Here is a 55,691-nt window from a genome sequence, read left to right on the forward strand (position 1 = left end):
GAAGGACCTGGTGTCCGTCGAGACCGAGTCGAGCCTGTCGAAGGTCGCGGCCAAGGAGGTGTCCAAGCTCGTCACGCTGACGAGCCCGTGGGTGGCGTACGTGCTGGTGTTCGGCATCGGGTCGGCGTTCCACTTCATCCTCGACTCCGACGACCCGGACGTGGTCGCGTGGACGATGTTCCTGATGTCCGCCGCGGTGCTGGTGCTGACCGCAGTGACGTTCGGCCAGTCCCACGCCCGCGGCGTGTGGGGCAAGACCCACACCACGCTGACGACGCTGCTGGCCGGCCTGTGGGTGTGCGCGGCGACCGTCAACGGGCCCACCACGGTCGTCACCGGACGGCTGATCCTCATCGGCGGCGTCACCGTCGCCCTGACCTGGAACATCCGAACCGTCATCAGGATGAAAGGGCTCGACCAGCCTGGTGCCATCGCCGACCCGCTCGCGCTCCTGTTCGGTCAGGGCGCCGAGCGGGCGGGGATGCCCGCCGTCGAGGCGCGCACCGTCAAGGCGACCGCGCACAAGGTCGAGGGTGACGTGCAGTTGGAGCAGGGCCGCCAGGTGGCCGAGGACCTGACGCGGAAGGTCGGCTACGTCGAGTCGGGTATCGGCCTGCCGCCCGGCAGCATCACCACCGCGATAGACCCGGACGACGCCAGCAAGGCGAAGGTCGTCATCTCCGATCCGCGGGTGATGAAGAAGCCGATCCCGCGGAACTCCCCCTCGCGGCCGGGCCTGTCGATCGCCGACCCGCTCAACATCGCCCTCTGGCAGGACCTCGATGAGGTCGAATACTGCGTGGTCGGCCACCACCTGCAGATCATGGGGCAGACCGGTAGCGGCAAGAGCATCGGCGGAGCGTGGAACATCCTCGCCGAGGTCGTCACCCGCTATGACGTGGCGGTGTTCGCCGGCGACATCACCAAGGGAGAGCAGACGCTCGGCCCGATGCGTGAGGCGCTGCACCGGTTCGAGACGACCAAGGCCGGCGTCAAGGCGATGCTGCGCGAGCTGCAAGAGCAGGTGAAGGAGCGCACCAACTACCTGGCGTCCAAGCAGCTGCAGAAGTGGAAGCGCGGATGCGGCCTGACGTACTGGATCGTCTGGTTGGAGGAGTTCCCGGACATCTTCGACTGCCTCAGCGACAAGGAGCAGGACGCGTTCCTGTCGATGCTGAAGGCGATCCGGTCCGCCGGCGGCACGATCGTCATGAGCTTGCAGCGGGCCGACTACTCGCAGATGCCGACCCTGGCGCGCGGCCAGCTCGCCAAGATGTGCTTCGGCGTCGAGTCGGCCCATGACGCGTCGTTCGGCCTCTCAGAGGCGCAGCAGGACGCCAACGCCCGCCCCGAGCTGTGGAGCAACAAGCAGCCCGGTATGGCCTACCTCGACGCCCCCAGCATCGAGGACACGCGGATCGCGATGCCGCTACGCACCTACGCGTGGGGCCTCACAGAGGAGGGGCGCGTGGACGACGAGTTGGCCAACACGCAGATGCGCGCCCACGCCGCCCAGTGGCCGGCCGCGGCCAAGCCGGTCGACGTCACCACGGCGGCGCTGTCGAGGCTGCACGACGGCGGCCAGGCCGCCACGGCGCCGGCCGGGCTCCTGGAGGCCGACGCCGAGGACGACGACGAGGAGGTGCGCAACGTGGCCAGCGAGTACCTGGAGACCGACGACCCGGACCCGGAGGTGCGGGGCGGCCTGGACGACGAGATCCCCGACCTGCCCGAGGGCGACCCGCCGATGACGTTCGCGCCGCCGGCGCAGCGGATGACCGCCGAGGAACGCGGAGCGGCGCTCATCAAGCACCTGCAAGACATGTGGGACGGCGGCGCCCGCGACTTCTCCAGCGGCGACCTGAAGCCGCTGTGGGAGACGACGGACATGTCCCGCGCGTGGGTGCAGAAGACGCTCAAGAAGCTCGTCGAGGCGACCGTGCTTGGCGATTACGACGAGGACGCTCAGCGGTACCTCATGCCCACCCGTCCCGAAGTCTGAGCCCAAGGAGACAGACCGTGAAGCTACTCCTCATGCTGCCTGCCCTGGCGCTGACGACTGGGCTCGCCTCGAGCTCCTGCGGAGACCTCCCCCACGCCTCGACGGACGACCCATCCGGCATCGTCATGGGCCGGCGAGGCGACGACGAGTTGATGGTGGGACCGCGAGACGGCTCGCCGGCGTTCATCCGCAAGGCGACCCGCGTACAGATCAAGGCGTGCACGCGGGAACCGGATCTGATGTATCCGGCCTGCCTGCCGTAGGGCTCGCACGGCTGCGCGTGGGATGCGCGCGAACCGCTTTTTGATCATGCTGCCACGGTGCCACAGGAGGGGTGCCACGCCCCTGCCACGGGGGGGCCACGAGGGGGCCACGAGGGGGTGCCACGGACCGTGGCACCCCCTCCGACCTGTAACCCTCCCTCGCGTGGCACCCCCCAGCCCCCACGTGGGTGCCACGCCCCCCGGACAGAGGTCCCGCGAGGACCTGAGTGGCCGGGATACGTGCCCGACTTCTCCGCGACGCCGCGAAGAACTCAGTCGGTGGGCCAGTCCTCGACCGGCCGGACGTACACGCCCTTCTGTGGCAGGACCGACACCCAGCCCTCATCGCGGAGCACGCCAACTGCCCGCCGCGCCGAACCGACCGACACGCCCAGCTCGTCGGCAAGACGTCGCTCGGCCGGGATCGGCATGCCCGGCTGATACTGGCCTGCCTTGATTCGGCTTATGAGTTCATCCGCAACCTGTCGCCACACGTAGGCGTCTGGGCGAAGTTCCATGCACTGCACGCTACTGACCTGCAGTGATGCCCATTCCAGCAGGTTGCAGCACGCTGCACTAGGAAGTAGGTAGTAGCAGTGTGTAGCAGAGGGGTGCAGACTGAGTGCGGACATAGTTCGGGCCCGCCCACGCGCTGCGAACGCGAGGAACGGGCCCTCGATCGGACGGTGGAGGTCCGACCCATGAGCGAGCGTAACCCGCCCCTCGAGATCCCCGAGTGCTCTACGAACGTTGACGCCGCAGGCATCATCCACCTGCAACACAAGGGGACCGGCCGAACCGCCGAGGCCCACAGCGAACAGGAAGCAGTCCAGCAGGGGATGCTGCTGCGCATCCTCGCCGCGTACCGACGGCCCGAGAGTGAGATCCCATTCACCACGGGCGACATGCCATGAGCCCGAGCATCATCCAGGTGTGGGCCGACAGGCACAGCCGCGTATGGGTCGACACAGGCAAGATCCACCGCGAATCCAAGCAGCCCATCATCGAGCTGCTGAACGGAGAAGCGTCCGGCGCTCTCGGCTGGGTCAACGCCCAGTTCGGCCCGCTACAGAACCTCTCCCTGCACAGCACCAACGAATCCAGGCGCGCGGCCGGCGGCCCCCCGTAGGCAGCCCATGAGCTGGCCGGCCCCGCACACCGTGGAGGGAAGTGCGGGGCCGGCCTTTTTCACGCGCGTGCGCGTAGGAGCCTCGCGAAACTGGCGAAACCGCGGGATGCGCCGCCTCACGACAGCCTCGCCAAGATGCGGCCGGCCGCCGCGGCGTCGATCGTGCGATGCCCCTCAACGTCCACGGCGATCCTCTCCAGCCGAGCCACCTCCGCCCCATCGAGCATGCCCCGCGCCGCCAACGTCGCAGCGGCCAGTTTCGGCAGCGCATTCATCATCGCCGCACAGCGATGCGGCACGACCGTCTGCCACTCCCGATCCGTGCGGGTCAGAAACCGACCCTCAGCGCTGCCCCTGCGCTTCACGACACCACCCCCCTGATTCCGTACACGCCGCGCGCCCCAACACGCCTCTGCGGACGCCTGGCACCCTTCTGCGTGTCGTCCTCCTCACCCGCCGGCAGTCGCAGCGCCGCCGCAAGCCGGGCAAGGGCAATCTTCTGCTGACGCGCCTCGATAGCGGCCGGATGCACGCGCTGCTGCAGGCCCGGACCCGACACCATGAGCCCATCCGCGTAAACCGCGTCATTCAGGCTGTCGAGCAGGTCAACCGTGCGAACCATCTCCCGCAGCAGAGCGAGCTCATGTTCTTCAAGCTCGTACTCGGCCACAACGGACGCCCACAGGCGACGGCCAGACACGCCGGTGTCATCGGGCGGCTTCATCTCGTCAGAATCGGACATAAATGGACACCTCGTTCGTTTCAGATCGCACGCAAAGAGAGCCAGCTAGGCGAAGGGTCACGAGGGGGGTACCCTTCGACTTTTGCATGCCCCCTCCCCCTTTGGAGGTGGAGCGAGAACCGGCGCAGGTACAGCTCAGCATGTTGGTTGCCCTACCGCGTCGTGGCTGTCCTTGCGGAAGGAGGCGAGCCCCTCACTGCGCTCTCCGAGGGGCTCACGGCCCGTTTGACGCCGATTCCCGCTGGTCTGGTGGTCTAGCTCTTGGTCTTGTCCTTGGCCGCTGCTCGCCGCGGTGTGGGACTCTTCACGGTGGTCTGCTGTGGTGCCTGGTCGGGTGTGCGCGGGCTGGTGGTGAGCTCGTGAGGTTCGGTCGCGAACAGATCGGGCCGTGCCTGCACGAGCGGGTCGTCAGCGGGCCACACCTGGCCGTAGGTGAGGCGTACGACGGCGCCTTGCCACCGGACGGCGCCTGCGATCTTCGGGAACTTGTAGCCGCTCATGCTGGTCACTGGTTCTGCAGGATGCGGAAGCCGAGATCGTTCACCGAGCCGGATCCGATGCGCGCCCACGCGAACAGGCCGCGCTGACCGGTCGGGCGGCCGGCGGCGCCGAGCATGTGCGGCACCAGCTCGACTGACATGCCGGCGCGCTGCGCGACGAGGAAGTTCTTCCAGTCGCCGACGATGAGCAGGTTCGCCGCACCAACGGAGCTGGTGAAGTCGGCCATCCAGTCGTTGAGGAAGTAGCGGCGGCCGAACAGGCGCGGGATCGCCTCGTCGGTGAGGTCGACGGTGAAGTTTGATCCCATGGTGGTGCCGAAGTTGCGGACCTCGTTCTGTACGTCGGTGCTCGACATCCAGGCGACGCGGTCGCCGCGGTTGCGGTACTTAATGGGCAGGGCGTCCCACAGCTTGTATAGGTCGGCGGCGACGAATGCGCCGTCTGTGGTGGGCAGCACCTCGACGGCCGCGTTGGCGTCGAGGGCGGTCACGATGCCGGTCGGCTCGTTGACGCCGGTGCCGAGGGTGGTCTTCTGGGAGACGAGCTCCATGTATCCCTCGCGGAGCATCGTCGCGAGCTCGTCGGCGAATCCGGGGTAGTCCATGCCGATTTCGATGGAGAACGGCACGAATCCGCGGGCGGTGTGGACGGGCACCTCTGGCTGGGCGAGCGTTGGCGAGTCGTCGCTGACTTCCGCCCCTTCGGTGTCGAACGACCAGGAGACGCCGGCGGAGGAGACGCCCTTCCAGCTATCGGTGGTGATGGTGACCAGTTGGGCGATGTCGAGGATGTCGTTCGGCGATCCTTGCGCGGTCATGATGATGCTCGGGTCGATGAACACCGGGACGCCGAACCCGCCGGCGGAGTCGGTGCCGCCCGACATGGCGCGAAATTCCTCGAACGCGCGCAGCGCGCGGGACTCGTTCTCGGTGAGGATCGCCTTGGGGTCGGTGGTGACGCGCATGAACGCGGACCGGTAGTCGTCGTTTTCGGTGAGCAGGATGCGGCGGGCGATGAGCGATCCGTCGCACTGCGTGTGGTTGGTCAGGTTCGACCGAACCAGCTTGTCGACCTTGTCCATCGCCGGGGTGGGCAAGTTGAGGTCCTTGTGGCGGTACTCCAGCGCGGCCAGCGCCTTGTCCCGTACCACCTGCGGGCGTAGCGCCAGCGCGTCGGATCCGTCGAACGGGGCCACGCGTTGCATGAACTGCGGTGCGTCCTTGGGGTTGTCGCCAGTCATGATGATCTGCGAGCGGTCGATCTTCACCTCGTCGTGGAGCACTTCGAGCTTCGAGATCTCCTGCATGTGCTCCTTGTACTGGCGCTGCTCGGAGGCGAGCAGGTCACGGCCCGCAAAGGTGGCCGTCTTCATGATGTCGTCCTTGCTGCGGTGGTGCTGGACCAGCGCATCGGTGACGGTCTCAGCGGTGATTTCGTCGATGCGGCTGCGCAGGTCGGCAGCCGTGGGCAGCTTGAGCTTGGGCACCGTGGTTCATCCTTCGGTGTAGAGAACAGCATGGAAGGGTCGCGTCTGTCCCGGTGCGGAGCAACGACGGGAGCGCGTCAGGCGGTGGTGCGTGTCCATGCCCGGTGCCGGGGGGCGGTGCCCCCTTGCTCGGCGGGGGATGGACTGGCGGTGCCCGCATCCTGTGCCTGTGATCAGACTACTCGCCATTGCCGACATTCCCGGCATGCGACGCGAGGTTGAGCGACATCTCGGCGAGGAACTTGTCGGCGTCGGGGGTGCGGTCGAGGAAGTAGTCGAGGACTTTGAGCATGCTGGCGAGCGTCATGCCGGCCTGCTCGGGTGTGGTCAGTTCGGCCAGCAGGGCGGAGACTGCCGGCCAGTCCTGGCGGCGGTGGTGCTGGACGAGCGCGAGGGTACGGCCGTGGATGGCGGCGTACTCAGCGGACATGATGCCTCCTAGGGAGTCGGTAAACCAGTGGAAGAGAGCGGGCCGAAAAACGGGCTGGAACCTCTACGCGGAGAAGTTCGACTGTCTGGGGGTCACGGAAGGGGCACCGCTCGACTTTTGGCCCCGCCCTTCCCGTGTCAACGGCTTGTGGTCGGGCTTGCCAGCTCGTCACGGCCGGGCGGGAAGACGCCGTGCTCGCGGTGCAGGCCACGCATCACCTGAAACATCTGCATCGTGTTGTAGCGAGCCATGAGCTCCTTGGCTCGGCGGCGGGCTCCGGGCTGCCATTCCTTGGGGACGTTGAACGTCTTCTGCACGCCGAGCCGCATGGCGGGCAGTTGCCGTTCCCATTCGGCGTTGAACTCGTCCAGGTCGCGGGCGAGCAGCAGGCCGAGGGTCCGTGGGGGGACGATGACCTCCCCGTCGAGCGGGTCGCCGGGCCGGTCGAGTACGGCGATGTGGGGGAACAGGTCCTCGTATCCGGGGACGGGCAGGGTGGGCCGGGCGGACGTGGTCATGGATGTTGTCTCCGTTCCGCGAGAAAAGGTAAGTAAGCGAGATATGCCTTGTGACCTGCGGTGAGAGCACTTCTCAGCTCGCGAGGTAAGTGCGAGAAAAGGCGTCGGGTTGGACTTAGCTCGCACTTTGCTCGCGAGCTTTGGTGATACGTCCATGCAGGTCAGACGCCTTTTCTCGCCTTCTTTGCTTTACTCGCCAGGTTCGGCGAACGTGAGGACCTTGGCGGGACGGCCCGCTGTCTTGATCTCGTCCTCAGTGAAGCCAGGGAACTCCAACAGGTCCTTGATCAGGTCTGCCCGCTGTTGCCGGTTGTGGTGGCTGAACAGCTTGGTCACGTCCGTCTTCTTCAGGCCGTCCGTGCCCGCGTTCCGGACGGCAGTCATGAGCTTGTCCAGGTCCGGGTTTCCGGTTGAGGTGCCCAGGATGTAGGCAGCGCTTGCGTGGGAGTAGTTGACCAGCGCGTAGCCGGCGCGGAGGTGCTGCTCCTCGACCACCGTGAAGCCGTCGAGGAGGGCGTACACCATGGCCAGACGCCGGCAGTAGGCCGCGGCCCTGGCGGTGAACTCCGCAAGGGGACCGTCTTCCCCGTCGCTGCTCAGTTCGGGGTAGTAGTCCTCTTCCCATAGCTTCTCGGCGCGCCCCGACATGCCCACCGCTCCGCACGCTCGCGCGTGAGCGATGCGGTCACGGAAGGTCTGCGCGTGGGCTTGGACTACGTCCGTCCGTGCGCCGGTCGGCAGGGCAAGTAAGGCGTTGCGGTGGGAGTAGATCGGAAGGAAACGGTTGTAGGTGCCGCCGGCCAACTCGCGGTCACTCAGCCTGAGACGGAACTCCCTCGGTGGGATGTGCGCCACGATGCCGATGTGCGCCCCGGTCGCCACGAGCTTCTTCTTGGTCATGACGCCGAGGTGCTCGCCATCCCAGGCAAGGCGGAGGACGGCGGGCAGGCTGTTGCCCTCGCGGGCACACCGGGCCATCGTTGAGGCGAACTCCAGCTCCATGACGAGTCGCCGCTTGTCTCTGTCTGGGTCGTCGGGGTCATCCTTGACGTCCTCGATAAGCCCTTCCCCGCTGGACAGGCCCGAGGTGAGGAACGGCGCGTGAGAGAACTCCGCATCGGCACCGGCGATGATCCGCATGGCTGTGCCTTTGGAGGCGCCCTTGCGGCCGGAGTTCGTCTTGCCGACGATCATCGTCCAGACGAGAGCGGGGTGCCGGTCGTCGCCGATCTGCACGTACGGCTTGCGCCCCATCATCACGCTTGCGGCAACCAGCAGTGTCGCGAGGACTGACACGGGGTCGGCCTCGGTGGTGGGGTCGAGGTCCCGAACAACCTCGCCGATGAAGCCGCAGAACACGTCCGGATCGGGTGTCGGTCCCGGACGCTCGGGGCGGTTCTGCCCGCTGTACATCGGATCGATACGGTCGCTCACGCGCTCCTCCTGGTGGTCCTGAGCGCGGAGCGCACGGTACGGAGGGCCTCGCGCTGGTCGAGGCCGATGGATTGGGCAACGGTCACCAGCTCGTCAAGGTCGCTCTCGGCGGCGCCGTTCTCCAGTGCACGGCAGCACGCCCAAAACAGGGAGCTGTTGCGGTTTCCCTCGGCCTGCGCGGCCAGCCATGCCGCGAGGCCGGGGATGCCGGCTCCTTCTGGTCGGGGCCGACCGAAAGTCCGCACGGGGGATGTCCGGGGCGGCGCGAGCAGGTCCTTGACGGCTGACCAGTTGAGCATTCCCGCGGCGCTGCCCTCGTGGACGAAGCTGTACGGCCTGCCGTTGACCTCGCTCGGCGGGGCGAGCACATACCCGCCCGACGCCTTGAAGTCGATGTGGTGTGCCTTCAGCCGGCCGCACGCCTGGTCGCTGCCGGCGAAGTAGCCATGCATGCCGCCGCGGGGCGTGGCGACGATCGCGAGAGGCTCGGGGATGAGTCCGGCCCGCTTGAGCTGGTTGAACGCCGGGTAGCCGGTGCCGCTCGGCTCCACGTCAACGTCGAGGACGTCGAATGTTGCAGCGCCAGTGGGGATCGCGACGTTCGCGGCCGGATACCGCGTCCACCAGCGCCGGACATGCTCAACATCGAGGGTCGCGTCCTTGAAGCCGCGCGGGACACAGACGCCAAGCGGCGCCTTCTCCCCGGGCTCGCAGGGGAACACCGGCCAGCCTCGGCCGACGTAGGCGAGGGCGGCAGCCAGCATCTTGGATTCGCTCACGCTGCCCTCCGAGTACGGCGGGCGCGCGGCGCGTGCAGGTACAGCTCGTACTTGGTGCCGCACCGGGCGGTACGGCGGAGCAGCGCGGGGGCCGGCGCCTTGACGCGGTGGGCGTGGTAGTAACCGCACTCGCATTCACTGTCGAGCACGATTAACGCCGTGACCATGCCCCACGCGGGCGGGTATGCGGTTGCGCTGCGAACGAGCGGGAGTTGCCGACCCGGAGTGTTCCGCTTGTCGCCCCCGTTGTGTACCTTGGTCTTGTCGTTGGTGGCCTTGATGGTCATCGAGTTCGAGAGCCGCTCCCTGGCCGGAGCGGCTTTCGTGTTCTCAGGCGGCGACATCGGCGCCCTCCTCGTTGCTCCTGGAGCCACAGAGGATCAGTCGCAGACGCGCGAGCTGCTCTCGGCTCGGCGGCGGCGCCTGGTCGACGACCGCCTTCACGAATGCCTGCATGTCGAGCATCAGGCCGCCTCGCCCCTGGCCTGAGCCTCCAGGCGTTCGACCTCTGTGAGCGGGAACCGCCAGTCGCGGCCGTAGCGGTGGCCCTTGAGCCGGCCTGAGTACACCCAGCGCCGGATGGTGGACGGGTCAACGCGGAACCGCGCTGCCACTTCCTTGGAGAGCAGGTCCTCAGACATGCGTCCCTCCTGTCGCATCGCGTGGATTACGTGCACGACGAGCGTAGCGCATGTTGCAGAGTTTGGTGCAGACCTGGATATGCAGTTATGCCGACCGCCAAAACTGCTAGGTTGGTGGCGTGCCGCAAGCCGTGAAGACGCGCATCAACTTCGAGACCGGGTACGCCGAGACCGAGGGCGGGACCCCGCTTGTCCGGGTAGGCGATCGGCTGCTTCCGCAGCGCATCACCGTGGTGGTGCCTTGTAGAGCAGGTCAGCCACGCATAACAGCTCGCCTGGAGGTGCTGGACGGGATACCGCAGTGCCGGGAACTATCCTTCGCCAGCCTCGAGAACGGCCGGGAGATTAAGCAGCTCGACCTGCGGGACATCAGCATCGCCGACCTGGTCGAACGCACGTTCGCCCTGTTCTCGCAGCGCGTCATCCTTGAAGAGAGTGACCATATGGTCGCGGTGCAAGACTTCGGTAGTGGAGCGCGCGCCGAGGCTGCGCGCATAATCGGCCAAGCACGCAAGGGTAAAGGCGCCCGGAAGATCACGCCGGCCTTCCTCGCTGAAGTGGCGAAGGTATACCGGGAGCACGGGGAAAAGAACCCTACGCAGGCTGTACAGCGTGCCTTTGATGTGAGCCCGCGCATGGCGGGGAACTACATCCGGAAGGCCCGCGACCTGGAGCTACTGCCCGAGGTCACGGACGGTCGACGGAAACGCTAGGCGCGAACCCTCCACTCGACTCGGATGTACTTCGGGTCGAAGTATCCCCACTCTTTGCCGTACTCGGGCGTCCACCCCTCGGGACGCCCCAGCTTCCCCGGCAGGATGATGACGCGCATGATCTGCGATATGACGGCTCGCCGACGGTCGAGGTCGAGGCCATCCCAGACGGCTTGAGGGTCACCCTTGCGGAACGGCGCCAACGCAGTCACGCGGGCTGCGGCAGCGTCGGCCTGGTCGAGCTCTGAGCGACGCTGAGCGGTCTTCTCGTTGGCGGCGATGAGCTGAGCTTTGGTCATCTGGCCGGCCGCGAACATCTCGGCGGCCTCCTCGTCACGGATGCGCAGCGCTTCACGCTCAAGGACACGGGCCCGCGCTGCGGAGTCGTCCCCCTTCCGCTCGAACGCCTCGACGGCGCCGGGACGGGAGAGCCACTCGACGGCCAGCATGGACACGTACCGGTCGAGGTGTATTGGACTGCGAGCTACGTGGTTACGGCCGGCGGCACACCGGTAGGACGGAACCGTCTTCCGCTGACCACCCTTGCTTAGGCCCGCGGTCGCGACAACAACTGTTGTCTTCTCCTCCTCCGCCTCGACGCAGATGCCACACTCATAGAGCCCTGAGCCCATCCACCGACGCTGCGGGCCGGGTGTCGTCCGTCGAGACGGGTCGTTGAGCAGCGCGACGATGGCCCGCCACTTGGTCTCCTCGATGATCGCTGGCCACTTCGCCGGCCCGACGATCTCGCCGCGGTGCTCCATCAGGCCAGCGTTGCGAGGCCGCAGGAAGACTCTCCGGACGCTGTTGGGGGTCCACTTGCCTCCGGTGGCCGTCGTCACGCCTCGGGCGTTCCAGTCGCGCACAACAGCATGGACACTCAGTCCGGACAGGAGGTCGTCTCCCCTGGCGTCGAGCTCGGCGGCCTCCGTAGTCCGCACGGTCACCCCGTCAGGCTCGAACCCGAACGGCCTACGTCCCCCGAACCACTCGCCGGCGGCGGCCTTCTGCAGCTTCTTCGCCTGCTGGCGCTCGCTCATGTGCTCGACCTCATATCGTGCGAAGTTGCCAAGGTTGCGGGCGTTCATTCGGCCGGCCGGCGTGGACAGGTCGAGCTGACCAGTCCGCACGGTCTGCGTGTCGACGCCGTGACGCTCCACGATCTGGATGTACTCCTCTAACTCCGTGGGCGATCGGTGGAGTCTGTCGGTGTGCCAGGCCAATACACCGGTTGCTGAGCCTGCTCTGAGATCCTCAAGCATGCGTTTGTAGCCGGGCCTCGGCTTGCCCGAGTAGGCGGACATGTCGTTGTCGTCGTAGACCGCCACGACGTTCCAGCCGAGGCGAGCGGCGAGATTCTCGCAGTCGATTCGCTGCCGTTCAACGCCTAGACCTGCGCCGATACGGTCCCGAGAGATGCGGACGTAGATGATCGCGTCACGTTGCATAGCGTTAACTATGCCATAGCTTGACATTCGTTAGATCGAACTGGCTGCCTCGCTTGGGCAGACTCGCCGGAAACAGGCTCACGGTGATGCGGGCGTCGGGCCAGGGATAGTGGCTGTTGACCATCGCCGACCTGACCCGTTCGCGCGCCTCGCTCAGGGCCGTGTCGGGGAGGCCGATGAGGTGGATGCCGGCCAGTCCGTTGCCGACGTCGGCCTCCACCTCGACCGTACGGCCGGTCACTCCGACCAGGGCGACGCTGCGGGTGCGTGCGACCGCCATCTAGACCACACCCCGGACGTGACGCAAGGAGTAGTCGCCCGCGAAGCGCTCCAGGGCGATGACGTCGACCCTGACCGTGGGGAACGTACGCGGCTGGGACGCCAGCCACTTCGCGGCCAGCATGCGCAACCTGCTCAGCTTGGCCGGACGAACGGACTCCAGCGCCGTGCCGTGGGACCTGCCCGACCTGGTCTTGACCTCGACCACCACCAGTGTGGAGCCGTCCTCTGCGATGACGTCTATCTCGCCGTGACGGCAGCGCCAGTTGCGTTCGATGATCTTCATTCCCTCGGCTTCCAGGTAGTCGACGGCTAGTTGCTCGCCGTGTCTGCCGAGGTCGTTCTTCGCGGCCATGTGCCACCTCCGGGCACGACCTTCGCCCAGTGGGGGCAGGGGCGGGGCTCGCGAACGGGGTTCTGGGGAAAAGGTCGCCGGAGAGTCGGAAGGTTGTGGACAACGCCGGGTTCAGCGGCACGTGGGCGGCCTGGTGGTGGGCCTGGGTCCAAGCCTGGACAGAAGGCACATGGCTGGGCCCGGCGTCCGCGGGGGCGGTTCTGTGGTGGTTCGCTGCGGCTGCGTCTTTTCTCAACAGCCACTTGTTTCAAGAGCCGAAGGGCTACCACCACCGTGTTCTCCGCGTCGGGACATGCGTGCATGTCGCACGTGCGATCAGCGGGCTACGGGTGTGCGGTGTAGTTCGTGATACGGGAACGACGCGGCCGAAGGCGGGTTAGGAGGTGGATCCCGGACGCGGGCGGGTTCCAGGTACGGAACGAGAGGCGAGGGATGCCGGACGTGAGGTCGGTGCAGAGCCTGGGCGCCAGGCGGCTGACGGACGCGGACGAGGAATGCCGGACCTGAGATCGATGCGGAGCCTGGGCGCCAGGCGGGTGACGGACGCGGACGAGGAATGCCCGACCTGAGATCGATGCGGAGCCTCGGCGCCAGGCGGGTGACGGACGCGGACGAGGAATGCCGGACCTGAGATCGATGCGGAGCCTCGGCGCCAGGCGGCTGACGGACGCGGACGCGAGAGGGTGCCAGACGAGTGAGCGACCCGAACCCGAAAGGGTCCCAAGACGAGTGAGCGACCTGGACGCTAGGAGGGCCAGGCGCGAGCCGAGGGGGTGCCGACGCGGGCGTGAGGCGGGTTCCGGGAGGCGGACGTGCCGGAGGCGGACGTGCCGGAGGCGGACGTGCCGGAGGCCCACGTGAGGCGTTGGGTGTCGGGGCCGTGAGCACGCGCGGGGAAGTTCCACGTCGTCGCGCACGCGGGTGAGGGTCGCGTGCGAGGTGGGCGGGCGCGGAACGATCGCCTTGGGGCGCGCGCACCGGGGGCCTGCATCGGACCCCCGGGTCGGACCCCGGGTCGGCGAGCGTGCACGAGTGGGCAGGACGGGTGGCCGGGGTGCGGATGCGGGCCACCCACGATCAGCCGCATCGGTCACGCCGCCGGTCAACACGTCGGGAGGCGCTCCTCGTCGCCGCAGCGCGGCGCCGAGCCGGGAGGCCGGCGCGCGTTCGGGCGCCAAAAGGACGAGCCAACAGGACGATGTGTGATCCGCCCGGACCACGCGACCACCGCGCAACGCCCGGAAAGCCCCCAGCGGTCAGCCGGAGGAGCCCTCCGGACGCGCCGGTGTCACTGGGAGAAGCCCTCCTTCGGCATTTCCAGGTCGGCCTTGGACAGTTCCTCCACGTTGACGTCCTTGAACGTGACCACGCGGACGTTCTTCACGAACCGCGCCGGACGGTACATGTCCCACACCCACGCGTCCTGCATCTTCACGTCGAAGAACACGTCCCCGTTCTCGGCGGTGCGAACGTCGAGGTCGACCGAGTTGGTCAGGTAGAAGCGCCGCTCCGTCTCCACGACGTAGGTGAACAGTCCGACGACATCACGGTATTCGCGGTAAAGCTGCAGCTCCATCTCGGTTTCGTACTTTTCGAGATCCTCTGCGCTCATCGCGGTCCTCCTGTCGTACCGGTCCCCCGGTGTGCCTGGTCAGGCAACCCCGGCCCCCATTTCATTCTCGCCCATCTCTCTGGCCACCGTGACGAAGGAGAAACGGTGGTGCGGGCACGGGCCGTGCGTCTCCAGCGCCAGCCGGTGTGCTGCCGTGACATATCCCTTGTGGTCGGCGAAACCGTAGGCGGGGAATTCGGCGTCGAGCGTAACCATCAGCCTGTCCCTGGTCACCTTGGCCACGATCGACGCCGCCGCCACGCAGGCCGCCACCTGGTCCCCCTTCCACACCGCCAGCGACGGCGCCGGCAGGCCGGGCACCGGGAAGCCGTCGGTGAGGATGTACTCCGGGTCACAGGTCAACTGCGCGACCGCGCGCCGCATTCCCGAGATGTTGCTGCGGTGCAGGCCTCGGGCGTCGATCTCGGTGGGCGGGATGACGATGACGCCGACGTGCGCCGACCGGATGATCTGGTCGTAGAGCCGCTCGCGCGTGGCGGGGGTGAGGAGTTTGGAGTCGTCGAGGCCGACGATCTGCCTGCGCAGGACGACGGCGGCGACGACCAGCGGCCCGGCGCAGGCGCCCCGGCCGGCCTCGTCGACGCCGGCGATCGGGGTGAGGCCCCGGCGGGCGAGCGCGCGTTCGTAGGCGTAGAGTCCGGAATCGCGCCGGACCACGCTCGGGCGGGGACGGAACGCAACTGTCATGACAGAGGCAGCGTACGCCCCAATCGCCGCAAACCGCGACCGGAAACCCGGCCTGGCGGACCGTACGAGACCGCCGGGAACCCCTACCTGGCCGGACCTCCGGCGAACAGGCCGGGGTCCCGGCCTACCCGGAGACCGGCCAGAACCATCGGCGAGCGTCCGACTGGTCCGGGGCTGGACCGCACCCGCCGACACCCCTCCGGGGGCTGCCCACGACCCCGACAGACGGTACTGCCGCCTCACGAGGGACGCACCCCGGCCGGAGGGGGTGACACACCTGGCGGCGTGTGGGCCTCCCCCTGCCTGGTGGCTCAGCCAGGCGATGGTGCGACATCACCGGAGCCTCCGGCTCGGTCCGCACCCGGGCTCGACCGAGGGCGGACGGACCCGTAGGGGAGGGGCTACTTGACCTTGTCGAAGGTCTCCGGCCTGGTGAAGATCAGGCCGCGGGAGAGCGGCCAGTAGCGCATGACCGCCTTGCCGACCACCGCCTCCTCGGCGATGAATCCGCCCCCCGGATCCTTCGTGTGGCTGCGCGAGTCGGCCGAGGCGCTGCGGTGGTCGCCCATCAGCCAGAGCTTGCCCGGGGGCACCTTGACCTTGAACTCGTCGCCCGACGGATAGTCGTCCGGGTACAGGTAGGAGGACTCGTCCAGGGGAGTGCCGTTGACCGTGATGCGCCGCTTGGAGTCGCAGCAGACCACCGTGTCACCCCCGACGCCGATGACCCGCTTGATGGTGTCCTCGCCGTTCCAGCCCTTGAAGACGATGATGTCTCCGCGTTCGGGCTTGCCGGAGAGCTTGTTGACGAACACCCGGTCGTTGATCTGCAGGGTGTTCTCCATGGACTCGGACGGGATGTAGAACGATCCCACCACGAACTGCTGGAGCAGCAGCGCGATGCCGACGCCGAGTGCCAGGAGTAAGACGGTCTCGCGGAAGCCGCCCTTTTTCTTCTTCTGCTGCACGCCCTCCGCCTTCTCGGTGTCGGCCATCAGCGCCCCTTGCGCACCCGGCGTCTGCGGACCAGAACCAAGGGTACGGCCAGCGCGAACCCGGCGACGAACGGCGTGGCTCCGCCGAGCGCCTGCAGGGCGGGCTGGGCGAACGTGTCGGGGATGGACAGCGTCCCGGCCCGGGAGAACGGCCACACGATGACGAACGCCCGGCCGATGACCTGGCTCTCGGGGATCGAGCCGCCGCCCGGGTCGCCCTGGTGGGCCCGCGAGTCGAGCGAGACGGCGCGATGGTCGCCCATCACCCACAGGTGCCCCTCGGGCACCTTGACGTCGAAGAACTTGTCGGAGGGCTCGTTGCCGGGGAAGAGGTAGCTCTCCTCGTTGAGCGCGACGCCGTTGACCGTGATGCGGCCCTTGGAGTCGCAGCACTTGACCTGGTCGCCGCCGAGGCCGATGACCCGCTTGATGTAGTCCTTCTCGCCGGGGACCACGCCGAACGCCGTGCCGACCCAGCGGAAGAACGCCGCGATGGGGTTGGACGGCTCCTCCAGCTGGAACTCCTGGTCCCAGGAGTCGACGCCGGAGAACACCACCACGTCACCGCGCTCGATGTCCCGCGTGTGGTAGACGAGCTTGTTGACCAGGACGCGGTCGTCCTTGAGCAGGGTGTTCTGCATCGACTCGGACGGGATGTAGAAGGCCTGGATCACGAAGGTCTTGATGATCAGGGCCAGCACCAGCGCCACGACGACCAGGACGGGAAGCTCCTTCCAGAACGACCCCTTCTTCTCCTTGTCGCCTTTCGCCGGCTTCTGAGTCTCTTCGGCGACCACGTCCACCTCGTCCTCGACAGGGCGGCGCGCGGCGCCGTACTCCTGGCTCTCGCTAGTCATCGCTGATGAGCCTAGATGATGCACCGGCCCGACAACGCTCGACCGACGTTACACCCGCGCCCGAGTCGCTCCACATAAAGAGAAGTGCCCCGATAAATGCGGATGGCCCGCGCTGAGCGCGGGCCACCGAGCGGGACGGAACCGTGCCGGGTGGGCACGAGCCGTCGAGCGGACGGTCGTGCCGGAGTGGGCACGTCCCGTCGAACGAGCGGCCGCGCCGGGATCGGCGTGGCCGCTCAGGTGGACGGCCGTGCCGCTCCGGGCGGCACCTGCCGTCGGTCAACGCCTGGTCACTTGGCGGGAGTCGCCTCGCGCTTCTCGCGGATGCGGGCGGCCTTGCCGCGCAGGTCACGCATGTAGTAGAGCTTGGCGCGACGCACGTCACCACGGGTGACCCGCACGATCTTCTCGATGACCGGGCTGTGCACCGGGAAGGTGCGCTCGACGCCGACGCTGTAGCTCACCTTGCGGACCGTGAAGGTCTCGCGGGCGCCGCTGCCCTGGCGGCGCAGGACGAAGCCCTTGAAGACCTGGATACGGGATCGGTTGCCTTCGACGACTCGGACGTGAACCTCGAGCGTGTCACCAGGGCGGAAGTCCGGCACATCGCTGCGCAGGGTCGCCTGCTCGAGCTCCTGGATCTTCGTGTGCATGAGAGCTGTCCTCAAAGTCTTGCCAGCACGCGGAGGTCCACCCGGCCGGAGCTCGCGGCGGACACGCCTGCTGATGTGATGAGCCCGGGATCGATCCCCGGGCATGACAGACCAACCAAACGACGGTTGGCAACGCCTCAGTTTGCCATATCTTCCGGACCGACGCGAAACGACAGCTCCTGGAGGACCTCACGGTCGCGCTTGTCGAGCGTCGCGGGGTCGAGCGCCGCCGCCAGCTCGGGCCGGTTGGCGACGGTACGGCGCAGCGCCTCGTCGCGCCGCCACCGGGCGACCTTGCCATGGTGGCCGGACAGCAGCACGGAAGGCACCTCGTGCTCGCGCCAGACGGGGGGCTTGGTGTAGACGGGCCCTTCGAGGAGGTTCTGCATCGCGCCGGGGGCGAAGGAGTCGTCGACGGCCGAGTGGGCGTTGCCGAGCACGCCGGGCAGCAGCCTGCCGACGGCCTCCACCATGACCAGCACCGCGACCTCGCCGCCGGCGAGCACGTAGTCGCCGATGCTCAGCTCGTCCACGCGCAGCCGCGTGCCGTACTCGCGCATGACCCGCGAGTCGATGCCCTCGTAGCGGCCGCAGGCGAACAGCAGCCACGGCTCCGCCGCGAGCTCCTGAGCGACCTCCTGGGTGAACGGCCGGCCGCTCGGCGTGGGAACGATCATGCGGGGCGCCCCGTCGCCGATCACCGTGTCGATGGCCTCGCCCCAGACCTCGGGCTTCATGACCATGCCGGGCCCGCCGCCGTAGGGGGTGTCGTCGACCGTCTTGTGCACGTCGTGCGCCCAGTCGCGAAGCTGGTGCACCCGCACGTCGAGGATGCCACGTTCGCGCGCCTTGCCGATCAGCGAGACGTCGAGCGGCGCGAAGTACTCGGGGAAGATGGAGACGATGTCGAGCCGCATGGTGCCCGGTGCGGGGCGTTCCATCACAGCAGCCCCTCGGGCGGGTCGACGACGAGCCGCCCGTCCTCCAGGTCGACCTCCGGCACGAGCGCCTTGACGAACGGGATGAGCGCGTCGTCCTGCCCGGCGCGGGCGACGACCAGCACGTCCTGGCCGTGGTGCAGCACATCGGTGACCTCGCCGACCTGCTCGCCGGAGGTCGTCACGACCGTGAGCCCGATGAGCTGGTGGTCGTGGAACTCGTCGGGGTCGTCGGAGGGCTCCACCTCGGCGGAGTCGATGACGAGCATCGTGCCGCGCAGCTGGTCGGCGGTGTCCCGATCGGCGACGCCGGCGAGCACGAGCAGCAGGTTGCCCTTGTGCCAGCGGCGGCCCTCGATGACGATCGGGCCGCGGCCCGGCGGGTCGGTGGCGATCGACGCGCCCACGGCGAAGCGCAGCTCGGGATCGTCGGTGCGCACCTCCACGGTCACCTCGCCGCGCACTCCGTGCGGGCGGCCTATCCGTCCGACGACCAGCTGCACGTGAACCTGCCTTCTCTCACCCGATGTCTCCAGCATGGACGCCCGTCTTCACGGGCGTGGAAATCACCTCGTACGCGGCGAACGCCGCCCTGGGCGTCGCGCCTCCGCCACGGGCAGACGTTCCCCTTCGCGTGGCGGCGAACCGATGCGGCGGCTCACGGGAAGGGCTACGAGGCACTGCCCGGTGGGCCGAGCCCGGCGAGGCGCAAGCGGCGGCCTCCCGCCGGAGGCGAGAAGGGCCGCGAACGCAAGCGCCCCCATCGGAAGGTCCCGATGAGGGCGTGCAAACCTGACGCTAACGGACCGCTTCGTTCAGGTCGAGCAGATCGACCCGTACGTACTTCCCGTCGGCCAGGGCGTTCACCACGGTGCGCAACGCCTTGGCGGTGCGCCCGCCGCGACCGATGACCTTGCCCAGGTCCTCGGGGTGCACCCGGACCTCCAGGACGCGCCCGCTGCGAATGCGGCGAGCGCGAACCCGGACATCGTCAGGATGTTCGACGATGCCCTTCACGAGGTGCTCGAGAGCCTCCTCGAGCACGTCAGCCCTCGCCCTCGGTCGGGGTCTCGGCGGCGGCCTCGGCCTCGTCCTTCTTCTTGGCCTTCTTGGGCGTGGTGGCGGTCGTGCCGGTGTCGCCACCGGCCAGCGCCTCCTTGGCCGCGGCCTCGTAGAGGGCGTGCCGGTCGGCAGCCGGCTCGGCGACCTTCAGCGGAGCGGGGGCGGGCTCGCCCTTGAACTTCTGCCAGTCACCGGTGAGCTTGAGCAGCTTGAGCACCGGCTCGGTCGGCTGCGCGCCGACTCCGAGCCAGTAGGCCGCGCGCTCGGCGTCGATCTCGATGCGCGACGGGTTCTGCTTCGGGTGGTACAGGCCGATCTCCTCGATCGCCCGGCCGTCACGCTTGGTGCGGCTGTCGGCGACGACGATACGGTACTGAGCGTTGCGGATCATGCCGAGCCGCTTGAGCTTGATCTTGACTGCCACGGGTGTGGTCTCTCCTGCATTCGAGCGCGGGTGAGCTACGCCTCGCCGAGTGGGGCACGACAGGACGCTCGCTCCAGGGACAGGCGTGACCGCCAGGAGGTGAGAGGGCACCCGACTGGTCACGATGTTCCAACATGCCATTGTGCCAGATCCCGGGCACTGCCAGCGACATGACGCGCAGGCCGCCGCCGGCCCCGCGCCGAACTCGAGTCCGGCGCGCGTCTCCAGCGGGTCCGGCGGGAGGCCGCGCCAGGGCCTCCGTCAGCGGACGGGGCGCCCCGGCGGCGGCCTCACGGCTACTGCTGGCCCGGAAGCTTGAGCTTGGAGGGGTCGAAGCCCGGCGGGAGCTCGATGCCCGGCGGCAGCTTGCCGCCGAGGTTGCCCAGCACGCCGCCCGGCTTGGGCGCGGGCGCGGCGTCCTCGCCGGAGCCGGACGGGGCCTTGCCCAGGGCGGCCTTGCGCGGGTCGCCGCTCACCCTGCGCCCCTTCTTGCCCTTCTTCTGCGCCTTGCTCACCTTGCCCCGGCCGCCCGGCATGCCGGGGATGCCCATGCCGCCGGCCATCCGCTTCATCATCTTCTGGGCCTCGAAGAAGCGGGTGACGAGGTTGTTGACGGCGGTGACGGTGACGCCGGAGCCGGCCGCGATGCGGGCCCGCCGCGAGCCGTTGATGATCTTGGGATCCTGGCGCTCGCCGGGCGTCATGGACCGGATGATGGCGGCGATGCGGTCGAGGTCGCGGTCGTCGATCGCGTTGAGCTGGTCGCGCATCTGCCCCATGCCGGGCATCATGCCGAGCAGGTTCTTGATGGGGCCCATCTTCTGGACCATCATCATCTGCTCGAGGAAGTCGTCGAGGGTGAAGTTCTCGCCCGAGGTGAGCTTGCCCGCCATCTTGGCGGCCTGCTCCTCGTCGAACGTCTTCTGGGCCTGCTCGATCAGGGTGAGGATGTCACCCATGTCGAGGATGCGGGACGCCATCCGGTCGGGGTGGAAGGCGTCGAAGTCCTCGAGCTTCTCACCCGTCGAGGCGAACATGATCGGCCGGCCGGTGATGTGCCTGACCGACAGGGCGGCGCCACCGCGGGCGTCACCGTCGAGCTTGGTGAGGACGACGCCGTCGAAGCCGACCCCGTCCATGAACGCCTGGGCCGTGGTGACGGCATCCTGACCGATCATGGCGTCGACCACGAACAGCACCTCGTCGGGCGTGACCGCGGCGCGGATGTCGGCGGCCTGCCGCATCATCTCCTGGTCGATGCCGAGGCGGCCGGCGGTGTCGATGATGACGATGTCGTGCTGCTGCCGCCTGGCCTCGTCGATCGAGCGGCGGGCGACGTCGATCGGGTCGCCGACGCCGTTGCCGGGCTCGGGGGCGTAGACGGCGACCTGCGCGCGCTCGCCCATCACCTGGAGCTGCTGCACGGCGTTGGGGCGCTGCAGGTCGGCGGCGACGAGCATGGGGGTGTGGCCCTGCTCGCGCAGCCACTGGGCCAGCTTGCCCGCCAGCGTGGTCTTGCCGGAGCCCTGCAGACCGGCGAGCATGATCACCGTGGGCGGGGTCTTGGCGTAGCGGAGCCTGCGGGTCTCGCCACCGAGGATCTCGATCAGCTCGTCATTGACGATCTTGACGACCTGCTGCGCCGGGTTGAGCGCCTGAGAGACCTCGACGCCGCGCGCGCGTTCCTTGACCTGGGCGACGAATGCCTTGACCACCGGCAGCGCGACATCGGCCTCGAGCAGCGCGATGCGGATCTCGCGGGTGGTCGCGTCGATGTCGGCGTCGGACAGCCGACCCTTGGATCGGAGGGAGGAGAAGACCGATGTCAGCCGGTCGGAAAGCGTCTCGAACACGTGGTTGGCCAGTCCTCGAAGCGGATGAAGGTCTTGGACTCAGCCTAGCCGCTCCGCTAGCCGCTCCAGCCTGGCACGGCCATACGGACAGTCAACGCATGTTCGACGAGATTGATCAAAGCACTCTTGACCGAATCCTTCGACCGAGCATCCAACCGCACCATCGGAATATGCGGAGCCAACGTCAACGCGTCCCGCACCTCCGTATCACTATGCGCATACTGCCCATCCCACCCGTTCACCCCCACAATGAACGGCAACTGCGCCTCCTCGAAGTAATCGATCGCCGGGAAACTGTCCGCCAACCGGCGCGTATCAACCAGCACCACCGCACCGATCGCCCCCCGCACCAAGTCATCCCACATGAACCAGAACCGATGCTGACCCGGCGTCCCGAACAAATACAAGATCAAATCCCGATCCAGCGACACCCGCCCGAAATCCATCGCCACCGTCGTCGTCGACTTCAACGGCGTCATCGCCAGATCATCGATCCCCGCCGACGCATCGGTCATCACCGCCTCCGTCGTCAACGGCATGATCTCCGACACCGCCCCCACGAACGTCGTCTTACCCACCCCGAACCCACCGGCGACCACGATCTTCGTCGACGTCAGACCGGAACCCGACCCAGCACTAGAGCCTGCGAAGTCCACTGAGCACCCTTTCCAGCAGGTTGACATCCGGCCGGCCCGCATCCAACTGCGGCTGATGCACCCGCACCAAACCCTCGGCCGCCATATCAGCGATCAACACCCGCACCACACCAAGCGGAATCCGCAACAACGCCGACACCTCAGCCACCGACCGAACCTGCCGACACAACTGCGAAATCGCCTGATACTCCGGCGTGATATGCGAAAACTCCCGAGGCTCAGCCGTCGCCGACGACACCAACGCCTCCATCGCCAACTTCACCCGCGGCGCCGTCCGCCCACCCGTCACCGCATACGGACGCACCGGCGAAGCGGGGTCCGACTGGGGAGGCTGGGGAGGATACTGCGGGCGAGGGGGTTCCCAGCCGCCGGAGTTCCATCTCGGGTCGTTCACCTGCATCACCTGGACTGGCTGGCGCGCAACTCCGCACGCACCGCCGGAGTGAGCACCTGACCCGCACGGTCCACCATCAGCGTCATCTGATACGCCACCAGACCCATGTCACAATCAGGCGCGGCCAACACCGCCAGACACGAACCATCACTGATCGACATGATCAGCATCAACCCGCGCTGCATCTCCACAATCGTCTGACTCACCGCACCACCCTCGAACACCCGAGCGGCACCCTGCGTCAAACTCACCAACCCCGACGCGATCGCAGCCAGCTGATCAGCCCGATCCGCCGGAAACCCCGCCGACGCCGCAAGCGGCAACCCATCAGACGAGACCACCACCGCATGCGCCACACCCGGAACCGTGCTCACGAAATCAGTGATCAACCAGTCGACCCCGCGCGCGGAATGACTCAGGTCGTTCATGTGCCCTCCTCCCTGTTGTCAAGGGGCCTCGGACCGGACGGGTACGTCCGGCCCTCGTTGATGTCGTCTCGTGCCGCCCGGAAGCCCTGCTGGAAACTGGACAGGCGGCTGCGCACCCGGTCGGGTGAGAGCGTGGGCGTCGGCATCACGCCCTTGGGGGCGGACGAGGTGTCGGCCGAGCCGGGCACCAGGTTGGCCTTCGGCACCCGCTTCGGCAGACCCGACGCCGTCGCCCCGTCACGCACCGGCTCCACCACGGCCTGGGCGGCGTTCCAGCCCTCGTCGGCCTTGGCCGACCCCCAGTTGGCGCTGGCCTCGCCGTGGTCGAACCAGGCCGACTCCACCGAGGCGAAGATCGGCAGGAACTCGTCGCCGGCCGAGGCCGGCTTGACGGCCGGGATGGGGCCGGTGGCCGCCGCCTCGGTCTCGGGGAAGTCGTAGCGGGCCTGCTGCGGCTCGGGCTCGGGGAAGTCGAAGCGCGAGCGCTGCTGCGGCTCCGGCTCGGGCTCGGGGAAGTCGAAGCGGGAACGCTGCTGCGGCTCCGGCTCGGCGCGGCCGTCGGCTCCCCAGCTCGGCGGCAAGTCGTCGGCGGGCGGCTTGGGAAGGTTGTCGGCGTCGCCGTTCCAGCCGCCGGTCGCCCTGGACGGCACCCACACGTCCGAGGTGTCGTATCCGCCGGCGCCGCCGCGGGCGGCGGGCGTCTCGGCGGCGGGCCAGCCTCCCGCCTCGGAGGGCCACTGCGGCATGGACGGCCAGCCCGCGGCGGTGTCCGTCGACGAGTAGGAGGGGTGGCCGGGGCCCATCTGGTAGGTGCCGCCCTGCCACTGCGGGGCCGGGGCGGGGGGCTGCGGCGTCATGGGGATCTCGTCGCGGCCGGTGACGGGGGTGCCGCCGGCGTAGGCGGGCGACGGGGTGCCGAGCAGCGACTCGGGCAGCAGCACCATGGCGGTCAGCCCGCCTCCGCCGTGCGGGCGGAGCTGGACGCGGACGCCGTGCCGGTGCGCCAGCCGGGCGACCACGAACAGGCCCATGCGCCGCGAGACGGAGACGTCGACGATGGGGGCGTCGACGAGGCGTTCGTTGGCCTGGGCGAGTTCCTCGTGTGTCATGCCGATGCCGGCGTCGGTGACCGACAGCATCACGCCGCCGCCGTCGATCCTGCTGCCGGAGACGGTGACGCGGGTCTCGCGCGGGGAGAACGACAGGGCGTTCTCCACCAGCTCGGCCAGCAGGTGGATGACGTCGTTGACCGCCTGGCCGGCGACGGACACGCCGTCGGGGACCTGCAGGACGACGCGCTCGTAGTTCTCGACCTCGGACAGGGAGGCGCGGGCGACGTCGACGAGCTTGACGGGCTGGCTCCAGCGGCGCGGCGGGTCCTGACCCGCCAGCACCAGCAGGTTCTCGCTGTTACGCCGCATACGCGTCGCCAGATGGTCCAGCTTGAACAGGTTCGCCAACCGGCTCTCGTCCTGCTCGCCCTGCTCCAGACCATCGATCAACGTGATCTGCCGCTCCACCAACGTCTGACTGCGCCGCGACAGGTTCACGAACATCGCGTTCACGTTCGACCGCAACCGCGACTCCTCACCCGCCAGCCGCACCGCCTCCCGGTGCACCTCGTCGAACGCCCGCGCCACCTCACCGATCTCGTCCTCGGAGTCGACGCCGATCGGCTCGACGTCGAGCTGGACGGCGGCGTCGGACTCGCGCAGCCGCTGGACCGTCTCGGGCAGGCGCTGCCCGGCGATGTGCAGGGCCTCGCCGCGCAGCCTGCGCAGCGGGCGGACGAGGGACCGGGCCATCACGGTGGTGACGGCGAGGACGACGAGGAGCAGGACCGCGATGGCGATGCCGACGATCAGGGCGGTGCTCTGCTCGCCCTCCTGCAGGTCGCGGCTGCGCAGGATGATGGAGGCGGCCAGCTCGTCCTCGACCTTGCGCATGCGGTCGATGGTGCTGCTCATGGACTTGAACCAGGTGGCGGCCGCGCCGGTGGTGCCGAGTGTCGCATCGGTCAGGCGCGTGTTCTCCTCCGCCAGCACGACGGCGCGGGCGCGCAGGCCCTCGGCGCGGTCGACGTCCTCACCGGAGACGTTGTCCTCGTACGCCTGGCGCTGGGCGATCGTGGCGTTGGCCCGGAAGGTGGCCAGCTCGCTGTCCCGCTGGGCGCGGGCCGCCAGGAAGTCGCTGTACATCGCCTGGTCGAACCGGCGGGCGGCGAAGGCGCTCATGAGGACGGCCCGCTCGCGGGAGGACTGCGCCTTGGCCCTGCCCAGCGCCGCGAACGCGGCGACGCCGTCGGACAGTTCCTCGTCGACGGCGCCCTGGTCGATGTCGTCGCTGAAAGCCATCACGTCGCGGATGGTCTGCTCGTACATGCGGATCACGGTCGCCGTGTCGAGCTGCGAGTCCGTGGCGGCCTTGCGCGCGTTGCGCAGCGCGTTGAGCCGGTTGCGCACCTGCACGGCCTCGGCCCGCGTGGTGCCCGTGGAGGTGGCCAGGGACTCGATGTCACCGCGGACCCGCTGCACGGCGGAGTCGACGCTGGTGTACTGGGCCTGCATGCTGCCCCGGCCGCTCGACCGGCGGCCCTGGGCGACGTACGTGGCGGTCAGGTCGCGTTCGAGTTCGAGCCCGTGGGCGAGGTCGGCGAGCCGGCCGGCGAGTTCGGCGATCTCGTTGACGCGCTGGTACTCCCCCGCGCTGGCGATGGAGGCGGTGACCCTGATGCCGCCCAGGATGAGCGCCGCCACTGTGGGGATGACGATGAGGGCGAGCAGCTTGGAGCGTACCCGCCAGTTGCGCAGCGCGGTCTTCTTCGCCCGGCGCGGGGCGGCCTTGGCGGGGCGCGGAGCACGAGCCTCGCCGGCGTCCGGGTGGGGTGGCACCGGGGTGGACGCGGGGGCCGTGTCAGGCTTCCCGCTGGTAGATGCAGTCCTCACCGACGTTGCAACCTCTCCTCGGACGTCTGATGCGCGCGGATCACATCATGACTGTTCGGCGTGCGGCGCCGACACATCCATGGGCGAGTGCTTATTTGAGCACACCCACATTAATTCGGCCAATGCCGCACGCATCACAAGTGACACACTAATCATCAAAACGCCCTAAACGGGGCCCTTTTAAGGTTCAATCATGGAGATGAACCGGATATACGCCCCATCACCGCACATACCGCCCAAACCGGGACGCAGCTCTCAAGCCACTTGATGTACTGACATGTCGGGCTTACCGGTTGTCGGGCGTCGTAGGGAGAACGGTTGATCACCTCGGTACGCTGACTCCCCTCTGCCCATCTTCCCCGTCCGGTCTGGTATGTCACCCCGGCCGGATGCAGCCATGGAGATCTCAATGACGCTTTCCACGAACGGGGCGTTCCCATGCGGCTGAATCCCCGTCGTGCTCTGGACAGCCCTCTCGCCTGCGGCACCCTCGGCGTCGTGATCCTGCTCTGCGTCGCCGAGGCGGCCGGCCGGCTCGGCGTCATCCCCCCGGTCCAGTTCCCGCTCGCCTCCACCATCCTCGTCGAGGCGGCCCGGCTCGCCGCCGACCCGGCCTTCCTCACCGACATCGCGACCACCTTCGCCGGCTGGGCGATGGGGCTGCTGGCGACCATCGCGGTCGCCGTGCCGCTGGGGCTGCTGCTCGGCAGCGTGACGCCGATCGAGACGGCGTTGCGCCCGCTGATCGAGTTCCTGCGGCCCATCCCGTCGGTGGCGCTCATCCCGCTCGCCTCGTTCGTCTTCATCGACAGCACGGAGATGAAGGTGGCCGTGATCGTGTACGCGTCGATGTGGCCGATCCTCATCAACACCATCTACGGACTGCGCGACGTCGACCCGGTGGCCAAGGAGACGTTGCGGACCTTCGGCTTCGGGCCGCTGTCGGTGCTGTTGCGGGTGTCGCTGCCGAGCACGGCGCCGTTCATCGCGACCGGCATCCGCGTGGCCGCGGCGATCGCGCTCATCCTGGCGATCAGCACCGAGTTGCTCGCCGGCGGGAGCGGCGGCATCGGCGGTTTCATCATCCTCGCCGAGAGCAGCCCGGCGGGCGTCACGCTGACCGTGGCCGCCACGTTCTGGGCCGGAGTGCTCGGCCTGCTGACCAACGGCGTCTTCGTGCTGGCCGAGCGCCGGATCTTCCGCTGGCACACCGCCAAGACAGGAGCGGCGCAGTGATCAGGAAGTTCGCGACCGCCGTACTGCGGCTGTGGATCGTGCCGGTCGTCCTGGTCGCGTGGGAGCTGATCACCCGCGCACTGGAGCACCCCTACTTCCCCCCGCCGACGACGATCCTCCCGCACATGCGGGACCTGTGGTTCGACGGCCCCGCCTCGCAGCTCTGGCTCAACGACACCGCGCTGGCGAACTTCCCGCAGAGCCTGGGCAGGCTGCTGACCGGCTGGGTGCTGGCCGGCGTCATCGGGGTGACGGTCGGCCTGGCGCTCGGGCGCTCACCGCTGTTCTTCCGGTTCGCGGATCCGATCATCCAGTTCGGCCGGGCTCTGCCGCCGGTCGCCCTGCTGCCGATGTTCCTGGCGATCTTCTCCATCGGCGCGAAGATGCAGATCTCGATGATCGCGTTCGGCATCGTCTGGCCCGTGCTGTTCAACGCGGCCGACGGCGGCCGGCACGTCGATCCGCTGCACCTGGAGACGGCCCGGGTGTTCAGGTTCTCGCGCACGCAACGGCTGTTCCAGGTGATCCTCCCGTCGGCGCTGCCGAAGATCTTCGCCGGACTGCGGCTGAGCCTCTCGCTGGCGCTGATCCTCATGGTCATCGCGGAGTTCTTCAGCACGGACGGCCTCGGCTTCCAGCTCCGCCTGGCCCAGCGCCAGTTCGACCTGCCGGGCATGTGGGGAGCCGTGATCCTGCTCGGCGTCCTGGGCTACCTTTTCAACCAGATCTTCGTCCTGGCGGAACGGCGGGCGTTGGTCTGGCACAGCTCGGCGCGCCACCGGACGTGACTCCCGGGGCGGCTCTCGTGACCGCCCCGGATTTTCGGTCCGCCTCTATCCCTCCGCCAATGCCGACAAGAAGCAAACAGAACAAAAGCGAAATATAGGGATATATCCCGAGATGTATGGACATTCCCCTACAGCCTTCTCCGGGACGTTTCCCGTCGTACGCTAGGCTCTTCCCCTCAAGATCACCCCCAAGCGCGACAAGCAACGCGTCTTCCCCCTGGAGCGATCATGTCCGGTCTCCGGCGCCGCATGCGTATCTCTGCACTTTTGCTCACGGCTACCGCGCTACTCGCAGCAGGATGCGGCGGAGGTGACTCCGGTTCCTCGGCGAGCACGGGCGGAGTCGAGAAGGCCGACCTCGTCGTCGGCATGCTGCCCCTTCCCGAGGTGGCTCCCATCCAGATCGCCATCGACAAGGGCTACTTCAAGGCCGAGGGCCTCAACGTCAAGTTCCAGATCATCCAGGGCGGCGCCGCCGCCGTACCGGACCTGCTCACCGGCAAGCTGCAGGTCCTGCACAGCAACTACGTCTCCGCGGTCTCCCTCGTCGCCAAGGGCACCGGCAAGGTGAAGGTCGTCGGCGAGGCCTACACCGCCAAGCCCAACAACTTCGCGCTCATGGTGAAGAAGGGCTCGCCCATCGCCAAGGTGGCCGACCTCAAGGGCAAGAAGGTCGGCGTCAACACGCTCAACAACGTCGCCACGCTGTCCGTCAGCGCGCTGCTGAAGACCCACGGGCTCAAGCCCGAGGACGTCCAGTTCGTCGAGCAGCCGTTCCCGCAGATGGCGGGCGCCCTGGAGGCGGGCCAGATCGAGGCCGCGTTCCTGCCCGAGCCGTTCCACCAGACAGCCGCCAGCCAGAACGGCGCCGTGCAACTGTCGGACGCGTTCACCGGGCCGACCGCCGACTTCCCGATCGCCGGCTACCTGGTGACCGAGCAGTTCGCCAAGGACAACCCCAAGACCGTGGCCGCCTTCCAGCGCGCCCTGGTCAAGGGCGCCGAGCAGGCCATCTCGAACTCCGCCGAGGTCAAGACGGCCCTGGGCAAGTACACCAAGATCGACCCGGCCACGGCCGACCTCATGGTGCTGGGCGGCTACTCCACCTCGGTCAACGAGACGCGCCTGCAGCGGGTCGCCGACCTGATGCTGGAGTTCGGCTACATTCCGCAGAAGTTCGAGGTCAAGCAGATGATGTTGACGCCCGCCGCCTCCTGACGGTGAATCAGGACTGAGGGACGAGGCGGAGGGGGAGCGCACGCACGGCGCTCCCCCTCTCTCATGGCCGGACATCATGACCCGTCACCTGACGGGCGGTAGACCGACTGGGGGAACACGATGCGCATCATGATCATCGGCGCCGGGATCGGCGGGCTCACCACCGCGCTCAGCCTGCACGCGGCGGGGCTCGACTGCGAGGTCGTGGACGCGGCCGGCGCGCTGCGCCCGCTGGGCGTGGGCATCAACCTGCAGCCGCACGCCGTACGGGAGCTGACCGAGCTGGGGCTGGGCGACGCGCTGGCGGCGACCGGTGTGGAGACCACGTTCATGACCTTCACCGACCGGTTCGGCGGCGAGATCCTCGCGCTGCCGCGCGGCCGGTCGGCCGGATACCGGTGGCCGCAGTTCTCCATCCACCGCGGAGAGTTGCAGATGATCCTGCTCGCCGCGGTCGAGGAGCGCGTCGGGCCGGTCCGGCTGGGCGTCCGGTTCGAGGCGTTCGAGCAGGACGGCGACGGCGTGGACGTGCTGCTGCGCGACGTGGCCGGCGGCGAGCCCGTGCACGAGCGGGTGGACGTGCTGGTCGGCGCCGACGGCGTGCACTCGGCGGTGCGCTCCCGCCTGCACCCGGACGACGACCCGCTGCGGTGGGGCGGGATCCGGATGTGGCGCGGCATCGCCGAGGCCGACCGGGTCAGGGACGGCGCGACGGTGCTGGTCGCCGGGTCCAACCGGGACGCCAAGTTCGTCGCCTACCACATCTCCGCCACCGATCCCCGGCTGGTCAACTGGGTGGCCGAGGTGAAGGTGGACGAGCCGGGGCTGGTCAAGGAGGCCGACTGGTCGCGGGCGGGCCGGCTGGAGGACGTGGCGCGGCACTTCGCGCACTGGGAGTACCGGCATGTCGACATCCCCGCGCTGCTGGCCGGCTCCGAGCGGATCCTGGAGTACCCGATGTGCGACCGGGACCCGCTGGACTGGTGGGGCCGGGGACGGGTGACGCTGCTGGGCGACGCCGCCCACCCCATGTACCCGATCGGCTCGAACGGCGGGTCGCAGGCGGTCATCGACGCCCGGGTGCTCGCCAGGCACCTGGCGAGCGAGGGTGACCCGGTCGCGGCGCTGGCCGGCTACGAGGCCGAGCGGCGGCCGCCGACCTCGGCGCTGGTGCTCGCGCACCGTTCGCTGCCGATCGAGGCGACGATCAGCCTGGTGGCCGAGCGGGCCCCGCGGGGATTCGCCGACATCGCCGACGTGCTGACCGAGGCGGAGCGGACGGCCATGGCCGAGGCCCAGCACGGCATCACCGACATGGACGTGCGCGCGCTGAACACGCGCGAGTCGTGGAGCGTGCGCTGACCGACCGTGTGCTGACCGAGCGTGCGCTGACCGAGTGTGTGCCGATCGAGCAGGCGCTGATGGAGCGTGCGGCGGCTAGCCGCTCCAGCCTGGCACGGCCATACGGACAGTCAACGCATGTTCGACGAGATTGATCAAAGCACTCTTGACCGAATCCTTCGACCGAGCATCCAACCGCACCATCGGAATATGCGGAGCCAACGTCAACGCGTCCCGCACCTCCGTATCACTATGCGCATACTGCCCATCCCACCCGTTCACCCCCACAATGAACGGCAACTGCGCCTCCTCGAAGTAATCGATCGCCGGGAAACTGTCCGCCAACCGGCGCGTATCAACCAGCACCACCGCACCGATCGCCCCCCGCACCAAGTCATCCCACATGAACCAGAACCGATGCTGACCCGGCGTCCCGAACAAATACAAGATCAAATCCCGATCCAGCGACACCCGCCCGAAATCCATCGCCACCGTCGTCGTCGACTTCAACGGCGTCATCGCCAGATCATCGATCCCCGCCGACGCATCGGTCATCACCGCCTCCGTCGTCAACGGCATGATCTCCGACACCGCCCCCACGAACGTCGTCTTACCCACCCCGAACCCACCGGCGACCACGATCTTCGTCGACGTCAGACCGGAACCCGACCCAGCACTAGAGCCTGCGAAGTCCACTGAGCACCCTTTCCAGCAGGTTGACATCCGGCCGGCCCGCATCCAACTGCGGCTGATGCACCCGCACCAAACCCTCGGCCGCCATATCAGCGATCAACACCCGCACCACACCAAGCGGAATCCGCAACAACGCCGACACCTCAGCCACCGACCGAACCTGCCGACACAACTGCGAAATCGCCTGATACTCCGGCGTGATATGCGAAAACTCCCGAGGCTCAGCCGTCGCCGACGACACCAACGCCTCCATCGCCAACTTCACCCGCGGCGCCGTCCGCCCACCCGTCACCGCATACGGACGCACCGGCGAAGCGGGGTCGTACGCCGGCACCGGGCGCGGCCCGTGAGGGGGCCCGGCGCCGGGTCCCGGGACGGGCCCGGGGACCGGCCCGTGAGCCGGTCCGGGGACTCCGCCGTTCCATCGGGGATCGTTCACCTGCATCACCTGGACTGGCTGGCGCGCAACTCCGCACGCACCGCCGGAGTGAGCACCTGACCCGCACGGTCCACCATCAGCGTCATCTGATACGCCACCAGACCCATGTCACAATCAGGCGCGGCCAACACCGCCAGACACGAACCATCACTGATCGACATGATCAGCATCAACCCGCGCTGCATCTCCACAATCGTCTGACTCACCGCACCACCCTCGAACACCCGAGCGGCACCCTGCGTCAAACTCACCAACCCCGACGCGATCGCAGCCAGCTGATCAGCCCGATCCGCCGGAAACCCCGCCGACGCCGCAAGCGGCAACCCATCAGACGAGACCACCACCGCATGCGCCACACCCGGAACCGTGCTCACGAAATCAGTGATCAACCAGTCGACCCCGCGCGCGGAATGACTCAGATCCCTCACGCACCCTCCTCCCTGCTGTCGTCCGACGTCCCGTCGCCCGGTCCCGACGGGTAGGACTTGCCGTCGTTGATGTCCTCCCGGGCCGCCCGGAAGCCCTGCTGGAAGCTCGCCAGCCGGTTGCGCACCCGGTCGGGTGACACCGCCGGCACGGGCGTGACGCCCTTGGGCGCGGCGGCCGTGCCGGCCGAGCCGGGCACCAGGTTGGCCTTCGGCACCCGCTTCGGCAGACCCGACGCCGTCGCCCCGTCACGCACCGGCTCCACCACGGTCTCCGCCGCGTTCCAGCCCTCGTCGGCCTTCGCGGAGTCCCAGCTCGCACCGCCGGCGAACCAGGCCGACTCGACCGCGGCGAAGATCGGCAGGTAGTCGTCGCCGCCGGACGGCGGGGTGTTCACCCGCGGGATGGGGCCGGTGGCGGCCGAGTCGGTGGCGGGGAAGTCGTCGCGGAGCGGGCGACCGCCGGCACGGTCACCGGTCCGGTCGGCCGGCCGGTCGCCCGCCCTGTCACCGGTCCTGTCGCCGCGGTCGCCCCGCGGGTCGCCGAACCGGTCGGCCGGGCGGTCCCCCCGCGGGTCGCCGAACCGGCCCGCGGCGCCGTCCGCGGCCCGGTCCGCCGCGCGGTCGCGGGGGTTCCACGGTTGCGGCCGGTCGAGGCCGGGCCGCCTGGGCAGGCCGTTGCCCTCGCCGCCCCACCCCGCCGGCCCGCGCGGTGTGAGCCAGCCGTCCGGGTCGGACTGGCCGCCGGAGTGCCCGTCGGACGGCCACCCGCCGGTGTCGGACGGCCACTGCGGCATCGACGGCCACGCGCCGGTCGCCTCGGGCGGGTTGGACGGGTACGACGGATGCCCGGGACCCAGCTGGCCGGGACCCATCGAGCCGGGGTGCCCGGGCCCCATCTGGTAGGTGGCCTCGGGCCAGTGCGGCGCGGGCGCGAGCTGCGGTCCGCGGTAGGCGTCCTCGGTGGCCGGGCCGCCGCTCCCCGATCCGGCGTAGGCGGGCGACGGGGTGCCGAGCAGCGACTCGGGCAGCAGCACCATGGCGGTCAGCCCGCCCGACGCGTGGGGACGGAGCTGGACGCGGATGCCGTGCCGGTGCGCCAGCCGGGCGACCACGAACAGGCCCATCCGGCGGGAGACCGCGACGTCCACGATGGGCGCGTCCGAGAGCCGGTCGTTGGCCTGGGCCAGCTCGTCGTTGGTCATGCCGATGCCGGAGTCCGTGATGGACAGCATCACGCCGCCGCCGTCGATCCTGCTGCCCGACACCGTCACCCGGGTCTCGCGCGGGGAGAACGACAGGGCGTTCTCCACCAGCTCGGCCAGCAGGTGGATGACGTCGTTGACCGCCTGGCCGGCGACGGACACGCCGTCGGGGACCTGCAGGACGACGCGCTCGTAGCTCTCGACCTCCGACAGGGAGGCGCGGGCGACGTCCACCAGCTTCACCGGCTGGCTCCAGCGGCGCGGCGGGTCCTGACCCGCCAGCACCAGCAGGTTCTCGCTGTTACGCCGCATACGCGTCGCCAGATGATCCAGCTTGAACAGGTTCGCCAACCGGCTCTCGTCCTGCTCGCCCTGCTCCAGACCATCGATCAACGTGATCTGCCGCTCCACCAACGTCTGACTGCGCCGCGACAGGTTCACGAACATCGCGTTCACGTTCGACCGCAACCGCGACTCCTCACCCGCCAGCCGCACCGCCTCCCGGTGCACCTCGTCGAACGCCCGCGCCACCTCACCGATCTCGTCGTCCGACACGACGCCGATCGGCTCCACCTCCACGTTCGCGGCGGCGGTGTCCGACTCGCGCAGCCGCTGGACCGTCTCGGGCAGGCGGCGGCCCGCGATCAGCAGCGCCTCGCGGCGCAGCCGCCGCAGCGGGCCGCTGAGCGAGCGCGCCATGAGCGCGGTGACGAGCAGCACGAGGACGAGCAGCGCCACGATCGCGACGGCGAAGATCACCGCACCCTGCTGCTCGCCGCGCTGGACGTCCTGGCTGCGCAGCAGGATCGAGTCGGCGACCCGTTGCTCGACCTGGCGCATGCCGTCGATGGTCTCGGTGACGGCGCCGAACCACACCTGACCGTCCTGGGTGAGACCGAGCACGTCGTCGCGCAGCGGCCGGCCGGCGTCCTGGAGGGCCAGCGCGCGGGCCTGGATCAGCTCCGCCCGGTCGATCGCCTGCCCGCTGACCGTGTCGTCGTAGGCCTGGCGCAGCGCCAGCGGCACCGCCGCCCGGAACGTGGCCAGCTCGCTGTTGCGCTGGGAGCGGGCGGCGATGAAGGCGTCCAGCTCGGATTCGCCGAACCTGCCGACGGCCAGCGCCGACACCAGCAGGGCACGCTGGCGCGACACGTACTGCTTGGCCCGGGACAGGGCGGCGAAGCCGGCGACGCTGTCGGTGAGCTCCTTGTCGACGGCGCCCTGGTCGATGTTGTCGTTGAGTTCGAGGAAGTCGGAGATGGACTGGTCGTACAGCTCGATCACGGAGGCGACGTTGAGCCGCGACTCCATCGCCGTCCTGCGGGAGTTGGGCAGCTCGTCGAAGCGGTTCTGGACGCGTACGGCCTCGGTGCGCAGCGGGCTGTCGGAGGCGGCCAGCGCGGCGACCCCGGGGCGGGACTCGGCGACGAGCCGGTCGACCGCGGAGTACTGGGCCGCCACCTCGTTCCGGTCGCCGCCTCGGCCCTGCGCGACGAACATGGCGGTGAGGTCGCGTTCCAGCTCGGTCTGGTGGGCCAGCTCGGTGAGCCGGCCGGCGAGGGCGGCGGTCTCGTTGACCCGCTCGTACTCGGTGGCGCTGCTGAGCGACGAGGTCACCCGCAGCCCGCCGAGGGCCAGCGCGGCCACGGTCGGGATGACGATCAGTACCAGGAGTTTGGTCCGTACGCGCCAGTTGCGCACGAACCCGCCGGTGCCTTTCGGCCGGCCCGCCCGGGGGGCGGGCGGCCCGGTGGCGGCGTGAGGTGACGGGAAGGCGGACTCCTCCGGAGACGCCCCGGAGTCCCCGCTTGCAGGGGGCACTGTTCTTCTCACTGGCCTCCGCAACCTCTCCTCGGGATGGTCTGGTGCAAGAGGATCAAGTTCTGGTGGTGCCGCCCCCGGCACCGGTGGTCCGAAACCCTTATTTATGTTCAACAAATAATCGGTTGACCCGAGCAAATGCCACAGTTAGCCGATCATGCGTATATGTCTCCACGCCCCGACAGTAGCCACACGCCCCCGATGAACGCTAGCCATATCTTCACTCAATATCCGGACATACCTCCATAGAATCAGTGCGACCGATAGTTGGCCATATATATTGATAAATTCCAGAATCGGGGGATCATGCGCAAGGGTTGACGGCACAAGGGTGCGACGGTGGTCGCTCACCCTCGTTCAAAGGAGACGCGAGATGAGGCTCGGCGCACCAGGGCGTATCGCCCTGTTCGGACTGGTGGTCACCCTTGCCCTGACAGGGTGCTCCAGCTCCGACGATCCGCCAGGCGGCGCCACCAACGCCGCCGGCCTGGAGAAGACCGACCTGCTCATCGGCCAGTACCCCGGCGCCGACTCCGCGCCCCTGTTCATCGCGATCGAGCGCGGCTTCTTCAAGGAGCAGGGCCTCGACGTCAAGACAGAGGCCATCCAGGCGCCGCAGGCCGTGCTGCCCAAGCTGTCCAACGGCAGCATGGACGTGGTGCTCGGCAGCTATGCGACCATCCTGACGATCCAGAGCGAGGGCGCGGAGAAGTTCAAGTACATCGCCGACTCCTACCAGGGGGCGACCGGCGCCTTCGGCGTCATGGTGGGCCGCGACTCGGCCGTCAAGAAGGTCTCCGACCTCAAGGGCAAGAAGATCGGCGTGAACGCGCTCAAGGGCCTCGGCGTGCTCACCATGAACCCCCACTTCAAGATCGCCGGCCTTGACCCCACACCCGGCAAGGACATCCAGTACGTCGAGGTGCCGACCACCAACTGGCTCCAGTCGCTGGAGAAGGGCGACGTGGACGCGGTCTGGATGACCGACCCGTACGTCAGCGAGGCCAAGAACAAGCTCGGCGCCACCATGCTCGTCGACACCATGTCCGGACCGACGGAGGCCCTGCCCATCACCGGCTGGGCGGCGACCGAGAAGTGGGTGGCCGAGAACCCCAGGACGATGGCCGCCTTCCAGCGCGCCATGGCCAAGGCGCAGAACATCGCCGCCACCGACCGCAGCGCCGTGACCAAGATCCTGCCGACCTTCACCAAGATCCCCGCGGAGACGGCCGCCACCATCAACCTCGGCAACTACCCGACCACGCTCAGCGCCCAGCGCATCCAGCGCGTCGCGGACCTCATGCTCGAGTACGGCTTCCTCAAGGAGCAGATCAACGTCGACTCCATGATCGTCCCGTTCAAGGGATGACCGCTGCGACCACGCCGGCGCGGGGACGACGCCCTGCCGTCTCCCGCGCCCGGCACGGAAAGCTCCTGCGCCACGCCATCGGCGTGGCGGCCTTCCTGCTCGCCTGGGAGGTGGCCGCCACCAGCGGCCTGCTCCCCTGGCTGCCCGCCGCCTCCGCCTCGCTGGCCCGGGTGGCCGGCCTGGCCGCCGACCCCGCCTTCCTCGGCGACCTGCTCGCCACACTCCTGGCCGCCGTCATCGGGCTGCCGCTGGCCGTGCTGGTCGCCGTGCCGATCGGCCTGCTGCTCGGCACGGTGCCCGTGGTCGAGGAGACGACCCGGGCGATCGTGGAGTTCCTGCGTCCCATCCCCTCGGTCGCGCTGATCCCCCTCGCGCTGTTCTTCTTCCAGCCGGAGATCAACGCCAAGGTCGCGCTGATCGTCTACGCCGCGTCCTGGCCCATCCTCATCAACACCCTGTACGGCGTGCGCGACGTCGACCCCGTGGCGACCGAGACGCTGCGCTCGTTCGGCTTCGGCCGGACGGCGGTGATCTGGCGGGTCTCGCTGCCCAGCGCGGCGCCGTTCATCTACACCGGCATCCGGCTGGCCGCCTCGATCACCCTGATCCTCGCCATCAGCGTCGAGTACTTCGTCGGCGGCTCGGGCGGCATCGGCGCCTTCCTCATCCAGGCGAGCACCGGCATCGGCGCGGACGCGATGCTCGACGTCGTCGCGACGCTCCTGTGGGCCGGCATCGTCGGCCTGGCCGTCAACACCGTGCTGCTGCGCGCCGAGCGGCGCCTGTTCCGGTGGCGGCACACATGATCGGGAGACTCGTCAGGCGGCTGTGGCTGGTCCCCGTCGTCCTCGTGGGCTGGGAACTGCTGGCCAGGTCCGTGGCCAACCCCTTCCTCCCCCCTCCGACGCTCATCGCCTCCTGGATGGGCGAGCGGTGGTTCTCCGGCCCGATGCTGCTCACCGAGGAGGCGGTGGACAACTTCGTGCCCAGCGTGGTGCGGGTGGTCGGGTCCTGGGGCGCCGCCGTGGTCATCGGGGTGACGCTGGGCGTGGCGATCGGCCGGATCGGCCGGCTGGCCGACTACGTCGACCCGCTCGTGGAGTTCGGGCGCGCGGTGCCGCCGCCGGCCATGCTGCCGGTCTTCCTCGTGCTGTTCGCCATGGGCACCCAGGTCCAGGTGGCCACCATCGTCTTCGGCATCATCTGGCCGATCCTGCTGAATTCCATCGACGGCGCGCGTAACGTCGATCGTATGCAGATGGAGACCGCGACGGTCTTCGGCGTCCCCGCCCATCTGCGGCTCTTCCGGATCATCCTCCCGGCCGCGTCCCCGAAGATCTTCGCGGGCCTGCGGCTGAGCGTCTCGCTCGCGCTCATCCTGATGGTCATCTCCGAGTTGAAGGGCAGCACGGACGGGATCGGCTACCTGCTGAGCGTGGCCAGCAACAACGCCGACATGCCGGGCATCTGGGCCGGCGTGGTGGTGCTCGGGGTGCTCGGCTTCGCGCTCAACTCCCTGTTCCTCATGATCGAGCGCCGGATGCTCGGCTGGCATCGCGGCGCCCGCCGTACCGCGTAGGAGGCGGACGTGACGGACCTGCTCATCAAGAACGTGCGTGTCGTGACGCACGACCGCGCCCATCCCGTCCCGGCGGACGTCGCCGTGACCGGCGGGCGCGTCGACCGGGTCGCACCGGGGCTGTCCACCGAGGGCGTGCCGGAGGTGATCGACGGCAACGGCCGGCTGGCCTTCCCGGGCGTCGTGGACGCCCACCAGCACTGGGGCATCTACAACCCCCTGTCCGACGACGCCGGCTCGGAGAGCAGGGCCGCGGCGCAGGGCGGCGTCACCACGGCGCTCACCTACATGCGGACCGGGCAGTACTACCTCAACCGGGGCGGCCCGTACGCGGAGTTCTTCCCCGAGGTGCTGCGGATGGCCGAGGACCGGGCCTACGTCGACTACGGGTTCCACCTCGCGCCCATGTCGAGCGGGCACATCGGCGAACTGCCCGACCTGGTGGAGCGGTTCGGGGTGCCGTCGTTCAAGATCTTCATGTTCTACGGCGGGCACGGGCTGCACGGCCGCTCGGCCGACCAGAGCAGATTCCTCATGCTGCCCGACGGCGAGCGCTACGACTACGCGCACTTCGAGTTCGTGATGCGCGGCGTGCAGGCGGCCCGCGAGCGCTTCCCCGAGCTGGCAGGCGAGATCTCCCTGTCGCTGCACTGCGAGACGGCCGAGATCATGACCGCCTACACCAGGCTGGTGGAGGAGGCGGGCGAGCTGAGCGGGCTGGCCGCCTACAGCGCCTCCCGGCCGCCGCACTCGGAGGGGCTGGCCGTCTTCATCGCCTCCTACCTGGCCCACGAGACCGGCCTCGGCAACGTCAACCTGCTCCACCTGTCCTCGCGCAAGGCGCTGGACGCGGCCGTGCGGATGGCCAGGACGTTCCCGCACATCGACTTCCGCCGGGAGGTGACGATCGGCCATCTGCTCGCCGACATCGACACGGCGAACGGCCTGGGCGGCAAGGTGAACCCGCCGATCAGGCCGCGCGAGGACGTCGAGGCGCTGTGGGAGTACGTGCTCGACGGCACCGTCGACTGGGTGGTCAGCGACCACGCCTGCTGCCGCGAGGAGCTGAAGTTCGGCACCCCGGCCGACGACGTGTTCGTGGCCAAGGCGGGCTTCGGCGGCGCCGAGTACCTGCTGCCCGGCCTGATCACCGAGGGCCGCCGGCGCGGCCTGTCGTACGGGCGCATCGCCGCGCTCACCTCCTGGAACCCCTCCCGCAGGTACGGGCTGCGCACCAAGGGCACGATCGCCCCCGGATTCGACGCCGACATCTGCCTGGTGGACCCGGAGGCCACGTGGACCGTCTCGGCCGCGGATTCGGAGTCGGCGCAGGAGTACACCCCGTTCGAGGGGTTCGAGCTGACCGCGAAGGTCACCGACACGTTCGTCCGGGGCCACCACGTGCTCGACACCGGCAAGATCGTCGGTGCTCCGGTGGGCCGCTACGTCCGCAGGCCCACGGGGTGAGGGAGTACGCGCTTCCTCATGTTCATAGATCACAGGCTTCGGTAAAGTCGACCTGTCATCTCCGGATCTGGCTGCCCTAGGACATCTCTTGCTCGAGATCGAGAACCTCACGCACGTATACGGGCCCGGCAGTCCGAACGAGCACCACGCCATCGACGGGCTCAAGCTGAGCGTGGCCGCCGGCGAGCTGCTGTGCATCGTCGGCCCCTCCGGATGCGGCAAGTCCACGCTGCTGCGCTCCATCGCGGGGCTGATCAAGCCGACCGGTGGCGAGATCCGGGTCGACGGCGAGCTGGTCCGCCAGACGCCCGACAACCTCGCCGTGGTGTTCCAGGACTACAGCCGCTCGCTGTTCCCCTGGATGTCGGTGGCCGACAACGTGGCCCTGCCGCTGCGCCGGCGCGGCATGGACAAGCGGCAGCGGCGCGAGGCCGCGCACGAGGCGCTGGAGTCGGTCGGCCTGGCCGAGGCCGGGCGCAAGTACCCGTTCCAGTTGTCGGGCGGCATGCAGCAGCGGGTGGCGATCGCCCGCGCGCTGGCCTACCGGCCGTCCCTCATGCTCATGGACGAGCCGTTCGGCTCGGTCGACGCCCAGACGCGCGAGGACCTGGAGGATCTCGTGCTCAAGGTGCGCAGCCACCACCAGATGACGATCGTGCTCATCACCCACGACATCGACGAGAGCGTCTACGTCGGCGACCGGGTCGTGGTGCTGTCCAAGGCGCCCGCCCACGTGGTGGGCGACCTGCCGGTGGACCTGCCGGCGCCGCGCGACCAGATCACCACGCGCGAGCACCCCGACTTCGTCCGCCTGCGCGGCGAGGTCGGCCGCCTGGTGCGCGGCGTGGACACGCCCGCCCCCACCGCCTGACCCCTCAGCGGGCCCGAGACGCCGAGTGCCGCCGGACGCTGCGTCCGGCGGCACTCGGCGTTCTCGGGCGGGGCGGGCGTTACGCCGGCGCGTGCATGTGCCGCGTCAGCGCGTGCTCCACCAACGTGATGAGGGTGCTCTTCACCGAATCCCGCACCCGGGCGTCGAGGCGGACGATCGGCGTGTGCGAGCCGAGCGACAGTGCCTCGCGGATCTCGTCGTCCTGGTGCGAGAACTGCCCTTCCCAGCCGTTGATGCCGATCACGAACGGCAGCTTGGCCTCCTCGAAGTAGTCGATCGCGGGGAAGCTGTCGGCCAGCCGCCGCGTGTCGGCCAGCACCACGGCGCCGATCGCGCCGCGGACGAGGTCGTCCCACATGAACCAGAACCGGTGCTGCCCGGGCGTGCCGAACAGGTAGAGGATCAGGTCACGGTCCAGAGAGACACGGCCGAAGTCCATGGCCACGGTCGTCGTCGTCTTGTTCGGCGTGAGCGAGAGGTCGTCGACACCCGCCGAGGCATCCGTCATCACGGCCTCTGTGGTGAGCGGCAGGATCTCCGACACCGCACCCACGAACGTCGTCTTGCCCACGCCGAACCCGCCGGCCACGACGATCTTCGTCGAGGTTAGGCCGGCGTTAGAGCCTGCGAAGTCCACTGAGCACCCTTTCGAGCAAGTTGAGGTCCGGCTTCCCCGCGTCCAGCGCAGGCTGGTGCACGCGGATCAGGCCCTCGGACGCCATGTCGGCGATCAGCACCCGCACCACCCCGAGGGGCTGGCGGAGGAGTGCGGAGATCTCGGCAACCGACCTGACGTTCCGGGTCAGTTGAATGATCGCCTGATACTCCGGACTCAGCAGAGAAATGTCTTGGTATTCCGACGTCACGGAGGACACCAATGCCTCCATGGCGAACTTCATCCGCGGGGCCGTGCGCCCCCCGGTCACGGCATACGGCCGCACCAGGGAGCTCGACTTCTGCGGACGTGGAGCCGCCGGATGCGGCGGAGTGCTATCACCAGCCCAACCCTGACCTGACACCATGTTCTCCTGTCACCGCCCCCGCTAGCGGGGGCGGGCTGCCTGCAGTTCGGCGCGTACGGCGGGCGTGAGGACCTGCCCCGCGCGCTCCACCAGCAGCGTCATCTGATAGGCCACCAGGCCCATGTCACAGTCGGGCGCGGCGAGCACGGCCAGACAGGAACCGTCGCTGATCGACATGATCATCAAAAGTCCGCGCTGCATCTCGATGACGGTCTGGGTCACCAGGCCGCCCTCGAAGACACGCGCCGCGCCCTGTGTCAGGCTGATGACACCCGAGGCGACCGCGGCCAGCTGGTCCGCACGGTCCTTCGGGAAACCCTCGGAGAAGGCCAGTGGCAAACCGTCAGACGAGACCACGACGGTGTGCGCGACACCTGGCACGTTGTTCACAAAGTCAGTGATCAGCCAGCTGATGCCACGCGCTCCCTGGCTCAGTTCTCTCATTTGTCCTCCTCGTTCTCTTCTCCGCGGGTGAACGCGCGGCCTTGTCGTACACCCTGCTGGAAGCTGGAGAGCCGGCTGCGCAGCCGATCGGGGGAGATCTGCGGCGCCGGCGACGCGGCCTGCGGCTCCACCAGGCTGGCGGTTCCGGGCACCAGATTGGCCTTGGGCACGCGGCGCGGCAGGCCGGAGGACGTCGTGCCGCCCTGGGCGGGCTGCGCCGCCGCCTGCGCGGCCTGCCAGCCGCTGTCGGCCGGCGAGGACCACGTCGCTCCGGCGCCCGACTCGCCCGGCCGGCGCCTGGGCAGCGCTCCGGGCCGCTCGGTGCTCTGCTGCGGCTCGCGACGGACCTCGACGGGAGGCTCCGCGTCGAGGCGCACCGCGGGCTGGACGGCGGTCTCCGGCTCCTCGGGCTCGGACGGCGCCTGCCAGGCCGCCTGCTGGGGCTCGTGCTGGGGCTCCTGCCACGGCTCGGGCCTCGGCTGCAGTTGCTCGGGGTCCGGCTTGCGGAACCAGTCGGAGCCGACCGACGAGAAGATCGGCAGGAAGTCCTCGCTCTGCTCCTCCATCGGCGAGCTGCGCACGACGGGCAGCGGGCCGGTCAGGTCCTGCGAGGAGTAGTCGCCGGGGCCGAACGGGTCGAAGGCGTGGTGGCCGTTCTGCGCGTAGGAGTCGGACGGCTTGGCCGTCTCGGCGAACGACGGCCACGGCATCTCACCGGCGCCGAACGGCGGCTGGTCGGGGCCGGCGGCGCCGAACGGCGACGGCGTGGCCGGCTGGGCCGGTTGGGCCGGCTCCGGCGCGTCGAACAGCGACGACCTGCGCGGCTGCTCGCCGAACGACGGCCAGCGCGTGTCCTGCTGCGCGGGGTCGAGCGGCGGGGGCTCGGTCGCGAACGACGGCCAGCGCGGCTCGTCCTGGGCCGGCGGCGGCGGCTCGGTCGCGAAGGACGGCCAGCGGGGCTCGTCCGCCTGCGGCGCGTCCTCGGCGAACGACGGCCAGCGCGTCTCCGGCTGCGCGGGCGGCGGCTCCTCGGCGAACGACGACCAGCGGGGCTCCTCGGCCTGCCTGGGCACGTCCTCGGCGAAGGACGGCCAGTTGGTGCCGGTGCCGCCCGGGACGGGCAGGCTGCCCGGCCACTCGGTGTTCACGGGGACGTCGTCGGTGCCGAACCCCGTGGGCACGGCGGGCGCCGACGGCGCGGCGTAGGCGCCGTTGGCCGCGGGCTCCATGGCCGACGGGTCGAAGGAGGTGAAGGCGTCGTACTGGCCGTGCGACGCGGTGCCGGCGGCGCCCGCGATGAGCATGTCGGGGATCATGACCATGGCGCTGAGGCCACCGGTCTCACGCATGCGGAGCTGGACGCGGACGCCGTGGCGCAGCGCCAGGCGGCCGACCACGAACAGGCCCATGCGGCGGGAGACCGCGACGTCCACGACCGGCGGGTTGGCCAGCCGCCAGTTGGCCTCGGCCAGCTCCTCGTTGGTCATGCCGATGCCCAGGTCGTTGATCGTGACCAGCACCCCGCCCTCGGCGGGCGTCTGGGTGACCTGCACCTTGCTCTCGCGCGGCGAGAAGGAGATGGCGTTCTCGATCAGCTCGGCGAGCAGGTGGACGGTGTCGGTGACGGCGGGGCCGACGATCTGGATGCCGGACGGGATCTGGATCTGGACCCGCTCGTAGTTCTCGACCTCCGACAGCGAGGCACGGGCCACGTCGACCAGCGGCACGGGCTCGCTCCACTTGCGCGCGCCCTCCTGGCCGGCGAGGACCAGGAGGTTCTCGCTGTTGCGGCGCATGCGGGTGGCCAGGTGGTCCAGGCGGAAGAGGTTGGCGAGCCGCTGCTCGTCCTCCTCGCCCTGCTCCAGGCCCTCGATGAGCTGCAGCTGCCGCTCGACCAGTGTCTGGCTGCGCCGGGAGAGGTTGACGAACATGGCGTTGACGTTGGCGCGCAGCTTGGCCTCGTCGCCGGCCAGCCGGATCGCCTCGCGGTGGACCTCGTCGAAGGCCCGGGCCACTTCCCCGATCTCGTCGCGGGTGTTGATGCCGATCGACGGCACCTCCGGCACCGCGGCGCCGTCGCCGGACTCACGCAGCACGCGGACGGTCTCGGGCAGCCGGGTGGTGGCCACCTGGAGCGCCTCCGCGCGCAGCCGGCGCAGCGGCCGGACCAGGGAGCCGGCCACGCGGGTGGTGAAGATCAGCACGAGGAGCAGCAGGACGAGGATCATCGCGCCGGAGATGATGGCGTTGCGCTGCTCGCCGTCGCTCAGGTCACGGGTCTGGGCCACGATCCGCGTCGTCAGGCCTTCCTCGACCTTGCGCATCGCGTTGACGGACAGCGTGGTGCTGTCGTACCAGAGGGTGATGTCGCGGCGGGAGGTGACGTCGAGGTCGCGGATGGCCCGGTACTCGCGCATCTGGGCGAGCGCGCGCTGGCGCATCGCGTCGGCGCGGTCGATCTGCAGGCCCCGGACGTTCTTGCGGTAGGCCTGAAGGTCGACGGTGCTCGCGCTCTGCTCGAACGCGGCCTGCTCGGCCTGCTGGCGGTTCCACGAACCGAGGAAGTCGGACAGGTCGTCGTAGTCGAGCCGGCGACCGATCAGCGCGACCACGAGGATGGCCTGCTGGCGGGAGACCTCCTCCTTGGCGCGGGCCAGGCCGCCGAGCGCGGAGATGTTCTCCTGCAGGTCTTCGTCGCTCACCCCGTTGGCCAGCTCGGCCTGGAGGTGGGAGACCGTGTCGATCATCGTGGAGAACGTGCGGATCGCCGCTCGCGGCGGCACGCTCTCACCGTCGAGGATCGACTCGCGCAGGCCGTCGATGCCGTTGAGCCACCGGCGGATCTCCGAGACGTCCTCCAGGACGTGCTGGGCGTGGGCGGCGTCGATGGCGGACATAGCCGTCAGGACGCCCTGCTTGGCCTTGTCGACGGCCTGGCGCTGCGTCTTGAGGGCGTTCAGCCGGCTGGGGCGCCGCCGGTCGGCGATGTACCAGGCGGTGAGCGTGCGCTCCTCGCCCAGCTCGTGGGTGAGCGCGTTGACGCGCTGCACGACCTCGGCGAGCTGGGTCAGCCTGCGGTACTCGGTGCTGGTGTTGATGGCGTTGGCCAACTGGACACCGGCGAGAAGAACGCCCACGACGGTGGGGATGAGAATCAGCGCCACCAGTCGCGAGCGCACACGCCAGTTCCCCAGGCGGAACCTGCTGCCTGTGTACTCCCCAGATCTGATGTGCTTGGGGTTATCCGTCCTCACTGACTCTCGCAACCTCTCGCCGGTACGTGCTCGAAAATCTGACACGCTTGGGGCGCATGGGATTTGTGCGGGCTGGGTAATTGGAACACAACCCGTACCACATCGGCCAACCGTACATATCCCACCAAATGCGACCAATCGTGCCCTCGAGGCCGCATATCGCCGTGCCTGTCTTTCAGGCGGGCCGGAAGCCGTCTCGCTCCTCGGACACCGCATGCTTGATCATCAGGTGACGGGTCACCGAATACTCCTGCACCGCCTCCTGGCTCATGTCCTTGCCGAACCCGCTGCCCTTGACCCCGCCATGGGGGGCCTCGCTGGCGATGGGCAGGTGGTCATTGATCCAGGTGACACCCACGTCCAAGCGGTGAGACACCCGCATCGCCCTGGCCACGTCGCGCGACCACACCGACGACGCCAGGCCGTAACGGGTGTCGTTGGCGAGCTTGACGGCCTCGTCCTCACCGTCGAAGGGCAGGACCACGAGGACGGGACCGAAAAGTTCCCCTTGGACGATATCGCTGTTCTGAGCCACATCTGTCACAAGAGTCGGCGGGTAGTAGAAACCTGCCCCGTCGACCGGGGCTCCACCCTGCGCGATCCGCCCCCCGGCGCCGCGTACGAAGCCGTGCACCCGGTCACGGTGCTCCGCGGAGATCAGCGGGCCGATGTCCGTGGCCGGATCCCAGGGGTCACCGACCTTGATTTCGGCAAGATTTGCCCGAAGGGCCTCCACCGCGTCCGCGTACACCGCACGGGCCACGTAGACGCGCGTCGCCGCGGTGCAGTCCTGGCCGGTGTTGTAGGTGGCGCCCATGGCCACGCCGGCGGCCATCGCGGCCAGGTCGGCGTCGGCGAAGACCAGCGCCGGCGCCTTCCCGCCGAGCTCCAGGTGGACCCGCTTGAGCGTCGTGGCGGCTCCCGCCATGACGGCCCGGCCGGTCTCGGTGGAGCCGGTGACGCTGACCATGTCCACGCCCGGGTCGGTGACGAGCGCCTCGCCCACCTCGGCGTCGCCGGTGACGGCCTGCACCAGCCCGTGCGGCGCGCCCGCCTTGGCGAACAGCTCCACCAGCCGCAGCGTGCTGCGCGGCGTCTGCGGCGCCGGCTTGATGACGACGGCGTTGCCCGCGGCGACGGCCGGGCCGAGCTTCCAGACGGCCATGACGAGCGGGAAGTTCCACGGCGCGATCGAGGCGACCACGCCGACGGGACGGCGCACCATGACGGAGGTGTAGCCGCGGCTGAACACCCCGGCCCCGGTGCCTTCCAGCGAGCGGGCGGCGCCGGCGAAGAAGCGCAGGTTGTCGACCGCGAACGGCAGCTCGCCGTCCCTGACGACCGTCGCGGGCTTGCCGGTGTCCTCCACCTCGAGCCGGGTCAGCTCCTCGGCGTCGGCCTCGACGAGGTCGGCGAGCCGCAGCAACAGCCGGGCCCGCTCGGCGGGCGTCGCCTGCGACCACTCCGCGAAGGCGGCGCGGGCCTGCAGCACGGCCCGGGCCACGCCCTCGACGGGCGTGTCCGGGACCATGTCGTGCAGGACTCCGGTGGCCGGGTTGATCAGTTCGCGCATGACTACTCCTGGCCGAGTCGCTCGATGAGGTCGGCCGCCCGGCGCAGGCCGTCGCGACCGCGGATCTCCTCGCCCGCCGCGGCCAGCCGGGCACGCAGCTCCTCGTCGCCCAGCAGGCGGTCGAGGGCTCCCGTCAGCTCCTCGTCGGTGAAGGCGTAGGTGGCCAGGCGGACGCCGTAGCCGAGCTCGTCGACGCGCTGGGCGTTGTCGTACTGGTCCCAGAAGAGCGGCAGCAGGATCATCGGCTTGCCGAAGTGCAGCGCCTCGGTGGTGGTGTTGTTGCCGCCGTGGGTGATCACCAGGTCGCAGAGCGGGATGATCTTGGTCTGCGGCAGGAACTCGGCGCCCCACATGTTCTCGGCCAGCTTGATCTCTTCGTGCAGCGGGCCCTTGGAGACGATGTACCGGTGCGGGGTTGTGGCCAGCACGTCGATCACCCGCTGCATCAGCTCCACGTCGGAGGAGCCGAGCGAGCCGAGGGAGAAGTAGACCAGCGCGCCGTCGCCCCGCTCGTGCTCATGGTCGCGCCCGCTTCGCTCCTCGTCGGCTCCCTCGTCGCCCTCCCGTCGCGAGCTCCCGCGCTCGAACGGCAGCTCGAACTCCTCGTCGGTCTCGCGCACGGACGAGTCGAGCCGGTGCCAGGTGGGCCCGAGCGGCCGCTCGGCGGTGTAGTCGAGGATCTCCGGGTAGACGTAGAGGTTGAGGTCGCCCTCGTGGATGAAGTCGAGGTCGGGCAGCGGCCGTGTTCCCTGCTCGACGCACCACTCGTTGAAGGCGGCCCAGACCTCGCGGTGGGTGCGGTCGTACTCGGCGCGGAAGGCGTCCCACTCCGACCGGTCGGCGGCGGGCAGCCCGGAGAAGACCGGCGGCACGTTCTCGCCGCGGACCTCCAGCGGGTTGCAGGAGACGATCCGGACGAACTTCTTGCCCGTCGTGAGCAGCGCCGGGAAGGTGATGACGTTGTCCTCGACGATGACGTCCGGCCGGACCCGCTCGATGATCGCCTTGAGCTGGGGCTCGCAGTACTTCACGCCGTCGATCAGGGACTCCCAGATCGGCTTGGTGACCGTCTCGAGCTGCTCCAGCGTGCTCTTGCGGTACTCGGGCGCGGTCTCGCGGATGAAGTCCTTCCAGAACTGGCCCGCGTCCTGCTCCTCCTCCGCCGGGGGCGCCAGGTCGACGAGGTCCTCCTCGAAGCCCAGCGCCTCCAGCTTGCCCTTCCAGGAGGCCTCGGCGGCGAAGACCACCCGGTGGCCGCGACGGCGCAGGATGTCGCCGATGCCGATGCTGTTGTTGGTCGGGCCGTAGGCGCTCTCAGGCATGAACAGGATGGTGAGGGACATCACGCACTCCGGATGAGAGGGAAGGGTAGTTGAAGAGACATTCAAAAACTCATCTAGCGTAAAGCGCTACTTCGCGGCACTATGGTCACGGCCTTCTGAACGCAGCGGTAACAAAGGGGGAGAATGGCCCAGCGTAAGAGCCGCACTGACCGCCGCATCGACCTGATCGAGGCGGCTCGCCGGGCCATCATCCGCCACGGCGTGGACGGCGTCCAACTGTCGCATGTGGCCGAGGAGGCGGGCCTCACGTCGGGGGCCGTGCTCTACCACTACCCCGACCTGAGCGAGCTGCTGGTCGAGGCGCAGCACGCCGGGATGGAGCGCTTCTACGAGCAGCGGCTGCGCCAGCTCTCCACCGTCACCGACCCGGTCGCCAAGCTCGTCATGACGATCAGGTCGGGGCTGCCGACCGGGCCGCTCGACCCCGACGTCCGGTTGCTCAACGAGCTGGGCGGGGCGGCGGGCCGCAACCGCGTGTACGGCGTCCTGCTCACCTCGCTGTACGACCGCCAGGTGGCGATGTACCAGTCGATCCTGGACACGGGCTCGGCCCTCGGGGTCTTCCGGCTGAGCGGCGACTCGCTGACGCTCGCGCGCAACCTGGTGGCCCTGGAGGACGCCTACGGCTACCGCATCACGGCCAGGCACCCGCTGATCGGGCCGGCGGAGGCCGCCGAGCTGATCCTGTCGTACGCCCGCACGGCGACGGGCAACGACCTCGTCCACTGAGCCCGGGAGGCTCCCGTCCACCGGCCGCTCGTTCACCGGGCGGCCCGGGGGATCACCACGGCGTCACCCGCGTCCCAGTGCAGCCGCACCTTGGCGCCCGGCCGCACGGTGCTGGCGCCCTGCACGGCCACCAGGACCGGCTTGGGGTGGCCCGGCACGTCGACCGACAGGTGCGAGACGCCGCCGTAGAAGCTGACGTCCAGCACGCCGCCCTTGAGCACGCCGGCCGCGCTCTCCCCCACGCCGGTCTCCCCCGTGCCGGTCTCGTCCGAGCCGGTCTCGTCCGTGTCACCGTCGTCGGCCAGGGTGATGCTCTCGGGGCGGACGCACAGCAGTGCCTCCGCGCCGGCGGCCAGGTCAGGCAGCGGGGTGCCGGGGAGCGTGCCGAAGCCTTCGGCGTCGAACCCGCCGTCCTCGCCGGCCGTGCCCTCGAAGAGGTTGTTGGCGCCCACGAAGCCGGCCACGAAGGGCGTGCTCGGCCGCTCGTAGAGCGCAACCGGCTCGTCCACCTGGCACACGCGCCCGTTGTGGAAGACCGCGATGCGGTCGGCGAGCGACATGGCCTCCTCCTGGTCGTGGGTGACGACCACGAACGTGATGCCGACCTCGTTCTGCAGCCGCTTCAGCTCCAGCTGCATGTCGGCGCGGACCTTCTTGTCCAGCGCCGACAGCGGCTCGTCGAGCAGGAGCAGACGGGGCCGCTTGACGATGGACCGGGCGAGCGCGACGCGCTGGCGCTGGCCGCCGGACAGCTGGGCGGGCTTGCGGTCGCCGTGCTCGGCCAGGCCGACGGTCTCCAGCACCTCGCCGACCCGCTTCCTGATCTCCTGGCGGGGCAGCTTCTCCTGCTCCAGCCCGTAGGCGACGTTCCTGGCCACGGTCATGTGCGGGAACAGCGCGTAGGACTGGAACATGAGGCTGATCGGCCGCCGGTTCGGCGGCGCGGCGAGCAGGTCGTCGCCGTCGAGCGTCACCGTGCCGCCGTCGGGCGTCTCGAACCCGGCGATGATGCGCAGCAGCGTCGTCTTGCCGCAGCCCGAGGGGCCCAGCAGGGCGAAGAACTCGCCCTGCCCGATCTCCAGCGAGACGCCGTCGAGCGCCGTGACGTCACCGAACCTGCGGGTGACCCCGTCAATCTTGAGCACGTGCTTCACCGATCCTGGTCATGCGCTGTCCGATGATCACCGCGGTGAAGCTCACCAGGAGCAGGAGTGTGCCCAGCGCGTTGATCTGGGGCTCCACCCCGAAGCGGATCATCGAGTAGATGACGATCGGCAGGGTCTGCTCCAGGTTGCCGATCGTGAAGAAGGCGATCACGAACTCGTCGAGGGAGAGCGTGAACGCCAGCAGCGCGCCCGCCACGATGCCGGGGGCGAGCTGCGGGAGCGTGACCCGCACGAACGTCGTCACCGGGCCCGCCCCGAGGTCGCGTGAGGCCTCCTCCAGCGACGGGTCGGCGCCGGTGAGCCGGGTGCGGACCACCGCCGCGACGAACGCCATCGAGAACACCGCGTGCGAGAGGATCACCGAGGTGACGCCGAGCGTGAACTGGACCAGGCCGTAGAACATCAGCAGGCCGATGGCCAGCACCAGGTCGGGCAGCACGGCCGGCATCAACGCCACCGCGTCGAGCGTCCTGGAGCGGGTGTGCCGGGCCAGGCCCACCGCCAGCAGCGTGCCCAGCACGGTGGCGAGCACGGTCGAGCCGGCGGCCACGATCAGCGTGTTGACCAGGCCGTCCAGGACGCGCTCGTTCCCGGCCAGCACGCCGTACCACTTGAGGCTGAACCCCTCGAAGGTGTAGGCCGACTCGCCCGAGTTGAACGACATCGCCACGAGCACGACGATCGGCGCGTACAGGAAGACGAGCGTCGCCCAGAACGGGATGTACAGCAGTCGCGGCCTACGCACGGCGGGCCGCCCACGCCTGCGCGAGGAGGAGCAGGAGGAGCACCGCGACGAGCGCCATCGCCAGCGTCGAGCCGAACGGCCAGTCACGGGCCTTGAGGAACTCGTTGCGGATCAGGTTGCCCACCATGAGGGTCTTGCCGCCGCCCAGCATCTCGGGGATCACGAAGTTGGCGAAGCTCGGCACGAACACGAACATCGACCCGGTCAGCACGCCCGGCAGGGTGAGCGGCAGCGTCACCCGGCGGAACGTGGTGAACCCGGAGGCTCCCAGGTTGGCTGACGCCTCGCGCAGCTGCGGGTCCAGCTTCTCGATCGCCGCGTACAGCGGCAGCACCATCAGCGGCAGGTAGGAGTAGAGCAGCCCGACGACGATGGCGCCCTGGTTGTAGAGCAGCTCGTACGGGCCGAGGCCGAACAACTCGAACCCGGAGTTCACCAGGCCCGGCCCGTTGAGCAGGATGATCCAGGCGTACATCCGGATGATGAAGTTCGTCCAGAACGGCAGCACGATCGCGATCAGCGCGGCCGTCTTCCACTTCCGGGGCAACTGCGCGATCAGGTAGGCCGTCGGGTAGCCGAGCACCAGGGCGATGAGCGTGGCCAGCGCCGCGATCTTCAGGGAGGTGCCGACGACCCCCAGGTAGAGGGGGTCGACCAGGCGGGCGAAGTTCTCGGTGGTGAATTCGTAGATCACCCCGCCGAAGCGCCCGCGCTGGAAGAAGGTGAAGCTGAGCACCAGGGCCAGCGGCACCAGCACCAGCACGAGGAGGTACGTCAGGCCGGGTGCGAGGAAAACGAACGCGCCCAGCCGGTGCCGTCCTCGCGAGGTGGACACCGGCCGGGCCGCGGGTTGTGCCTTCACAGCTCTTACTGCGCCGTTCCTGTCCTACTGCGCCGTGATCTCCGAGGAGAGGCGCGTGTACTTGAGCGACCCCTGGCCGAGGTCGATGATCGACTCACCGTTGAGCAGCTCGGCCGGCTTGATGTCGAGCAGCGAGCCCTCGGGAGGCTGGACCTTGTCCATGGCGGCCTTGTTGGGCACCTTGTAGTTGATGTTCTCGGCGGCCCAGCTGTGGATCTCGGGGTCGAGGATGTAGTTGATGAAGGAGTGCGCGGCCTCCTTGTTCTTGGAGGACTTCATGATCACCATGGTGTCCACCCAGAGGTCGCTGCCCTCCTTCGGCACGACGAACGCGATGTTCTTCTTCTCGTCGGTGGTCGGGCACCAGCCGTCCCACGCCTCGACCATGACGGCCTCGCCGCTCTTGAGCTTGTCGCCGAACGTGGTGTCGTCGTACTGGAGCAGCTTCGGCTTCTGCTGGACCAGCAACTCCTTGACCTTGGCGATCTCCTCGTCCTTGTCGGTGTTGACCGAGAAGCCGAGGGCCTTGAGCGCGGGCAGGGCCAGCCAGCGCTCGGTGGTCATCATGGTGACCTTCTTCTCGGCCCAGGCCGGCGGCTTGAGGAGGTCGTTCCAGCTCGTCGGCTTGGCCTTGACCAGGTCGGTGCGGTAGCAGATGCCCGTCGTGCCCCAGGTGTAGGGAACGGAGTACTTGTTGCCCTTGTCGTAGGACAGCTGGGTCGCCTCGGGGTAGAGGTTGGCCAGGTTGGGGATCAGCTCGGCGTGGATGGGCTCCAGCAGGCCCTGCTCGTTGAGCGCCTGGGCGTACTGGCCGGACACGAACGCCACGTCGATGCCGCTCTCGCCGCCGGCGGTGAGCTTGGTCATCGCCTCCTCGTTGGTGGCGTGCAGCGTCACGTTCATGTCGGAGACCTTGAGCTTCTCCTTGACCTTCTCGGGAAGCTCCTTCGGCGTGTAACCGTCCCACACCGTGATGCTGATCGACTGCTTCGTCAGGTCGGCTCGGGGGTCGAGCGGCTCGGCCGTTGCTCGCGGAGCCGTCTCCGCACTGTCTGTCGATCCACCACCGCACGCCGCGACGGCGAGTGCGAGGCCGGCCACCGCTGCGACGGCCGGAAGACGACGGGTGAACCGGGAACGGAACACGGCCGCTACTCCTTCTTTGTTCCGAGGGACGAGAGGTCTCGCGACCAACCGGGCACTGCAGACCAAAGCAGGAGTGTTGCAGCAGATATCAACATCGGCAAGACTTTTCCGGACATTGTCACCTGGAAGTATGGTCATGTTGTTGAATCGAGATTCAATATGGGACCGGCTGGTGTCGCTGGGTGAGAACCCTCTTACCGAGCGGGATCGCGGCGCGTCCGCCTCACTTCTCGCCGCGCTCGGCGGTGAGGTGCCGCCGCCGTTCGCCGTCCGCCGGTTTCGTCCGCTGCCCACCTTCTCGCACGGCGGCACTGCTCGCCACCCCGGGGGGCCCGTGGAGCGGGATTTCGGTAAGCATGTCGACCAGACGAACTACTCCGTCGTGGTGGGCGATCAGGTCGTCGTCAAGTGGCTGACGCCGCCGGTGCCGATGCCCCACCCCACGCCGGAGGTGTTCGCGCACCTCGTCGAGGTGGGCTTCGAGCAGACGGCGCCGCCGTACGCGGCCCTGACGCGGGCCGACGCGTCGGGCGAGACGCTGCTGGCCCTGGTGACGGGCTACCTGCCGCAGGCCCGGGACGGCTGGGAGTGGTGCGTGGACGAGGCCGAGGCGGGCCGGACCGCCTTCGCCGCCGACCTCGGCCGCCTGGCCGCCGCTCTGCACCTGGCGCTGTCCACCTTCCCCGGCGGTGACGGCCCCGCCGAGGGCGGTTACGAGGCGGCGGGCCGGGCCGAGCTGGCGCTGCGCGAGGCACTCGACCTGACCGACGGCGCCGACGGCGCGTGGCTGGCCGGCATCGCCCCCGCGCTCAGACGGGAGCTGGAGCCGCTGGCCGCGCCCATCGCGAGCCCTGTCATCCGCATCCACGGCGACCTGCACGTGGGCCAGATCCTGCGCTGGCGCGACGGCTACGCCGTGATCGACTTCGACGGCAACCCGACCGTCACCGGCGCGGAGCCGTACCAGCCGGCCGCCCGCGACGTCGCCCAGCTCGCCACGAGCCTGGAGCACGTGGCGCAGGTGGCCGTCAGGCGGCGCGGCACCCCGCCCCGCGCCGCCGCGCACTGGGCGCGGCAGGCCCGCGAGGCGCTGCTGGCCGCCTACCGCGGCCGCCTCGCCGAGGGCGGCAGGCCCGACCTGCTCGACGAGTCGCTGCTCCGCCCGTTCGAGATCGAGCAGGAGTGCCGGGAGCTCATCTACGCCGCCCGCCACCTGCCCCGCTGGCGCTACGCCCCGATGGGCGTGCTGCACACCTGGTATCCCGAGGAGAACCCGTGAACCCCGAGCTGTACCTGGCCGACCTGGAGGCCAAGCCCGCCGCCCTCGCCACCCTGGCCGCGACGCTGGAGGAGGCCGACCCGTTCGAGGGGCTCCCGCCGGGTGTCGAGCGGGTGCTGTTCCTCGGCATGGGCAGCTCCCGGTACGCCGCCGGGGTCGCTGCCCTGCGGCTGCGGGCCGCCGGGATCGACGCCTACGCCGACTACGCCTCGGCCGCCGCCACGTACCCGGCCACGCCCGGCACGCTGGTCGTGACGATCTCGGCGACGGGCGGCAGCCGCGAGACCCTCGACGCCGCCGCCCGCTACGCCGGCTCCCCGGCGTTCACGGTCGCGGTCACGAACGTCCCCGGCTCCCCCGTCACCGAGGGCGCCCGCCTGGTCGTCCCGCTGCACGCCGGTGAGGAGCGCGGCGGGGTGTCCTGCCGGACGTTCCAGCACACGCTCGCGCTGCTGCTCGCCCTGGAGTCGCGGCTCACGGGGGCGCGCCGCGACGTGCCCGCCCTCGTCCGGCGCGCCGCCGAGGCCACCGCCGACCTGCTGGACCGCCGCGACGCCTGGCTGCCCGCGGCACTGGAGCTGCTGGACGGTCCGCACGGCGTCTACGCCGTTGCCCCCGCCGAGCGCCTGTCGTCGGCGGAGCAGTCGGCGCTCATGGTGCGCGAGGGGCCGCGCCGCCCGGCCGACGCGTGCGAGACGGGCGACTGGGCGCACGTGGACGTCTACCTCACCAAGACGCTCGACTACCGGGCGCTGCTCTTCCCCGGCTCCCGCTACGACGCGCAGGCCATGGAGTGGGTACGGCAGCGCGGCTCCACGGTGCTCGCCGTGGGCGGCGAGGTGGAGGGGGCCAGGGGGACGATCCGCTACCGGCACGACGACGACGCCGAGGCCGCCCTGCTGACCGAGACGCTGGTGGCAGAGCTGGTGGCCGCCCGGTGGTGGTCGGCCGTGGCGGGGTGACCCCGCAGCCCGGTGGCGGGACGCGGGCCACAGGCGGCGCAGCCGGTGGCAGGACCTCGGTCAGACTCGACGCAGCCCGGCAGCGGGACCTCGGTCACAGGCGGCCGCAGGCCGGTGGCGGGACGTCGGTCAGAGACGGCGCAGGCCGGTGGCGGGACGTCGGTCAGAGACGGCGCAGGCCGGTGAGGACCCGTTCGAGCAGGCGTGTGTCCGGCCGGCCGGCCTCGTGCTGCGGCTGGTAGACCCGGACGAGCCCCTCGGCCTCCATGTCCGCCACCAGCACCCTGGCCACGCCCAGCGGGATGGCCAGTAGCGCGGACACCTCCGCCACCGACCGCACCTGGCGGCACAACTCGCTGATCGCCCGGAACTCCCTGGGGTAGGCCAGGCCGAGCTGGGCCGACGTGGCCGACGAGACGAGCGCCTCCATGGCAAGCCCGCTGCGCGG

Annotated in this window: 60 protein-coding genes and 1 pseudogene (2 of these 61 running past the window's edge); 17 read left to right on the forward strand and 44 right to left on the reverse strand. The window is 69.2% G+C overall.

The annotated features are described in order from the left end of the window. Together FHU36_RS41415 and FHU36_RS41420 are read left to right on the forward strand one after the other, a co-directional pair. Positions 1-2,002, forward strand: the 3' portion of a protein-coding gene (locus tag FHU36_RS41415; RefSeq protein ID WP_185089547.1) for a hypothetical protein. The gene continues 14 nt to the left of window position 1, outside the view; the window shows 2,002 of its 2,016 coding nt (coding positions 15-2,016); its start codon lies beyond the left edge, outside the window; it ends in the stop codon at positions 2,000-2,002. 17 nt (positions 2,003-2,019) lie between these two features. Continuing rightward, complete coding sequence (locus FHU36_RS41420; RefSeq protein WP_185089548.1) at positions 2,020-2,265, forward strand: hypothetical protein; 246 nt, start codon at positions 2,020-2,022, stop codon at positions 2,263-2,265. A 272-nt stretch (positions 2,266-2,537) separates the two neighbouring features. On the opposite strand, the gene FHU36_RS41425 is transcribed toward FHU36_RS41420, so the two are convergent. Next, a complete protein-coding gene (locus tag FHU36_RS41425) occupies positions 2,538-2,783 on the reverse strand; it encodes a winged helix-turn-helix domain-containing protein (protein WP_185089549.1) in 246 nt (81 codons plus the stop codon). Positions 2,784-2,966: 183 nt separating this feature from the next. Here FHU36_RS41425 and FHU36_RS41430 point away from each other — a divergent pair, with 183 nt between their 5' ends. Both FHU36_RS41430 and FHU36_RS41435 read left to right on the forward strand, forming a co-directional pair. Next, positions 2,967-3,179, forward strand: a complete 213-nt coding sequence (locus tag FHU36_RS41430) for a hypothetical protein (protein WP_185089550.1) — start codon at positions 2,967-2,969, stop codon at positions 3,177-3,179. Continuing rightward, entirely contained in the window at positions 3,176-3,394 is a 219-nt protein-coding gene (locus FHU36_RS41435; protein WP_185089551.1) for a hypothetical protein, read from the forward strand. Before FHU36_RS41430 ends, FHU36_RS41435 begins: the two co-directional genes overlap by 4 nt. Positions 3,395-3,510: 116 nt before the next feature. Here the strand turns inward: FHU36_RS41435 and FHU36_RS41440 are convergent, their stop codons facing one another. The 11 genes from FHU36_RS41440 to FHU36_RS41485 all read right to left on the reverse strand — a co-directional run bounded on the left by FHU36_RS41440 (position 3,511) and on the right by FHU36_RS41485 (position 9,925). Next, a complete protein-coding gene (locus FHU36_RS41440; protein WP_185089552.1) occupies positions 3,511-3,759 on the reverse strand; it encodes a hypothetical protein in 249 nt (82 codons plus the stop codon). Further along, positions 3,756-4,136, reverse strand: a complete 381-nt coding sequence (locus tag FHU36_RS41445) for a terminase (protein WP_185089553.1) — start codon at positions 4,134-4,136, stop codon at positions 3,756-3,758. The genes FHU36_RS41440 and FHU36_RS41445 overlap by 4 nt, the downstream gene beginning before the upstream one ends. 254 nt (positions 4,137-4,390) lie before the next feature. Beyond that, positions 4,391-4,645: a hypothetical protein gene (locus FHU36_RS41450; protein ID WP_185089554.1), complete on the reverse strand. Its 255-nt coding sequence runs from the start codon at positions 4,643-4,645 to the stop codon at positions 4,391-4,393. Then, on the reverse strand, positions 4,642-6,123 hold the full coding sequence (locus FHU36_RS46675) for a phage major capsid protein (RefSeq protein ID WP_185089555.1): 1,482 nt from the start codon (positions 6,121-6,123) through the stop codon (positions 4,642-4,644). The genes FHU36_RS41450 and FHU36_RS46675 overlap by 4 nt, the downstream gene beginning before the upstream one ends. A gap of 178 nt (positions 6,124-6,301) precedes the next feature. Further along, on the reverse strand, positions 6,302-6,553 hold the full coding sequence (locus FHU36_RS41460) for a hypothetical protein (protein WP_185089556.1): 252 nt from the start codon (positions 6,551-6,553) through the stop codon (positions 6,302-6,304). A 137-nt stretch (positions 6,554-6,690) separates the two neighbouring features. Then, positions 6,691-7,071, reverse strand: a complete 381-nt coding sequence (locus FHU36_RS41465; protein ID WP_185089557.1) for a hypothetical protein — start codon at positions 7,069-7,071, stop codon at positions 6,691-6,693. 189 nt (positions 7,072-7,260) lie between these two features. Continuing rightward, complete coding sequence (locus tag FHU36_RS41470; RefSeq protein WP_185089558.1) at positions 7,261-8,505, reverse strand: hypothetical protein; 1,245 nt, start codon at positions 8,503-8,505, stop codon at positions 7,261-7,263. After that, entirely contained in the window at positions 8,502-9,284 is a 783-nt protein-coding gene (locus FHU36_RS41475) for a bifunctional DNA primase/polymerase (RefSeq protein ID WP_185089559.1), read from the reverse strand. The genes FHU36_RS41470 and FHU36_RS41475 overlap by 4 nt, the downstream gene beginning before the upstream one ends. Continuing rightward, the gene (locus tag FHU36_RS41480; protein WP_185089560.1) at positions 9,281-9,628 is read right to left on the reverse strand and encodes a hypothetical protein; all 348 of its coding nucleotides are present in this window, start codon (positions 9,626-9,628) and stop codon (positions 9,281-9,283) included. The genes FHU36_RS41475 and FHU36_RS41480 overlap by 4 nt, the downstream gene beginning before the upstream one ends. Then, the gene (locus FHU36_RS46105; RefSeq protein WP_281394607.1) at positions 9,615-9,749 is read right to left on the reverse strand and encodes a hypothetical protein; all 135 of its coding nucleotides are present in this window, start codon (positions 9,747-9,749) and stop codon (positions 9,615-9,617) included. The genes FHU36_RS41480 and FHU36_RS46105 overlap by 14 nt, the downstream gene beginning before the upstream one ends. After that, on the reverse strand, positions 9,749-9,925 hold the full coding sequence (locus FHU36_RS41485) for a helix-turn-helix domain-containing protein (RefSeq protein ID WP_246503245.1): 177 nt from the start codon (positions 9,923-9,925) through the stop codon (positions 9,749-9,751). Before FHU36_RS41485 ends, FHU36_RS46105 begins: the two co-directional genes overlap by 1 nt. A 119-nt stretch (positions 9,926-10,044) precedes the next feature. Here FHU36_RS41485 and FHU36_RS41490 point away from each other — a divergent pair, with 119 nt between their 5' ends. After that, complete coding sequence (locus FHU36_RS41490; protein WP_185089562.1) at positions 10,045-10,638, forward strand: hypothetical protein; 594 nt, start codon at positions 10,045-10,047, stop codon at positions 10,636-10,638. Here FHU36_RS41490 and FHU36_RS41495 read toward each other — a convergent pair. The 17 genes and pseudogenes from FHU36_RS41495 to FHU36_RS41575 form a co-directional block, all read right to left on the reverse strand. Further along, the gene (locus FHU36_RS41495) at positions 10,635-12,086 is read right to left on the reverse strand and encodes a recombinase family protein (RefSeq protein ID WP_185089563.1); all 1,452 of its coding nucleotides are present in this window, start codon (positions 12,084-12,086) and stop codon (positions 10,635-10,637) included. The two genes, FHU36_RS41490 and FHU36_RS41495, sit on opposite strands and share 4 nt — an antisense overlap. A 31-nt stretch (positions 12,087-12,117) precedes the next feature. After that, a pseudogene (locus FHU36_RS41500) lies at positions 12,118-12,366 on the reverse strand (magnesium chelatase domain-containing protein); the annotation flags it as partial. After that, entirely contained in the window at positions 12,367-12,720 is a 354-nt protein-coding gene (locus tag FHU36_RS41505) for a YraN family protein (protein ID WP_185089564.1), read from the reverse strand. Between the two features lie 1,288 nt (positions 12,721-14,008). Continuing rightward, entirely contained in the window at positions 14,009-14,332 is a 324-nt protein-coding gene (locus tag FHU36_RS41510; protein ID WP_185089565.1) for a DUF2469 domain-containing protein, read from the reverse strand. A gap of 39 nt (positions 14,333-14,371) precedes the next feature. Further along, positions 14,372-15,040, reverse strand: coding sequence for a ribonuclease HII (locus FHU36_RS41515; protein WP_185089566.1), 669 nt, complete (start codon positions 15,038-15,040; stop codon positions 14,372-14,374). Positions 15,041-15,441: 401 nt separating this feature from the next. Continuing rightward, entirely contained in the window at positions 15,442-16,035 is a 594-nt protein-coding gene (gene lepB, locus FHU36_RS41520) for a signal peptidase I (protein ID WP_185089567.1), read from the reverse strand. Further along, positions 16,035-16,892: a signal peptidase I gene (lepB, locus tag FHU36_RS41525; RefSeq protein WP_185089568.1), complete on the reverse strand. Its 858-nt coding sequence runs from the start codon at positions 16,890-16,892 to the stop codon at positions 16,035-16,037. The genes lepB (FHU36_RS41520) and lepB (FHU36_RS41525) overlap by 1 nt, the downstream gene beginning before the upstream one ends. Before the next feature lie 290 nt (positions 16,893-17,182). Next, entirely contained in the window at positions 17,183-17,545 is a 363-nt protein-coding gene (rplS, locus tag FHU36_RS41530) for a 50S ribosomal protein L19 (RefSeq protein WP_185089569.1), read from the reverse strand. 137 nt (positions 17,546-17,682) lie between these two features. Beyond that, positions 17,683-18,462: a tRNA (guanosine(37)-N1)-methyltransferase TrmD gene (gene trmD / locus FHU36_RS41535; protein ID WP_185089756.1), complete on the reverse strand. Its 780-nt coding sequence runs from the start codon at positions 18,460-18,462 to the stop codon at positions 17,683-17,685. A 23-nt stretch (positions 18,463-18,485) separates the two neighbouring features. Further along, positions 18,486-18,986: a ribosome maturation factor RimM gene (gene rimM / locus FHU36_RS41540; protein ID WP_185089570.1), complete on the reverse strand. Its 501-nt coding sequence runs from the start codon at positions 18,984-18,986 to the stop codon at positions 18,486-18,488. A gap of 295 nt (positions 18,987-19,281) precedes the next feature. Further along, positions 19,282-19,527: an RNA-binding protein gene (locus FHU36_RS41545; protein ID WP_125631367.1), complete on the reverse strand. Its 246-nt coding sequence runs from the start codon at positions 19,525-19,527 to the stop codon at positions 19,282-19,284. Between the two features lies 1 nt (position 19,528). Continuing rightward, positions 19,529-19,969 (reverse strand): 30S ribosomal protein S16, encoded by a 441-nt coding sequence (gene rpsP, locus FHU36_RS41550; RefSeq protein WP_185089571.1) that lies wholly within the window; start codon positions 19,967-19,969, stop codon positions 19,529-19,531. A gap of 296 nt (positions 19,970-20,265) precedes the next feature. Further along, the gene (ffh, locus tag FHU36_RS41555) at positions 20,266-21,822 is read right to left on the reverse strand and encodes a signal recognition particle protein (protein WP_185089572.1); all 1,557 of its coding nucleotides are present in this window, start codon (positions 21,820-21,822) and stop codon (positions 20,266-20,268) included. A 56-nt stretch (positions 21,823-21,878) separates the two neighbouring features. Next, positions 21,879-22,439, reverse strand: a complete 561-nt coding sequence (locus FHU36_RS41560; protein ID WP_221497412.1) for a GTP-binding protein — start codon at positions 22,437-22,439, stop codon at positions 21,879-21,881. A gap of 19 nt (positions 22,440-22,458) precedes the next feature. Then, on the reverse strand, positions 22,459-22,878 hold the full coding sequence (locus tag FHU36_RS41565; protein WP_376774202.1) for a DUF742 domain-containing protein: 420 nt from the start codon (positions 22,876-22,878) through the stop codon (positions 22,459-22,461). Then, positions 22,878-23,300 (reverse strand): roadblock/LC7 domain-containing protein, encoded by a 423-nt coding sequence (locus tag FHU36_RS41570; protein WP_185089574.1) that lies wholly within the window; start codon positions 23,298-23,300, stop codon positions 22,878-22,880. The genes FHU36_RS41565 and FHU36_RS41570 overlap by 1 nt, the downstream gene beginning before the upstream one ends. Continuing rightward, the gene (locus tag FHU36_RS41575) at positions 23,297-26,245 is read right to left on the reverse strand and encodes a nitrate- and nitrite sensing domain-containing protein (protein WP_185089575.1); all 2,949 of its coding nucleotides are present in this window, start codon (positions 26,243-26,245) and stop codon (positions 23,297-23,299) included. Before FHU36_RS41575 ends, FHU36_RS41570 begins: the two co-directional genes overlap by 4 nt. 438 nt (positions 26,246-26,683) lie before the next feature. Between FHU36_RS41575 and FHU36_RS41580 the strand changes: the two genes are divergently transcribed. The 4 genes from FHU36_RS41580 (at position 26,684) to FHU36_RS41595 (ending at position 30,849) form a co-directional block, all read left to right on the forward strand. Further along, positions 26,684-27,481: an ABC transporter permease gene (locus tag FHU36_RS41580; RefSeq protein WP_185089576.1), complete on the forward strand. Its 798-nt coding sequence runs from the start codon at positions 26,684-26,686 to the stop codon at positions 27,479-27,481. Continuing rightward, a complete protein-coding gene (locus FHU36_RS41585; protein ID WP_312892200.1) occupies positions 27,478-28,269 on the forward strand; it encodes an ABC transporter permease in 792 nt (263 codons plus the stop codon). Before FHU36_RS41580 ends, FHU36_RS41585 begins: the two co-directional genes overlap by 4 nt. 249 nt (positions 28,270-28,518) lie before the next feature. Then, positions 28,519-29,487 (forward strand): ABC transporter substrate-binding protein, encoded by a 969-nt coding sequence (locus FHU36_RS41590; protein WP_281394608.1) that lies wholly within the window; start codon positions 28,519-28,521, stop codon positions 29,485-29,487. 129 nt (positions 29,488-29,616) lie between these two features. Beyond that, positions 29,617-30,849, forward strand: a complete 1,233-nt coding sequence (locus FHU36_RS41595) for a flavin-dependent oxidoreductase (protein WP_221497312.1) — start codon at positions 29,617-29,619, stop codon at positions 30,847-30,849. A 75-nt stretch (positions 30,850-30,924) separates the two neighbouring features. On the opposite strand, the gene FHU36_RS41600 is transcribed toward FHU36_RS41595, so the two are convergent. Genes FHU36_RS41600 through FHU36_RS41615 form a run of 4 tightly spaced genes read right to left on the reverse strand, consistent with a single transcriptional unit; the run spans position 30,925 to position 35,291 of the window. Continuing rightward, on the reverse strand, positions 30,925-31,485 hold the full coding sequence (locus FHU36_RS41600; RefSeq protein ID WP_221497412.1) for a GTP-binding protein: 561 nt from the start codon (positions 31,483-31,485) through the stop codon (positions 30,925-30,927). Between the two features lie 19 nt (positions 31,486-31,504). After that, positions 31,505-31,966, reverse strand: a complete 462-nt coding sequence (locus FHU36_RS41605) for a DUF742 domain-containing protein (protein WP_185089758.1) — start codon at positions 31,964-31,966, stop codon at positions 31,505-31,507. Next, complete coding sequence (locus tag FHU36_RS41610) at positions 31,966-32,388, reverse strand: roadblock/LC7 domain-containing protein (RefSeq protein WP_185089579.1); 423 nt, start codon at positions 32,386-32,388, stop codon at positions 31,966-31,968. Before FHU36_RS41610 ends, FHU36_RS41605 begins: the two co-directional genes overlap by 1 nt. After that, on the reverse strand, positions 32,385-35,291 hold the full coding sequence (locus FHU36_RS41615; protein WP_185089580.1) for a sensor histidine kinase: 2,907 nt from the start codon (positions 35,289-35,291) through the stop codon (positions 32,385-32,387). Before FHU36_RS41615 ends, FHU36_RS41610 begins: the two co-directional genes overlap by 4 nt. Before the next feature lie 493 nt (positions 35,292-35,784). Between FHU36_RS41615 and FHU36_RS41620 the strand changes: the two genes are divergently transcribed. From FHU36_RS41620 to FHU36_RS41640, 5 genes are all read left to right on the forward strand, one after another. Next, complete coding sequence (locus FHU36_RS41620; protein ID WP_185089581.1) at positions 35,785-36,780, forward strand: ABC transporter substrate-binding protein; 996 nt, start codon at positions 35,785-35,787, stop codon at positions 36,778-36,780. Next, the gene (locus FHU36_RS41625) at positions 36,777-37,586 is read left to right on the forward strand and encodes an ABC transporter permease (RefSeq protein WP_185089582.1); all 810 of its coding nucleotides are present in this window, start codon (positions 36,777-36,779) and stop codon (positions 37,584-37,586) included. Before FHU36_RS41620 ends, FHU36_RS41625 begins: the two co-directional genes overlap by 4 nt. Continuing rightward, positions 37,583-38,359 carry an ABC transporter permease gene (locus FHU36_RS41630; protein ID WP_185089583.1) on the forward strand — a complete coding sequence of 259 codons (777 nt, stop codon included), beginning with the start codon at positions 37,583-37,585 and terminating at the stop codon, positions 38,357-38,359. The genes FHU36_RS41625 and FHU36_RS41630 overlap by 4 nt, the downstream gene beginning before the upstream one ends. 9 nt (positions 38,360-38,368) lie before the next feature. Then, complete coding sequence (locus tag FHU36_RS41635; protein WP_185089584.1) at positions 38,369-39,826, forward strand: dihydroorotase; 1,458 nt, start codon at positions 38,369-38,371, stop codon at positions 39,824-39,826. Positions 39,827-39,914: 88 nt separating this feature from the next. Further along, positions 39,915-40,697, forward strand: a complete 783-nt coding sequence (locus FHU36_RS41640; protein WP_185089585.1) for an ABC transporter ATP-binding protein — start codon at positions 39,915-39,917, stop codon at positions 40,695-40,697. A gap of 79 nt (positions 40,698-40,776) precedes the next feature. On the opposite strand, the gene FHU36_RS41645 is transcribed toward FHU36_RS41640, so the two are convergent. The 6 genes from FHU36_RS41645 to FHU36_RS41670 form a co-directional block, all read right to left on the reverse strand. Further along, a complete protein-coding gene (locus FHU36_RS41645; protein WP_185089586.1) occupies positions 40,777-41,355 on the reverse strand; it encodes a GTP-binding protein in 579 nt (192 codons plus the stop codon). Beyond that, a complete protein-coding gene (locus tag FHU36_RS41650) occupies positions 41,336-41,740 on the reverse strand; it encodes a DUF742 domain-containing protein (RefSeq protein ID WP_235996047.1) in 405 nt (134 codons plus the stop codon). The genes FHU36_RS41645 and FHU36_RS41650 overlap by 20 nt, the downstream gene beginning before the upstream one ends. Before the next feature lie 21 nt (positions 41,741-41,761). Then, the gene (locus tag FHU36_RS41655) at positions 41,762-42,184 is read right to left on the reverse strand and encodes a roadblock/LC7 domain-containing protein (RefSeq protein WP_101790364.1); all 423 of its coding nucleotides are present in this window, start codon (positions 42,182-42,184) and stop codon (positions 41,762-41,764) included. Then, the gene (locus FHU36_RS41660) at positions 42,181-45,363 is read right to left on the reverse strand and encodes a sensor histidine kinase (protein ID WP_185089587.1); all 3,183 of its coding nucleotides are present in this window, start codon (positions 45,361-45,363) and stop codon (positions 42,181-42,183) included. Before FHU36_RS41660 ends, FHU36_RS41655 begins: the two co-directional genes overlap by 4 nt. Positions 45,364-45,613: 250 nt before the next feature. Then, positions 45,614-47,011: an aminobutyraldehyde dehydrogenase gene (locus FHU36_RS41665; RefSeq protein ID WP_185089588.1), complete on the reverse strand. Its 1,398-nt coding sequence runs from the start codon at positions 47,009-47,011 to the stop codon at positions 45,614-45,616. A gap of 2 nt (positions 47,012-47,013) precedes the next feature. Then, on the reverse strand, positions 47,014-48,333 hold the full coding sequence (locus tag FHU36_RS41670; RefSeq protein ID WP_246503246.1) for a nucleotide disphospho-sugar-binding domain-containing protein: 1,320 nt from the start codon (positions 48,331-48,333) through the stop codon (positions 47,014-47,016). Positions 48,334-48,477: 144 nt separating this feature from the next. Here FHU36_RS41670 and FHU36_RS41675 point away from each other — a divergent pair, with 144 nt between their 5' ends. Then, a complete protein-coding gene (locus tag FHU36_RS41675; protein ID WP_185089590.1) occupies positions 48,478-49,083 on the forward strand; it encodes a TetR/AcrR family transcriptional regulator in 606 nt (201 codons plus the stop codon). Between the two features lie 32 nt (positions 49,084-49,115). Here FHU36_RS41675 and FHU36_RS46680 read toward each other — a convergent pair whose 3' ends face one another. From FHU36_RS46680 to FHU36_RS41695, 4 genes are read right to left on the reverse strand one after another with little or no spacing between them, the layout of a single operon-like run. Continuing rightward, complete coding sequence (locus FHU36_RS46680; RefSeq protein ID WP_185089591.1) at positions 49,116-50,228, reverse strand: ABC transporter ATP-binding protein; 1,113 nt, start codon at positions 50,226-50,228, stop codon at positions 49,116-49,118. After that, complete coding sequence (locus FHU36_RS41685; RefSeq protein WP_185089592.1) at positions 50,215-50,994, reverse strand: ABC transporter permease; 780 nt, start codon at positions 50,992-50,994, stop codon at positions 50,215-50,217. The genes FHU36_RS46680 and FHU36_RS41685 overlap by 14 nt, the downstream gene beginning before the upstream one ends. Continuing rightward, complete coding sequence (locus tag FHU36_RS41690) at positions 50,987-51,856, reverse strand: ABC transporter permease (RefSeq protein WP_312892201.1); 870 nt, start codon at positions 51,854-51,856, stop codon at positions 50,987-50,989. Before FHU36_RS41690 ends, FHU36_RS41685 begins: the two co-directional genes overlap by 8 nt. 24 nt (positions 51,857-51,880) lie before the next feature. Then, positions 51,881-53,002: a polyamine ABC transporter substrate-binding protein gene (locus FHU36_RS41695; RefSeq protein WP_185089593.1), complete on the reverse strand. Its 1,122-nt coding sequence runs from the start codon at positions 53,000-53,002 to the stop codon at positions 51,881-51,883. A gap of 136 nt (positions 53,003-53,138) precedes the next feature. On the opposite strand from FHU36_RS41695, the gene FHU36_RS41700 reads away from it, so the two are divergent. Continuing rightward, a complete protein-coding gene (locus tag FHU36_RS41700; RefSeq protein ID WP_185089594.1) occupies positions 53,139-54,281 on the forward strand; it encodes an aminoglycoside phosphotransferase in 1,143 nt (380 codons plus the stop codon). Beyond that, complete coding sequence (locus FHU36_RS41705) at positions 54,278-55,243, forward strand: SIS domain-containing protein (RefSeq protein WP_185089595.1); 966 nt, start codon at positions 54,278-54,280, stop codon at positions 55,241-55,243. Before FHU36_RS41700 ends, FHU36_RS41705 begins: the two co-directional genes overlap by 4 nt. 163 nt (positions 55,244-55,406) lie before the next feature. Here the strand turns inward: FHU36_RS41705 and FHU36_RS41710 are convergent, their stop codons facing one another. Then, on the reverse strand, positions 55,407-55,691 hold the 3' portion of the coding sequence (locus tag FHU36_RS41710; protein ID WP_185089596.1) for a DUF742 domain-containing protein. 84 nt of this gene lie beyond the right edge of the window; only the last 285 of its 369 coding nucleotides appear in the window; its start codon lies beyond the right edge, outside the window — the gene reads right to left on this strand; its stop codon occupies positions 55,407-55,409.

It is taken from the genome of Nonomuraea muscovyensis (genome assembly GCF_014207745.1).
GTDB classification, from domain to species: domain Bacteria; phylum Actinomycetota; class Actinomycetes; order Streptosporangiales; family Streptosporangiaceae; genus Nonomuraea; species Nonomuraea muscovyensis.

What these genes read in the sequence shown, in the direction of transcription:
- FHU36_RS41620 (WP_185089581.1), top strand. Translation starts at nt 35,785, where the DNA reads ATGAGGCTCGGCGCACCAGGGCGTATCGCCCTGTTCGGACTGGTGGTC.
- FHU36_RS41435 (WP_185089551.1), top strand. Translation starts at nt 3,176, where the DNA reads ATGAGCCCGAGCATCATCCAGGTGTGGGCCGACAGGCACAGCCGCGTA.
- FHU36_RS41480 (WP_185089560.1), bottom strand. Translation starts at nt 9,628, where the DNA reads ATGTCGCCGCCTGAGAACACGAAAGCCGCTCCGGCCAGGGAGCGGCTC.
- rplS (WP_185089569.1), bottom strand. Translation starts at nt 17,545, where the DNA reads ATGCACACGAAGATCCAGGAGCTCGAGCAGGCGACCCTGCGCAGCGAT.
- FHU36_RS41430 (WP_185089550.1), top strand. Translation starts at nt 2,967, where the DNA reads ATGAGCGAGCGTAACCCGCCCCTCGAGATCCCCGAGTGCTCTACGAAC.
- FHU36_RS41485 (WP_246503245.1), bottom strand. Translation starts at nt 9,925, where the DNA reads ATGTCTGAGGACCTGCTCTCCAAGGAAGTGGCAGCGCGGTTCCGCGTT.
- FHU36_RS46105 (WP_281394607.1), bottom strand. Translation starts at nt 9,749, where the DNA reads ATGCTCGACATGCAGGCATTCGTGAAGGCGGTCGTCGACCAGGCGCCG.
- FHU36_RS41625 (WP_185089582.1), top strand. Translation starts at nt 36,777, where the DNA reads ATGACCGCTGCGACCACGCCGGCGCGGGGACGACGCCCTGCCGTCTCC.
- FHU36_RS41510 (WP_185089565.1), bottom strand. Translation starts at nt 14,332, where the DNA reads ATGAGCGCAGAGGATCTCGAAAAGTACGAAACCGAGATGGAGCTGCAG.
- lepB (WP_185089567.1), bottom strand. Translation starts at nt 16,035, where the DNA reads ATGGCCGACACCGAGAAGGCGGAGGGCGTGCAGCAGAAGAAGAAAAAG.
- FHU36_RS41630 (WP_185089583.1), top strand. Translation starts at nt 37,583, where the DNA reads ATGATCGGGAGACTCGTCAGGCGGCTGTGGCTGGTCCCCGTCGTCCTC.
- FHU36_RS41605 (WP_185089758.1), bottom strand. Translation starts at nt 31,966, where the DNA reads ATGCAGGTGAACGATCCCCGATGGAACGGCGGAGTCCCCGGACCGGCT.
- FHU36_RS41675 (WP_185089590.1), top strand. Translation starts at nt 48,478, where the DNA reads ATGGCCCAGCGTAAGAGCCGCACTGACCGCCGCATCGACCTGATCGAG.
- FHU36_RS41570 (WP_185089574.1), bottom strand. Translation starts at nt 23,300, where the DNA reads ATGAACGACCTGAGTCATTCCGCGCGCGGGGTCGACTGGTTGATCACT.
- trmD (WP_185089756.1), bottom strand. Translation starts at nt 18,462, where the DNA reads ATGCGGCTCGACATCGTCTCCATCTTCCCCGAGTACTTCGCGCCGCTC.
- FHU36_RS41445 (WP_185089553.1), bottom strand. Translation starts at nt 4,136, where the DNA reads ATGTCCGATTCTGACGAGATGAAGCCGCCCGATGACACCGGCGTGTCT.
- FHU36_RS41565 (WP_376774202.1), bottom strand. Translation starts at nt 22,878, where the DNA reads ATGCAGGTGAACGACCCGAGATGGAACTCCGGCGGCTGGGAACCCCCT.
- FHU36_RS41670 (WP_246503246.1), bottom strand. Translation starts at nt 48,333, where the DNA reads ATGCCTGAGAGCGCCTACGGCCCGACCAACAACAGCATCGGCATCGGC.
- FHU36_RS41655 (WP_101790364.1), bottom strand. Translation starts at nt 42,184, where the DNA reads ATGAGAGAACTGAGCCAGGGAGCGCGTGGCATCAGCTGGCTGATCACT.
- FHU36_RS41590 (WP_281394608.1), top strand. Translation starts at nt 28,519, where the DNA reads ATGCGTATCTCTGCACTTTTGCTCACGGCTACCGCGCTACTCGCAGCA.
- FHU36_RS41495 (WP_185089563.1), bottom strand. Translation starts at nt 12,086, where the DNA reads ATGCAACGTGACGCGATCATCTACGTCCGCATCTCTCGGGACCGTATC.
- FHU36_RS41665 (WP_185089588.1), bottom strand. Translation starts at nt 47,011, where the DNA reads ATGCGCGAACTGATCAACCCGGCCACCGGAGTCCTGCACGACATGGTC.
- FHU36_RS41425 (WP_185089549.1), bottom strand. Translation starts at nt 2,783, where the DNA reads ATGGAACTTCGCCCAGACGCCTACGTGTGGCGACAGGTTGCGGATGAA.
- FHU36_RS41465 (WP_185089557.1), bottom strand. Translation starts at nt 7,071, where the DNA reads ATGACCACGTCCGCCCGGCCCACCCTGCCCGTCCCCGGATACGAGGAC.
- FHU36_RS41460 (WP_185089556.1), bottom strand. Translation starts at nt 6,553, where the DNA reads ATGTCCGCTGAGTACGCCGCCATCCACGGCCGTACCCTCGCGCTCGTC.
- FHU36_RS41650 (WP_235996047.1), bottom strand. Translation starts at nt 41,740, where the DNA reads ATGGTGTCAGGTCAGGGTTGGGCTGGTGATAGCACTCCGCCGCATCCG.
- FHU36_RS41505 (WP_185089564.1), bottom strand. Translation starts at nt 12,720, where the DNA reads ATGGCCGCGAAGAACGACCTCGGCAGACACGGCGAGCAACTAGCCGTC.
- FHU36_RS41515 (WP_185089566.1), bottom strand. Translation starts at nt 15,040, where the DNA reads ATGACAGTTGCGTTCCGTCCCCGCCCGAGCGTGGTCCGGCGCGATTCC.
- FHU36_RS41700 (WP_185089594.1), top strand. Translation starts at nt 53,139, where the DNA reads ATGTTGTTGAATCGAGATTCAATATGGGACCGGCTGGTGTCGCTGGGT.
- FHU36_RS41580 (WP_185089576.1), top strand. Translation starts at nt 26,684, where the DNA reads ATGCGGCTGAATCCCCGTCGTGCTCTGGACAGCCCTCTCGCCTGCGGC.
- lepB (WP_185089568.1), bottom strand. Translation starts at nt 16,892, where the DNA reads ATGACTAGCGAGAGCCAGGAGTACGGCGCCGCGCGCCGCCCTGTCGAG.
- FHU36_RS41595 (WP_221497312.1), top strand. Translation starts at nt 29,617, where the DNA reads ATGATCATCGGCGCCGGGATCGGCGGGCTCACCACCGCGCTCAGCCTG.